The sequence below is a fragment of the Ruminococcus flavefaciens ATCC 19208 genome (assembly GCF_000518765.1).
Classification (GTDB): domain Bacteria; phylum Bacillota; class Clostridia; order Oscillospirales; family Ruminococcaceae; genus Ruminococcus; species Ruminococcus flavefaciens.
In genome coordinates, this window is sequence record NZ_KI912491.1 from 1 (window position 1) to 54,205 (window position 54,205).

Consider the following 54,205-nt stretch of genomic DNA (forward strand, 5'->3'; position numbering starts at 1 on the left):
TGAAATGCACCATTAGCTCAGTTGGTAGAGCAACTGACTCTTAATCAGTGGGTCCTGGGTTCGAGTCCCCGATGGTGCACCAAAATTTGGCCCGTTGGTCAAGCGGTTAAGACACCGGCCTCTCACGCCGGTAACACCAGTTCGATTCTGGTACGGGTCATATAATTTAGTCGGTGCTTATGGCAATGAGGTCACACCCGTTCCCATTCCGAACACGGAAGTTAAGCTCATTCGCGTTGACGATACTTGGCTGGTGACGGCCCGGGAAACTAAATCAGTGCCGACATTATATATTCCTCCTTAGCTCAGTCGGTAGAGCACTCGGCTGTTAACCGAGTTGTCGCCCGTTCGAGCCGGGCAGGGGGAGCCAAAGTCCGATTTAATCGGACTTTTTTATTTTACGGAATAATATCTTCATGCTGTGATATTGACAATAAATCGCAATAGTGATATAATCGGCTTGTAAAATAAAAAACGAACAGGTAATTATACAATGAAAAAAATAAAGACTATATTTCTATTCTGCGGTATATTACTGATACTTGCTGCTTTGGCATTATGCTGCTATAATATCGTGCAGAATAACAAAGCCTATAATGAGTCGCAGAAGGTAATGAAAGAGCTTATAAAGCTTATACCTGAACAGTCAACACAGACAAGTGCTGAAAAAAATTTCGAAAATCCTGCTGATGACCTTTTTTCGTCATATCAGCAGGAAATCGATAATGCAGCTGCTCCTGTTCCTGTAAGTGTGAATGGCAGAGATTATTGCGGATATATAACACTTCCGTCCCTTGAGCTTGAGCTGCCTGTTATTGACAGGTGCAGCTATGAGGCATTGGAGATATCGCCGTGCAGATTCAGCGGTACTGCATATGAAAGTGATCTTATTATTGCAGCTCATAATTACAACAGCCATTTTGGCAGAATTGCCGACCTTGACTACGGAGATGATGTCCTCTTTACCGATACCTGCGGAAAGGTTTACAGATACAAGGTCGATGATATAAGCTTACTTGACGGCAGCGATTCGGAGGGAATGTTTTTCGGAAAGAAAGATTCGTGGGATATTACTCTCTTTACCTGTACTTTGAGCGGACGCAGCAGAGTTGCTGTAAGAGGCTGTAGATACGATGAATAAAATATGCCCCGAAGTAATTTTTAATTGCTTCGGGGCTTTGTTTATTTCAGTTTATTATTTATCGTCCTTTTTGCTTTTTATGAGTACGCCTAAGGTTATCAGTATAAATCCGCCTGCAGCAAGCGGTATAACAGGCCACCAAAGCTGTCCTGTCTGTGTAAGAGGCGGCAGTACTGATGTCTGAGTTGTTTTTGCAGTTGTTTTCGTTGTTGCTGTAGATGTTGAATTTGTCTTTACGGTCTGATCTATTGATGCGGAGGTAGTCGTAGCAGTACCTGTTGTGGCAGTACCGGTGGTGACAGAGGTCGTGACAGGGGTATATTCCGGGGCGTAGCTGTTTTTAATAAGGTACTGATTACTGTTAAAGTCTATTATTACAGTATAGTTTGTGGGAATATACCGCTCCACCACATACCAGTCATTTACGGGAGCAAGATCGTTCCAGCGATATTCCCAGTTGTTTTCCTCGTTAAGAGTTACTGTATCGAATATTTTGTCATTACAGTAAAGGTCAACCGTAACATATGTGGGGTGAGCTATGCTGTCGGGAGTATCGTTTATCCAGACCTTTTTCACGGTGTATGAGTCTACGGTGTTGCTGAGAGTTATATATGCGAATTTCGGATAAGCATCATAGCTGAAGACGACATCGCTGTCATTAGTTTCAAGAAGCAGGGTAGACGGAACGTAGAATGTTTTATCGACTTGCAGTGTCTTACCCACGGCAAGATATACGCCCTTACTAAGACTGCTGAATACGAGCTCACCGTTTTTATCGGTCTCACCTTCACCAACAGGCGTTAGCTCGTCAACAACGGCGTAGCTTGCAATAGTTTTAGCGATCTGCTCCACATTCTCTTCGGTTATATTGCTTGTATCTATCGGATACCCTGCAAAAGCGCCTGTAAGCGCAATACCGCTGCCTGAACGCTCGCCTACCTTGTATATACGCCATTTCATGCCTGTAAGTATAACGTCATCTTTTCGGCATATAAGCTGTATTGAGCGGTCTGTACCGTCCTCGCAGCTTACTCTAAACGGTGTGCAGAATATAAAGCATATAATTACTGAAAACATCAATGTACCAAAGCGTTTGAGTTTTTTTCGTTTATCAGGCATGAGATCACCTCTTTATCCTTTATTTGTTTCTTTCTTTGTCCCGTCTGCCCGTGAATATCCAGAATATGACAAGGCATACAAGCACGGGGATAACAATGAACGGGAGAACCTTTATCTCGTCAACGGGAACAGCGTCTGTGGGTACTTTTACAACGTGAGGAGCTTCACTGTCTATCCTGTGTGCCCTGACCAACAGACGATGAGTATTGATACCGTAAGGGGTGCAGGTCATAAGAGTGACGAGATCCTTGTCGGGTACAGCTGCCAGCCTGTCGGTTTCGTAAGGGAGTACCGTGGCGATATCGTCTACTTCATAGTCCAGTACCTCATCGAGAACGGTTATACGGAACGTGTCATTTTCGGTAAGCTGGTCAATATCAGTGAAAAGCCTTGCAGACGGAAGTCCGCGATGGGCTGATATTACAGAGTGACAGCCCTTGCCGCCTATGGGCAGCGAAGTTCCTTCAAGATGTCCCACAGCTATATTTAGTACCTCGGGACTTGTGCCGTGGTATATGGGAAGATAGGCATTTATCTTAGGTATCTCGATATATCCGATTATACCTGTACCTGTAATGTCGAGGATATCTTCGTAGCCGTCAATGCTTTTGTAATCACTGAGGGGGGCATTGAGCCTTGCAAGCTCGCTGTTGTATTTTCGCGCCTTTTCAAACTGTTTCTCCTTGTCGGCTGTGTCCATATTGCTTACTGCCTGATCGTATATGGCGATAGCGCGGGACTGTTTGGCGGAATTCCACCAGTTGCTGAATGACGGGTATATCATTATGCCAAGTCCTGCGGCAAGAGCAGCGATAAGGAGGATATTTACGATAAGATTGCGTTTATTTTTCATTTTATTTTGCCGAATGAGCCGACAGGTGCGACTTGCATATAAACTTTCCCGATGATGTTTTCTTCAGCGGCACAGCCAACGGCAGTTGAACGGCTGTCCACGGAAGTGCTCCTTTCGTCACCCATTACAAAGTAACGTGAATCGGGAACAGTAAACGGGAACGTGATATCACATTCGCCTAAGGAGAGCTCGCTTACATAGGGCTCGTCAAGCTTCTTGCCGTTTATTTCGACTGTGCCGTCGTCAAGAATGTTTATGATATCGCCGGAAGTTCCGATGACGCGTTTTACAAGCACTTTTTTGTTATGGTAGAAGGCGATGATATCGCCTTTTTTTATGTCCGATGACTTATTGCAGAGTACGACCTGCCCCTTTGTCAGAGTTGGCTCCATGCCGCTTCCTGTGATCCTGAATACAGGAAAAATAAAATTGCAGATAAGAACAATAACAGCTGCGGCAGTTACAAGTGAGCATACTGTGCCAAGCAGTGACTTCGCAAATGCTTTCTTGTATTTTTTTGTAGTTTTGATCCGGTCATTGCCATTTTTTTCATCCATGATAGTGTACGCAGCCTCTCTATATATACATATTGTAATAAAAATATAGATTAATACGATAAATCAATATCACTAAAAATAATGCATTTATATAAAATTGATACTTTGCGGTCGGAAGTCACTTTTCACCGTGACCTTCGTATGTATATTATACTTCCTTAGAGTGTGACAAGTCAATCATTAAATTTGAAAAATATATAAATAAAGCCAAATTTCGGCGGAGCGTACAATATACAGGTATTTCTTTGGGCAAAATGCTTAAAAATTAAAGGACTGAGAACGAAAAATTAACAATGTGTGAAGACGAAACTATTTGGTGCAAAATGCGCCGAGATCATCTCGATGTACGAATAGTGGTATGACTTTTCTATGGTTAAAGCACACAAAGTATGGCGTGCATATTGGTGCTATTCTACAAAAAAGAATGTATTGTGTTTAAAAATCGAAAAAACAGGTTGACTGTGTTTATTGACAAATGGTATAATATAAATACATTATAGGGGTAATAATTTATTATATGGAGAATCGCCATGACTGATAAGGAATTCAAACACCTCAAAAGAAGTGATCTGATATATATTATATACGAATACCAGAAAAAACAGGAGGAGCTTATTAAGGAAAATGATGAGCTCCGCGAGAAGCTAAAAGAAAAGGAAATGAAAATAAGCAATGCAGGCTCTCTTGCTGAGGTCGCGGCAAAGCTCAACGGACTTTTTGAAGCGGCGCAGCAGACAGCCGATGATTATATGAGCCAGCTTGAAAATACTGCGGCTGCTCAGGCTGAAAAAAAGGCTGAAGCAATAATAAAGGAAGCAAGGGAAAAAGCGGAGAAAATTATTTCCGAAGCCAATAAATGCAGCGACGAAAACAAAAATAATGATTAAAGGAAATGTGTAGTATGTCAGCTAATAAAAGAGTTCCTGATTCTATGCCCTCGATGGAGCAGATCGAGGCGGAATTGAAAAATATAAACTACAAGAAAAAATTCGTATCAACACTGCTCAGTACCGTGTCCATACTTATTGTTGTTGCAGCAGTTGCTGTGCTTGTATCCACATTGTTCTTTCCTGTGGTGCAGGTAGCAGGCAACAGTATGGAGCCGTCTTTGAAGGAGGGTGAGCTCCTTGTACTTATTAAGTCTGATAAGGTAAAATATGGTGAACTGTGCTGCGTTTCATGGCAGAATAAATCGCTGATGAAGCGCGTTATCGGACTTTCAGGGGACATGATAGACATTGACGGAAGCGGGAACGTCTTTGTCAACGGTGAGCTTCTCGACGAACCTTATGTCGAGGAAAAAGCGCGTGGAAAATGTGAGATCGAATTCCCGTATCAGGTGCCCGAGGACAAGATATTCATACTCGGCGATCAGCGTGAGTCTTCTGTGGACAGCAGAAGCTCCGCTATCGGCTGTGTGGGAAAGGATCAGATCGTCGGAAGGGTGCTGTTTAAGGTCTGGTCAAAGTAATATCGCAGAAAGGAGAACGGTGAAATAGATGAAAAACTATTTCGACAGTTTTTATGAGATAATTCATAAAAACAGTGTTAAGCGACGGCGTATGATATCGCTGCTGCTTATTTTATCAATATTTGTTTCATCGGGTGTTCTCTGGGAGCTGCGCGATACGGTCATCACTATGGTGAACGAGCCGCTCTGCGGTATTGAGGAGCATGAGCATACCGATGAATGCTATGAGTACAGGCTCGTCTGCGGACTTGAAGAAAACGAGGAGCATACTCATACAGATGAGTGCTACGAAAAAGTTCTTGTTTGCGGTCACGATGAGCATTTCCACACAGCCCTCTGCTATACAGATGAGGAGCTTACGGAAAACAGTGTTCAGTCGGAAGATGACAAGGATATAATTTCTATTGAGCTTCCTGCTGATGACGAAAATGAAAATGTGGAGCTGCCTGTATTTAAGCTGGGCAATGATTCAGTCAGGGTAATGGACGGTGAAGGCTCTGCTGTACAAGACGACGAATATAATCCTGTACCGATAGAGACCATAGATAATATCGCAAAAGGTATCACGTTTACGCTTTTTGATTATCACGATCCCGAAAATGCCCTTGAAGCAAGGCAGAATAACTACGGTATATCATGGGATTCAGAGCATAATCAGTGGGTACACAACAATATAAAATATGTTGGTGTGAATTATGATTTTGAAAAAAATAAAAATAGAAATATCTACAATGATATCCTGTTCTTTGCTTATGGTACACCTGCTTTCACAGGTGAAGTCGGTACATTCAATGTCGAAGGCAATAATGCTTATAAGAACTATCAGCGTGACTGGGATACTGTAAATGACAAGTATAATCCAAGCAAGAATAACTATGCGGGCGATTATAACAAAGATGCCAGTGGTAATACATTATCGGGAAACAGACCTGTACAGGGTATCGTTGTAAATCAGCTTGTTGACGGATATCCAAAGATAAACAATGTAGTAGACGGAACCAATTACGGAAGCAGTCTGGCTTATTTGTTTAACGACACTCCGTCGGATTATAAAACTGTTTATAAAAACGTAAACCATTTGCTCAAGGACAAAGACGGTCATCTTGTTTATAACAGTGATAAGAACTACGCTTATTTTGATAAAGATACGAACAACTTTATTATTTATAACGGTACTTATCATATCATTAACGATAATCACCACAGAGCAGGTGATCATAATAACCGTACAGAAGAGACCTACGAGCAGGCAAACGGCTACGAAATGCAGATCGGTTTCTTCCCGTTCGACCAGTATAATACCGAGCGCCGCGATCCGAACTTTGACGGCGGTAATGACTTCAATCACCATTTCGGACTTAAAATGGAAGCGGATTTTATCAATGTTCCGAATCCGAGTGAAGCTGTAATATTCAAGTACAGCGGCGACGATGATATGTGGGTATTCGTTGACGGAAAGCTGCTGCTCGATATAGGCGGTATCCACGAACCTGCGGAAGGTCTTATCGACTTTACAAACGGTTATGTGTGGGTGCAGGACGATATATACGGTCAGAGTTATTCCGAGATAATGGGTACAACCGGAATGAACACAGGTCTGAAACAATCGGAAATGCCTGATAATTTCGATGAGGACAATGATCACAAGTGGATAGTAAAGTCTATAGGAGAGCTTATCGGTTCTGACTGGGATAACACAACGAATCACAAGCATTCTATCAAGATGTTCTATCTTGAGCGAGGAGGCTGTTATTCAAACCTTGCAATGGACATGAATCTTCCTACGGTAAGACCTTTGAGCGTAACCAAGAGCGTTGACTATAACGGTCATTACTCAGACGATTATGACAGCAAGGATTACAGCTTCACCATATATGAAAAGGTAAACAACGAGATCGTACCTGCAAATTTCGGTGATGGTACCAGTAATACATTCACATTAAAGGCAGGTCAGCGAAAGGATTTCTATGATCTTGCGGAAACAAGGGAATTCTATGTTGTCGAAACAGGAATAGATACAAATATCTTCTCGGGCGTAAACGTCAACGGTGTATCAAAGGGAGCATTCATCACACCTATAGGAAACACCAATATCGTAAGCGGAGATGCTGTGCCGCTCAGCAGTATAAATCAGTATGATTTTACGAATGTGGTCCGTGAGGAGCAGACAACGATAAATGTCAATAAATCATGGATAGAAACAGGCGGAAGTTCAGGAAACAATGATAGTAAGCATGATACACATTCGATATACTTCAAATTGTATCGGGCTGATTCCCTTGATTCGGGAGCCCCTAAACAGATCGAGATAAACGGAGTTTCTACGTTTACGCTGAATAAGGGGAATAACTGGACGATGTCGTTTTCAGATCTGCCGTCACGATATGGAGAGCATATATATACCTACAGCGTTAAGGAGCTGAATGTGCCTGACGGATATGAGGTATCTTATGTCTCGAATGGCAGCGGCGGTTTAACGATCAAAAACACAGCAAACAGCGACGCTGAGTTATGGGTCAGAAAACAGTGGATAGATGCACCGCTCGATCAGCAAAAGCCTGTTGAGCTTACTTTGAAGCGCAAGAGAGTTTCTTCATCAAGCACACCTGCATCGCTGACTATAAATCTTCTTGATCCCGGCGGCAATCCTCTTAATTCTGTTACTACAAGCGGAGTCTACGAAGGCGGAAGTGTCGAGTTCAGTCTTGATGTTCCCGGTACTGTAAATTACTGGTGGCGGGACAGCGCTTACGAGGTCGATGGTCAGCAGCGTTACTATAAGCTGTCATCGGAATCCCTCGGATTCAGAAAGCTTGGCGACAAGCGGTTCGAGGTCTCAAATCTGCAACAAGGAAGCAATACGATAGATATCAAGATCATTGCAGATAATACCGATGACAGCCTGTTGCTTTTGCATCATTCGTTTACGAGAAATACTAATGGCTGGGAAGCAAACGGAGAAACACCGCCAGAAGGCTATAATTACGATGATGTAAAAAATAACGGAGGAAAATTTTACGCTGAGATACTTACAAGCGGCGGCAGTGCATATGCAAAGGGCGACGGACTTCTTGTAAGGGGAAGGACCGCAGACTGGCACGGCGTAAAGCTGAAGCTTGATCCTTTGAAATTCAAGGCAAATCATACCTATACATTCAGTGTGTATGTCAAGTATGATAATGAAGCTTCTTTCCCTTCAAATGCGGGATTTGTAATGACATTCAATGATGGCCGTGAAAGCAGTACGAGCTACAAACGAGTCGCAGTGAAAAACGTACAGAAGGGTACGTGGACGCAATTGACCGGTACAGTTACACTGCCTGATGACATCAACCCGTATGGAATGTTTTTGCTTATCGAAACCAATGACAGTGACGGAAACGAAAATACTTTTAATGGACCTGAAAAATTCCGAATGGACGAGTTTACGGCTGTTGAAGGCTATAAAGATGTTTCTGTTACAGCGAATACAGGAGAGGTTACTATCAGTAATCATAACGATGTGATATATAACTTTGATTTCAGTGACGGTAAGCAGGGCTGGGTAGCCAATAAATCCTATGGCACTGTAACCCCTGAATTGAATGTCGGATATGATGATGGAAATAATGGAGCATATACACCATATCATTTTCTTGAAGTTACGCATCGAAAAGAAACTGTAAACGGTTCGGTCGTCGGATTGGAGGGAAATGGTGCCAAAAGGCTTGTTCCCGATCTTATTCCGGGCGTAACATACCGTTTTGAGGGACAAATGCAAGGAAATGGTGATAATGAAGCGCAAAGAGGATTGCTGTCAATAGATACGATAAATACCGATCCAAACGGCGGACAGTATTCAAATACAAAGAATATTACTCCTGATCCTTTGGTATTGATCGACAAAACAGACCCTGAGAATATTAATGGGTATAATTGGGCACCGTTTGACTGCAATTTCACTATTCCTTCATATGCGGATAGGTACAATATGTTCCTTTACTTTGAGACACCGTATAATAGTAAGGATTACGGTTCGTTCCGAATAAAGCCGTTTACAATAACACCTGTTCAGCCTGAACTTACAGCAGACAAAGCAGGCTATACTCTGACCAATCCTGGTGTGGATGGTGTCTATAAATCAAACAATGATCAGTATCAGATAGCAGTGGATATGGCTTCTATAACTTCTCCACGTTTCTACAGTGACAGCTATGAGTTGGATACGGGCTTTTCCATGACTATTCCAATCAGCAGTGCGGATAACTGGGAACAGCATTATACTAAGGCTGCTTTGGGAGAAGAAACCGGCTATCGTTATCTCTACTATGTTGTATCTGAAAATGTCATTGGAGCAACGGTTGATCAGGATTATGTAATGCTCCCGATCGAAAACAACAATGTTGCTTCAAATGATGAAAGTTCACCAATACTTGTAAAAAACAAAAATATCAAATTCAAACTGCCGGAGACCGGGGGCGGCGGCAAAGATCGGATATACTTTTTCGGCGGAGTGCTCACGGCAATTGGAATAATAAGTTTATCCGCCTTGTACAGGCGAAAAAGGAGGCGAGTATGAAATGGCTTCCTGAGTACATAAACGGCGGATAAAAACAAAGACAAATCAAATAAAACGGAGGTAAATTATATGAAAAATAGTAAAAGATTTTTAGCGATGATGACAGCAGGCTTTTTAGCTATCACACCTATGGCGGCAACTGCTATGACGGCTTATGCGGTAACACATACACTTACTGTTACCGATACGGATACCGTAGCTCATACTTATAAAGCTTATCCTATTATTTTAGGTACTAAAAATACTGACGGATCATTAACAGGTATTTCATGGGGCACAAATGTTAATTCAGCTGCTTTGATATCAGCACTTACGACCAACGCTACTGCTCTCGGCATTACTGTTCCTGCAACCCCTACAATAGATGATATTGCAGAGGTTCTTGCAGGAATAACTGATGCTGACAAGATAGAAAAGCTTGCAAAGATACTGAATACCGATGCTATTCGCGGTACTACAGGAACACCTCTTTCACATAGCGATGATAACTACTCTGCAACTGTGGATGACGGTTGGTATCTTGTAGTGGATGAAACTTCGCTTGCAGCAGGCACATCATCGACCAGTACACAGGTAAGAAGTGCTAATCTGTTACAGGTAGTCGGAAATATCACTATAAATGCAAAGCACTCTCTTCCTACACTTGAAAAGAAGATCATGGAAGATCGTGATGATGACAGCACTCTTGAAGAATATGACACAAGTACTGCTGCTATAGGCGATACTATTACATATCACATCAAGACCAAGGTACCTGATCTGAGAGGATATGAAAAGTACTTCCTTGTTGTTGATGATAATCTCTCAGCAGGACTGGATTTTAATGATGATGTTACTGTCAAGGTATATAATCAGACCTCTGGTACATTATTATCTACTCTTACAGAAGATGATGACGATGATTATACATTAGACAATTGTGATGCGGATTATTATGTTTCGACTACAGGAAAAACTGCAATAAAGATAGTATTTGAGAATGTTGTTAACAGACTCAGTACATTTACAGCAGGCGATGACATCGTTATAGAATATACTGCAACACTTAATAAAGATGCAAGTATTGATCCGTCTGTAGGAAATCCAAATTCAGCTAAGCTTACATATTCAAATGATCCTAATGTAACCAATTCCGGAAAGAGCACTTCGACTCCTGATGAGCCTAATCCGCCAAGCGGAGGAGAGCCGGGCGATGTTGTTGGTGAAACACCTGAGGACAAGGTAAATACATATACAACTGCTATCAAGATCAAGAAGGTAGATCAGGACAATCAGCCTCTTGCAGGTGCAGAGTTTACACTTCAGGGCACTGCCCTTAATAAGGTGAACTATATATCGGGAACTACATTTGAAATAGATGATACTACTCCGGGAACATATTGGAAATTAAACACAGGTTCTTATACAACAGTTGATCCCCAAACTCCCGGCTTAAGTGATGCTGCTAAAGCAAAGTATGCAAATGACGGACATAAGTATAAAAAAGTTGAAGGTACAGCTTCTTTAACAACAGCAACAGGCTCGCCAAAGAGCATTACAGCAACAGTTGATGATGAAGGATACCTTACATTTACAGGCCTTGATGCAGGATCTTATACATTGATAGAAAGTAATCCACCATCAGGCTATAATGCAGCAGCTGATATAAGCTTTAAAATCGATACATCAGCAATAACCGAGAATTCAGTGACATGGACAAATTCAAACTCAACAGCTTTTTCTGCTATGGATTCTGATAATATGTTCCCGACAACTATAGTAAACAGAAAGGGCTCGACACTTCCGACAACAGGTGGTATCGGTACAAAGCTGTTCTACATCATAGGCGGACTGCTGGTAACAGGTTCAGTAGTTCTTCTCGTAACAAAGAAGAGAATGAAGGCTAATGAGGAATAAGCTGATAAAATAATAATTACAGCAAATATCTGAAATGCTTGTGCAGCGGTGGAGCTTCCTCCGCTGCACTGCAATTTTAACTACAAGGAGCTTTTGATGAAGCGTATCATTATCAGGTCGCTGCCGTTTGCAGCATTGTTTATAGGATTATTCCTGCTTTTGTATCCGACTGTCAGCGAGTATATAAATGCGCTGCATCAGTCAAAGGCTATTCAGGCTTATAACGAAATAACTGCTTCCATGAGCAGTGAAGATAAAGACAAGATGCTTGAAGCCGCAAGGGAATACAACAGCAGAGTTGCCTCAGCAGAGAATCCCATAATAGAACCCGAAAAAATACAGGGGTATTATGATACCCTTGATATTACGGGAACAGGTATAATGGGGTATCTTACGATCGAAAAGATCAAGGTCGAGCTTCCTGTATACCACAGCGTAGATGATAACGTACTACAGGTGGCTGCGGGACATCTTCCGGGAACGAGTCTGCCTGTAGGCGGCAAGGGAACTCATGCCGTTATGTCGGGACATCGCGGTCTGCCCAGTGCAAGACTGTTTACCGATCTCGACAAAATGGAACTCGGCGACATTTTCTATATTACGGTCATGTCGGACGTTATCACTTATCAGGTGGATCAGATAAAGACGGTAAAGCCATATGATATAGAAGATCTGAAAATAGATCCCGAAAAGGACTATTGTACGCTTTTTACCTGTACTCCTTACGGTATCAATTCCCACAGACTCCTTGTAAGAGGTGTAAGGGTGGAAACAAAGGAAGAGTACAAGGTTTATGTAGCTAATGACGTATTCATTATTTCTCCTTTTATTGTAGCTCCGATAATAGCGACTCCGATATTACTGGTATTACTGATACTGCTTATGATAAAAGGCAGTAGAAAAAACAAGAAAAATAACAGAAAAGGCAGCTGAAACGTCGAAAAGCTGCCTTTTCTGTTATCCTACCAATTATTATTACTACAAGTATACAAAATGTTATAAAAATTTGAATTATCGCCATTTTCTCTTGACATTCTATACATTTTGTGATATTATATATACATAGAGATAATCCTAAAGGTTAGGAGGGGTATATATGAACGAGCATGAAAACTGCATTAAAACTGATTCAAAATTAAAGGGCTTTACGCTCATTGAGCTTATTGTTGTTATCTGTATTATCAGTGTTCTTGCTGCTATGCTCGTTCCGAGCATTATGGGATATGTAGAGCTTGCAAGAAACAGAGCAGATGTATCTGCTGCAAATGTTGTCTGCAAGGCTATTCAGGCAGAATGTGCTATGGACTCTGACAGAATAGAGTCTTTTACAAAAAATCCGTGGCTTGCAGGTGTTAATGCGGACGGCAGTAAATATGCAGCAGACGATCACGGTTATGTTTATGTCACCCATGATGAAGTCCGTGTCAGCAGCTATGCCATTGCAAAGATACTTGAGGAAAACGGGTATATAACGTCGGCAGGCGAAAATCAGGGCGATATAAAAGAATATAAATATAAAAAGGATAAGTGTAAGGGACTTCTCTGCAAGTCCACAAAGAAATGGTACCGCTATCAGATAAATATAAATTACCGAGATGGTGAGGTACATTTTACATATTCAGCAAATTCAAAGGATGGTGAAACATATAATGTTTCCGGTCAGAGCAGCGGCACCAATTTGCACGATCAGAAAGCATCTGAGATATTTGCAGGTATGATCGGCGGTGAAGCTGACGATATCGTTTCACTTCCAGGATTGTAATTGCCCCAACTTTATTTATATAAAGCCCCCTAATACAAACAAAAAACACGCTTTTGGCGTGTTTTTTGTTTGTGTCAGAATTTTCCTATACTTACCAGCTGAGCGGTAAACATCTTGCATTTTGGGCAGAAGGTTATTGAACCCCGCGTTTTTCTCAGAAGCGTGGAATGACAGCCGGGACATTCGTGTCTGAATTCGATTGTCAGAGTGAAATCCTTCTGGTTTAATGACATTTCCTTTGCTATCTGCACGGAAAACTGTCTGCATTCCATACATTGATACAGATCGGTATCACAGTTGACATACATTTTTTCACGTTCGTTTTTTATGAGCTGCCTGACGGTCTCTCCGTATTTTCCGTAAAGTGCGGCACTGCGCAGTTCTTCTTCTGCTTCTTCGGTCCTCTTTTTATAGTCTTTTGTCATAAGTCTGCCGCCAACGAAAAATTCTTCTTCGTATCCGCATTCGTCGCATTTATACTTGTAAGATGTTCCCATAGTCACCGCTCCTTTCGTATTATATTTTATATTAACACAAGTCGGTAAAAAAATCAAGTATATTATAGCGAGTCCTTTGGCTAAATAGGTATTTTATGCAATACTTGTGTCGATTTTTTATCAAATTCATAGATTTGTATAAGTGACCATTGATTTTTTCAGAGCTGTATGTTATAATGTGATTATAAATTTATATGGGGGTATATGTATGATCATAAGACATATTACTGAAAAAGATGATTATTCAGCCGTCAGAAATATATACGAAAAGAGCTGGAAGTTTGCATATAAGGGGATAATTCCGCAGGATTACCTTGACAATATACCTAAGGAAAAATGGGGCGGCAATATCCTGAAAAACGGAAGGACGGAAATAGGTGCTTTTGAGGGTGACAAGATAGTCGGAACTGCAAGCTTTTGTCCCTCACGCTGGGATAATTTCAGCAGCTGCGGCGAGATAGTAACTATTTATCTGCTGCCTGAGTATATCGGTAAGGGAATAGGCTCTGAGCTTCTCAAAGCCTGTATCGGTGAGCTGGAGCTTCTCGGATTTACGTCGATCCTTATATGGGTGCTTGAGGATAACTACAGAGCTCGCCGCTTTTATGAAAAGCACGGCTTTGTAAATACCGAAGATCACATGAGCTCTGAGATCGGCGGCAAGGTGCTGCAAGAGGTAATGTATATCAGAAGAAAATGATATGCCTCTGAGAAAGCCTGTAATGGCGTTTACGGCACGTTCAATTATACGGGGATAATTCTGCTGATATATTCCTCTGAGCCGCTCCTGATGATTTTGAAGGCTGTCAGGAGATGGCTGACGTTATGAAGTGTGAAAATGCTGCTTCAGCAGTAGTTTATATACTGTTGTAGGGACAATTGTGAATTAGATGTTAACAAAATTTGCATTTCACGCACAAAAACAACATTTCGCGCTTTATATATTGCTTTTGTCACGAAGATGTATTATTATTAATACGTTGCTTGTGATGAGCACAAAGGGCATAATGAGGATGAATGACGTAATGGCTTTCACAGAATTAGTCCCTGTTCGTGCAGGCAGTGTTCCCTCATTGTCTGTACGTTTATATTGCACACAAAAAAGAGCAGTTCGTTATGAACTGCTCTTTTGCTTTATCTGTTTACTGCCTGTGCTATGGACTCGACTTTTTCGAGGCTCTTTGTTGCGGGTATAGTTGACAGGATAGCTATGATGATGTTGAATACCAGTGAAAGTACCACTACTATGATGATAGGCACGATCACCTTGCTCAGCTGTTCGCTCCATACAGGTATAAAGAGCAGAGCGCCGAGGATAGTACCGACTATAGCAGCAGTAGCTGAGAACATGATAGTTTCCATAAGTACGCTCTTACGGAGCTGCTTTCGCGTCATGCCTACGCTTCTCAGCATCATAAGCTCGCGGCTTCTGTTGAGTACGCTGGTGTTTACTGAGTTTATCATTGAGAGTATACCAACCAGCCATATGGATATGAGGAAGGCAAGAACTACCTTGATTATTGCCTTGATGAATGAATTGAGACCTGTTCCTGCGAAATAATCGTCCATTGATCCTGAGATAGTGTGATTTGCACGGAAATCTTCTATTTCTTTCTTTGCTTCCTGATAGTGCTGAGGTGTGCCTTTGAGGCTGATAGAGTAATATGTGTTGAAGTTTGAGGTGTTTTCGATAGGAATGACTATAGCACCGCCGTATCCCTTTTTCAGTTTGCTCGTTGCAGTACCGATAAACTTCATTTCTGTATCTGTACCTACGAATTCGATAGTCGTTTCATTCTGTACAGCAGTAAATTCACGTTCCTTTTTATCGGTATAGTTTTTGAAAACGGATTTAGATGCAACAAGCTCGTCGTAGCTCATTCCTGTAAGCTCTTCAAGCTTTGCGGCTTCATATTCATCACGGTTTATCGACTGTACCGATGCTTTTCTGAAATTTTCGCCTGAGTCGGGATAAGTGCCGGATATAAGCAAAGAGTCTGCATCATCTGAATGTTTGAAGCCCATTAAGCTGTCGAGCTCAATATTGACTTTTTCAAAGACGTTTTTGTCGCCGAAAGCTTTGTTTACTTCGGCAAAAGCATTTTTCGGATCGTCGCTGTAATATTCGTCTATCCAGAAATCGTATACTTCATCGTTATTGATATCTTTCATTTCCTTATAGGTATTGATAGCAATGAGAGATGAGAATGTGAACATGAGTACACCGAGTCCCATTGTGATAGTGGAAACAATGAAACGGCTCTTTGCTGCACCTATATTTTTTCGCGTATAGCGGCGCAGGAATTTCTTGGAGTTGAGGTCGAGCTTCGACTTCGATTTTTTCGGCTTTTTCTTTCCGCGCTTGGGCTTGCCGAAATTAAGTGCCTCGGCAGGTGAGAGTTTTCTCGATGCCCACATTGCCGATGTGTAGGCTGAGATAAGTACAGCTATGAGGCAGAGGAATATTGCAAGTCCGATAAATGCAGGCTTTGCCGAGAATTCAAACATCGGAAATCCGATATTCTTAAAGGAATTTATTGACGAGCGGCATATGAGCAATGCGGTTATTATGCCTAAAGGTATGGCTGTGAAGATGTAGAATATGGCTTCTGCCATAACTACTGTTGCCACTTGCAGCTTTGAAGCTCCCATGACGCGGAGTGCGGCAAAGTGTGTGCTTCGCTCCTGTACTGCCATTTCAAAGGCGTTGTCGATGACAAATCTTGCTATGAACCACGCTATAAGAAGTATTAGCAGACCGGGGACTACAAAGCTTGGGATAATACTGCTTATGGCATCTGAGCTTTTCCATTCAAGGGCAAGGAGCATGGTGTTTGTAGGAACGCCGTATTCCGTTTTGTCATAGAAATCCTTGTTATAGTCAAAGCCCAAATCTGTGAAAAGCTTTTTTACAGCGTCGTCAAAGTCAATGTTGTCGGTGATACGAATATCCATTTGTTTCATATCATCGCCCTCATATATTATATCGGGATTTTTTTCAGATATTTCCGCAAAGCTGAGCTTTTCGCCGCTTGTATTTATTATATCGATGTATTTCTCCGTCGAGTACGATGTGTGCAGGAAGCCTGCTATCTTTATGGTGTACTCCACAGGCTCGCCGTAGGTTATATCGACTATAGGAGTATCATCGAGATAGATGCCCTTGTTGTATGCAAGTAAGTCGCTTATTTTTCTTTTGCAGGCTCTGCTTTGCAGTTCTTCTGAAAGCTCTTCGTATTCTTCATCGTAATAAGTGTATTCTGTACCGTATTTTTCTTTCAGTTCGGAACGAACTTCTTTCATTACCTGTGAGCTTTCATCGAATTTTCCGTTAGCAGGACGTATAGTAAAGGTAACAGTGTCGCCCTCCTTGTAGCCCATATCCTCGAATATTGATGATACATAGATACCCTTGTTTTGGTTTGAATTGGGGATCCCTTCGGTTTCATAGCGGCTTATGAGTTCGGAATTTCCGTCACAGGTGGTTATAGCTGCATTCCTGATCCTATGGCTTGTTTTGCCGTCGGATATTTCAAAGAAATTTGCTCCTAAGCTCTCTGAATCAAAAGAAATGAATTCGGAATTATAATAGCAGTGATCGTCCACAGAGGGGTGACCTTTTACTGTCTCCATAGCTTTTTCGGGATCTTGTGTATGTTCTATCCAGTTTTCAACGTCAAGCTCCCACGAGCCGCCCTCGTCTATTACATAGTTGAGCAGGGTAGTGAAGATGCTGCTTCCGTATGCGCAGACTGTTGCAAGTATGAATGCCGAAAGGGTTATGCACATGAATGTAAGTATCGTGCGGAGCTTTTGTCGGCGGATATATTTCAGTGACAGTGCAATAAGATGTTTCATATCATCGCCTCCTTATTCCGAGAGGACTCCGTCTGTGATGCGGCAGATACGGTCTGCCTGAGCAGCTATGCTGCCGTCATGGGTTATGAGTATGAGAGTCTGATTGTACTTCTTGATAGAGCTTTTGAGGATAGAGATTATCTCGCGGCTGTTTTTGCTGTCGAGATTTCCTGTAGGCTCGTCCGCAAGTATTATTCTCGGCTTATGGATAAGCGCACGCGCAAAGGCTACACGCTGCTGCTGACCGCCTGAAAGCTCGTGAGGGTAGTTGTTGCGCTTGACGTCAAGCCCTGTGAGCTTGAGGAGCTCCTCGAGGAATTCCTTGTCGGTAGGAGTGTTGTCAAGGTTCAGCGGCAGAACTATATTCTCTTCAACATTGAGCACGGGTATGAGATTGTAGTTCTGAAAAATAAAGCCTATACTCTTTCTGCGGTAGGCGGACAGTCCGTTATCGTCCATTGTGGTGATGTCCCTGCCGTTGAAGATTATCTTGCCGCTTGTGGGACGGTCGAGTGAGCCTAAGCAGTTGAGGAGAGTAGTCTTGCCGCTTCCGCTCTCGCCTGTAACGGCTAAGAATTCACCCTGCTTTACTTCAAGGTCTACATCGTTGAGGGCAAGAAAGGCGTTTTCGCCTGCACCGTATTCTTTTTTGAGTTTTTCGGTTTTCAGAATGATGTTGTCGTCCATAATGATACCTCCGTTCCTTATTGTAACTTTAGTTTAACACGGTTATCTTACTGTAATGTTACAAAAATAAAAAAAGCTGAAAATTTTTTCAGCTTTCAGCAGCGTGACGCTGCACCCTTTCTCCGCGATACAGTTAATTAGAATGGCTGATAATGTCCGCGAGAGACAATAAACGAAAGGCGAGCATCATCGCGTGAGTGCGTGACTCTGTTTAATTCGTAGTTAGGAATTCGGAATTTTTGTATGGGACGCCGTCCCCTACAATTCTAAGCACTAACCACTAACAACTCACTCTTTGATAAAGACGAATTCAAAGCGTGTGCCTTTGCCGACTTCCGAATACACCATTATATCTCCGCCGTTGGCGCGGACTATCTTCTGCGCGATAGACATACCGAGTCCCGAGCTGTACATAGTCTTATCGTTGGAGCGGCAGGAGAAGCGTTCAAACAGCTTCGGTATCTCTTCCTGGGGTATGCCCTTGCCGTTGTCGGTAACAGCTAAGGTCAGCATTATGGGATTTTCTTTAAGCTCCAGTGATATCTCCGTACATTCGGAGTGGTCTGCGGAGTTCTTGATAATATTCTCCACAGCCTCGCACAGCCAGCCCTTGTCGCAGCTGAGCTTTATATCCTCGGAGAGGTTCTCGGTAACATTTATGCTTTTGCTTCTGAGAAGCGGTGACATACGCTTTAAAGCTATCCTGCATATTTCCGCAGGAGAATTTGTCTCAATATTGTACTCCACAGCATCTGCATTGAGCTTTGCAAGCTTTATGGCTTCGATGACGAGCTTTTCCATGCTGCTGAGATTGAGCTGTATCTCGTCCGAGAGCTTGTCGCGGTGCTCCTGAGATAAGTCGTCAAGCTCGCTGAGCATATCCGTGTTGAGTCTTACTACGGCGAGAGAAGTCTTTATCTGGTGAGAGAGGTCAGTGAGGAAGTCGCGGAGAAATCGCTGCTCGTTATTGAGCTTGAAATGGAGATTGTTCATTCGGTCTGCCAGTGTATCTGCGGCTTCGGATATTCTTCGCACACAGCCGAGGTCTTCACCGTAAAGCCCTATTTTTCCGTCAGTTTTGTCGGCAGCGTTAAGGCAGTCAGCACGGAGCTTTTCGAGGTCGCGGTATATGCTCATAAGTTCATGTATAGCTATGACGAACCATATCAGCGACAATGAAGCCATGACAGCGAATATGGCAGTGAATACGGTCGTACGCACGGATTTGTAGCTGTGCATTATCGTAGGGGAAAGCTCGCGGTCGATACTGTAGTCGCTGAGCTTTTCCACGGCTCTTGCTATTGCAGCATCATCGGGAGCACCTGTGAATTTTCCGTCGCCTATGGCTGAAAGCTCGGCTGTTATCTGCTCCTTTACTATCTTGTCGGCACAGAGCTTTGAGATGCCAAAAGCCGCTGCTGCGGATATACATATCATAAGCATAAGTATGAGCAGAAGCTTTCGCGGAGCACGGTTGTTTATAAATCGGTCTGTTCTGTCCATTTATAGCCCATTCCTCTCTTGGTGACTATCCTGCCGCTGCCTGTGGTCTTGCTGAGCTTTTCGCGCAGACGGCTGATATTTACCGAAAGGGTGTTGTCATTTACGAAGATGCCCTTGGAGTCCCAGAGATATTCCAGTATCTGTTCACGGGTAAGGTACTGCTCACGGTTGAGCATGAGGTAGCTGAGAAGCTTCTGCTCCACTGCTGTAAGCTCCATTTCGGGCACATCGGGTACTCGCCTGAGATTTGCGCGTATACGTGAGAAAAGCTCACGGAGACGGAAGGGCTTTGTTATATAGTCATCGCCGCCGCTGTCAAGTCCGCGGACTATATCTGCTTCGTCATCGCATGAGGTAAGGAATATGACGGGAGTCTGTATTTTCTTTCTAAGCCGTTTGCAGAGGTCAACACCGCTGCCGTCAGGGAGCATGACATCGAGTATTATCAGGTCAGCTTCGGGTGCACGGAGCTCGGCTGCTGCTGTTGTACTGACTGCAATAACGGTGTATCCCTCGGATTTGAGAGCAAGGGAGATATTGCTGTTGAGGGTTTCATCGTCCTCAACGAGAAGTATGGTGTTCATGTTTTCACCTCAGTCATAAAAGTTGCTTTAATTCTAACATATAATCCGTCAAAAATCAAGATTAGTGTAGGCTTTGCGCTGTAGGGGCTGCCTGTGGCAGTCCGCCGGTGAGTAGTGAGTAGAAAGTAGTGAATAGTAGGGGCACATTCCGTGCGCCCGTTAATCCCGAGGATATTCCTTGTATCGAGAAGCAGCTATCCTTTTGATGATATACGGACGAGTAAGAGTGCGCAGGCTCTGCGCCGTCACGCACTCACGCGATGATATGCGCCTTTCGTTTATTGTTTCTCGCGGATATTATCAGCCATTCTCATTAACTGTATCGCGGAGCAAGGGTGCAGCGTCACGCTGCAAAAAAAGCTGCACCGCGGAGAGTATCCGCAATGCAGCTTTGAATTATCAGTCTCTGTAGATAGAACCGTCTTCGATGCTCTGGAGAACACCTGCACATAATCCCTTCCACTGTTCAACCTCTGCCTCGTCATAGGAGATGACCTTCTTAGCCCATGTACTGCAATGAGCGCATGCATTAGGAGCTGTCTCGCCGTTTTCGAGGATATCGTTTACACAAAGTGAATTTGCGCAGTTGTTGTTATTGATGAAATGCTCAAGGAAGCCGTCAAGCTTCTTATTGTCAACGTAGAGCTTTGGAAGATGCATAGTTCTTCCGTAAGCCATCATAGCCTCGGGCTTGAGCTTATCCATCCATCTCATCTTAGGTACTCCTGGAGGAGGACCGCCCATAGGCATACCCATTGGAGCACCTGCGCCCATAGGTGGCATACCTGCGGGAGGAGCAGTGATACCGTTCTTCTTTGCCCATTCCTCAGGCTCACCGGGTCTTGGAGGTCTGCCTTCCATTACCCACGGAGGAGGTCCACCGGCAGGCATACCCATTGGAGGACCGCCTGCGCCCATAGGTGGCATACCTGCGGGAGGAGCAGTGATACCGTTCTTCTTTGCCCATTCCTCAGGCTCGCCCGGTCTTGGAGGTCTGCCTTCCATTACCCATGGAGGAGGACCGCCTGCCGGCATACCCATTGGAGGACCGCCAGCGCCCATAGGAGGCGTACCCATTGGAGGAGCACCTGCACCTGCTGGAGCAGCACTTGCACCTGCCGTAGGAGCGCCAATACCCATTTTTAGTCCTTCTTTAGCCTGATCGGGACGGGTAGCAATAGTCTTAGCCTGCGGCCAGTTTACAATATCGAGAAGATTTCCGTCGTAGGACTCTTCCATGTAGCCCTTTACCACTCTGTGGAGGAAATCTGTTGTTCTTGTTCTGTCGATAAGCTTGATAGAGAAGTGCTTGTTGCCTGTCTCTTCTGCAAGCTCTCTGTAGTAGTGAACGTCCTCAGGACGAATGAACTCAGCTGTAAGTATAGCAGCAGGGTGAGTTACCTTCTTGTATGCACAGTTTACAAGTGAATAGTCCATTGAGAACAGCTCAGGGTCTGAGTGACCTACGAAGCAGCCGTGTGCTAGACGGAAAGGACATTCTCTGAGACAGAGATTGTTAGCTATTACACGGAGGTGAAGGTCTGTATCCTTGTACTGTGTAAGGAGCTTTCTGAGAAGATCGAACTTTCTGTTGAAGCCGTGATCGAGTGTGATCTCATCAACGCCCCAGTTGCGCCAGTATTCGATATGCTGAATAGTTGTAGGATATGCATAGAGACCGAGTGTTACGAAAACGTCCTTGAATTCTCTCTTTACATACTTGATAAGTATAGGCGAATTAAGAGTAAATGCTCTTATGCCGAGATCGTACATCTGGTGGATAAAATCACGTATCTGCTTGCCTACAACAGGATCGAGCTCGTTCTGATCCATTGACAGCGGATTGATAAGGTAGTTGAATGTGATGTCGCGCTTCTGACATTCCTTTACATAATCAGCAAGCTGATCCATTGAAAAGTCGGGTATGATAGAAGCTGTACGTCCACCCGGAAGTCCGTCAAATTTGAGCTTTCCGAAAAAGCTCGTTATAGCGTGTTTTTTGTCGTATTCATCGACAAAGTCAAAAAGCTTGTAATCGAAATTACAGCCCAGGTCAAATGATATTGAATCCTGATTCATGTTGCACATCTCCCTAAAAATAAGTCAGGACATAACACACGTTGTACGTTAATAGTGTCGTATGCGCTTTTTAAGCGGATATAGGTCGGTCTATATATTTTTTATGTATGCAGAATAGCGGAAAAACAGGTCTTGCCGCAATAGTCCCATATTAAAATTATATCATCTATTTACATCTGTGTCAATAAAACATATGTATTTTATTGAGAGATAAATCAAGTGCAAATTTGTAAAAAATACCCAATTATCGCAAGATGTGATAGTTTGACTATCATATATGCGATAAATATGACATACTAAAAAAGAAACATATTTTCTTTTTTTGTGATCCCTTGACAAGGCTGTCAGTGAAGTGATATAATATAAAAGAACAGATGTTCGATAAGGAGACGGCTATGGAAAGAGTATATATTGCTATTGATCTGAAATCCTTTTATGCTTCGGTAGAATGTGCTGAACGCGGACTTGACCCCCTTGACACAAATCTTGTTGTTGCTGATAAGAGCCGCACCGATAAGACTATATGTCTTGCGGTATCTCCTTCGCTGAAAGCTTACGGTATCCCCGGCAGACCGAGACTTTTCGAGGTGGTTTCAAAGGTCAGAGATGTAAATGATATGCGAAGAATGAAAGCTCCGCGGAGAAGATTCAGCGGAAAGTCGGAGAGCGCAAGCAGGCTTGAGGCAGACCCGTCGCTTGAGCTTGACTATATAACGGCAACGCCGCGAATGGCTCTGTATATTGCTTACAGCACGAAAATATATCAGATATACCTCAAGTATGTAGCTCCTGAGGATATACACGTTTACTCCATCGACGAGGTATTTATCGACGTTACCGCATACCTCGACACTTACGGCATGACTGCCCATGAGCTTGCCATGACTATGATAAGAGATGTACTGAAAACTACGAAGATAACCGCTACGGCAGGTATAGGTACGAATATGTACCTTTGCAAGATAGCTATGGATATAGTTGCAAAGAAAATGCCTGCGGACAAGGACGGAGTCCGTATAGCTGAGCTTGACGAAATGTCCTATCGCCGACTTATGTGGGAGCATCAGCCCCTTACGGATTTCTGGCGCGTTGGCAGAGGCTATGCGGAAAGACTGAAACACTGCGGACTTTTTACTATGGGGGATATCGCAAGATTTTCCGCTTCTGAGTTCGGCGAAAGAGCACTTTATAAAATGTTCGGAGTTAACGCTGAACTTCTCATTGACCATGCATGGGGTTGGGAGCCCTGCACTATTGCCGATGTGAAAAGCTATCGTCCCGAAACAAACAGCATAAGCTCGGGACAGGTATTGCAGGAGGCTACCGAGTGCAGTACAGCTCGGCTCATTACATGGGAAATGGCGGATATGCTGGCTCTTGACCTACTGGGAAAGAGGCTTGTCACCGATCAGCTGACGCTTACTATCGGCTATGACGTTAAGAATTTGCAGAACGAGGATACGAGGCGGAGCTATGAGGGCAAGGTGGTGCTCGATCATTACGGCAGAGCTGTGCCTGCTCACGCTCATGGTACGGTAAATCTTGGTGCGCCTGTATCGTCGTCGAAGCTGATAACCGAAGCTATGATGGAGCTTTTCGACCGTATAGCAGACTGTCGCCTGCTTGTGAGAAGAATAACCGTCAATGCCAACAGGGTAGTGCCTGAAAGCTCGGTCAGGGAAGAGGTCATACAGCTGGACTTTTTCTCTGACCCCGTAGAAAACGAAAAAATCCGCCTACAGGAGCAGGCAGAACTCAGGCGCGAGAAGAATTTGCAGCTGGCTATGCTGAGAATGAAGGAGAGATACGGCAAGAATGCGGTGCTGCGCGGAAGCAACTTATGCGATGGAGCAACTGCGATGTCGCGCAACAGACAGATAGGCGGACACAGGGCTTAGGCAGCGTGACGCTGCACCCTTACTCCGCGATATAATTAATGGGAATGGCTGATAATATCCGCGAGAGACAATAAACGAAAGGCGTATAAAATCGCGTGGCAGCATGACGCTGCACCCTTACTCCGCGATATAATTAATGGGAATGGGCTGATAATATCCGCGAGAGACAATAAACGAAAGGTGTATATCATCGCGTGGCAGCGTGACGCTGCACCCTTTCTCGTCCGTGAGTCATCGAAAAGGCAGCCCCTACAGTGCGTTTATGACGTGTGCATCGGGATCAACGGGCGAACACTGTTCGGCCCTACAATTATGAATTATGAATTGATAAAACTCTCAACTCTAAACTAAATTAAAAGGGGAGGTATAACAATGTCCGGACAGTACGATGATATAATAAATATGCCGCACCATGTTTCAAAGACAAGGGCGCAGATGCCGCGGCGCAACCGTGCAGCGCAGTTCGCGCCTTTTGCGGCTCTTACAGGCTATGAGGACGCTATTGACGAATCCGCAAGGCGTACCGATGCCAAAGCCGAGCTTTGTGAGGACGAGGCTGAAGAACTGAACAAAAAAATAAAGCTCCTCAGAGCGCGTATCGCTTCGGAGCCTCATTGCGAGATAACCTATTTTGTACCCGATAAGCACAAATCGGGAGGAAAGTATATCACCTTTGCGGGAAATGTGCGTTTCATAGAAGAGGTAACGCGGCAGATAGTGTTCTGCGGCGGTATGCGCATACCTCTTGACGATATCATAAAAATATCTCTGTAAAGAGCAACAGCCCTATTCCCGCCCAATCGGAAATAAGACTGTTCTGATCTGCCCTCTTACAAAAGGATTCGGATAGCAAAGGAATTACTTACAATATATCACAAAGACCGCCTATAGTCTTTGTAAAAATGCTCGTTTGTACGATCTCTGCGTGATACTGCATATATCTCTGATATTCGCGCTATCCTGTCGAATATACAGAGAAAAGCAAACCCGAATGCAGGACAGGGGAGTATAGTGCAGAGCCTCCCCGCCTGCGGGTCTGTTGACTGTATTTTGCACCGCCGCAGCGGTGCATCTGCCTGTCTGAAGACAGTATATTAATTTATAATTATAGTGTCTGTAACGTTATATTTCTCCTGCCACAGTATATATCGCCGAGGACAAAGGCGGACGGGAGAGGGACCGTCAGCCTTTGTACACGGAATGTGCCGTTTGCCCCGTGATATAGAAGCTCCCTGTAGCTCATACAAGAGGGGCGGAAGCTTCTTTGGATATCTTGAAAAGAAATTCAAGTGCACATAACTGCTTGGCAGAGAGTGCATATTTGACTTTCGTTGCAGAATCTGCGTGCTTCTGCAACGAAAGTGCGAAATCGAATGATGAAATGTCCTCAAAGGTGCCGTGGAAATAACAGCCGTTCTGATCGGGAACTGTATTTGTGGGAGGGGTAACAGGTTCACCCGGCTGATTATTTCCGCCGCCGCCCTCAGGATTACCTGCAATGTCGGATAGGCTGTGCAGAAAGGATATGCCCGTATATCCAGTATTATCTTGACCTGTCCGTTTTGCGCGGTTTGCACTGTCCGTAGCTCCGCAGCTTTTTACGGCTGACGGGACAGATGTGAGAGACCGCTGCTGCTTTTGACAGCAGCGATAGTCACGATTGGTTTTTCTCCAAATTTTAATATCCATATAGCCTATTTGCTATATCTTAATTATAAATAAAATGTGAATTGATAACAACCTATAAAAGAAATATTTGGTGGACAAAATGAGGGAAAAACACAAAAATTGCCCACACTGACCAAATATTGCGGTCAGTGTGGGGTATTTTAAACATTTGATCTTAGTGTGCTGTACAGCTGTTCTATGGATTGCTCTCCGATTTTGAAGGCATATTGCAGTTCTAAAGCTTCAATATCTATATTTACCTGTAATATACCGTTGTCTGTAAGGTAGATCACGCCCGACAAATGCGCATCATCATATGAAACATAAATGTTATAATACAGTGCAGCGATCAGATTGTTATCGGTTTCGGTATTTAAGAACAGACCTTCTTCTAAACGGGTATCCCTGACAGAATCAAGGAATCCATACAAGCTGTCCTTATCGTTATACCGAGTATATCGCTTTGCTTTATAATCGTAGAATCCTGAAACGGATAGGTTGTTCCAGAAGCCCTGCGTATCAATGATCTCACCGATAGTCTCAGGGTAATATTCATAAGATGCTGCCAAGCGCGATTCATTATTGCTGAACAGTGCTAAACACAGGAAGTCGGGATCAAAATCCATATACTTGTACAGATTGCAAGCGTATCTGTCAGAGCTGCTTCCTATATAATCATGTGCAAGTGCAATATCAGGTATTGTATTTGGCAGAATATCGTATATCGTATGGTTTGCGAATATTTCAGTCGGTATGGTAGTTACCGTTGAGGTCGACAATATCGGCTCAGGGCTTTTAGTTGCAGTTGTTGAATAAGCAGGCACTGTTGAAGTATAAACATTATGTGAGTGCGACATAGACGTATACCCGATCGTTGTCGAATAAGCAGGCCGTGTTGAAGTTGCCATAGTGGTGGAAGTAGCTACAGGGGAATATGTATATACAATTGTAGTTGATGTGTACACACGTGTTGTGTATACAGCAGTGGTTGAAGTGTACACACGGGTCGTGTATACAGCTGTGGTTGATGTGTACACACGGGTAGTCTTTGCGATGGTGGTAGTAGCTACAGGCGGCAGAGTAGTTCTCGATGTAGTGCGGGGAGGAGTCGTAGTCCTCGATGTAGTACGTGTGGAAGTCCTTGTAGCTGTAGTGCGTGATGAGCTTCGTGTAGCAGTTGTAAGTGCCGGATTGCGTGTAGTAGTTGCTGCTCCTGAATGGTAGGAAGTAGTTCTGCTGTGTTGTGCAGAATTATTGCTCGGAGAAGTAATTTCAATGCTTGAAGCAGTTGTCCTGCTCGGATCTGCTCCTGTTTTATTGTCGGAACGTGTGGCAGTCACATTGCTGCCGCCGCTTTGCTTTTCAGCGGTGGTAGTTTTTACGGCGTTTGCTTCGCTTTGCGCAGATACATTTGTGACAGGAGCTGCGGTCGTAATGATATTATCTGTTGATGCTTCAACTGTAGCTGTTACTGCGGCATTATTGTCGGAAGCAGCTTCAGTCGTTGTTACGATAGGTTGAGGCAGGCTGTAATCCTCCTTGTTTGGAGAAGGTTTGATATTTCTCAGCATACCGCTGTTCCATATGCCTATGCCTACAGCTATCATTATGCAGCAGCTGAGGGCTATAGCGGCATTTCTGAATATCACAGCCTTTTTACGCTTCTTTTCTTCCAGATATTTATCTCTGCGCTGAAAAACATTATTGGCTATCTCTTTATAGTCTTTCATACTCAAAGCCCTCCTTTTCAAGCTTTGATCTCAGCGCAAGCTTTGCTCTGTAGAGGAGATTTTCGATCTGACGGTTGCTCTTGTGCATTACCTTTGCAGCCTCAGAATTGCTCAGCTCTTCAAAATATGTCAGGTATAAGACCTGCCTGTAATCGGAGCTGAGAGTCTCCATAGCTCTGTGGAGCGAGATCTTTTGTTCTTCCTTCAGATAATCCCTTTCGATATTCCGCTCATCGGAAATATCATAGTATTCATCTGCGGGAGTGTCGGAAATACGTGCCCTTTTACGCAATGCATCTATAGCCACATTGCGGGCGATGGTGTAAAGCCATGTTTTGAAAGTGCATCTCCCTGAAAATTTAGGTTTTTTGACGGAAAGCTTGAAGAAGGTATCTTCCATATACTCTTCGGCAAGACTGAGAGAGCCTGTTATACCGTTGAGATAGAGGATAAGACCATCTTTATAATCGCGGATCATGTCCACTAATCCGTTGTCGTCACCGTCAAGGTAACGGCGGTAGCTGATTGCACCGTTATCCATGGGCTCCCCCTTTCCATAGGAATGACCTCTCACTACTTAGACGTTTGGAGAGGACTATTCTCTCATATAAATTATCAATTAACAGTATATACAAATTAAAATGCTGTTGATATGTGACATAGCTATGATATCACATATTCGGCATACAGTCAAGAGGAATGAGCAGAAACGAGCGGCAGACATTGGCTGAAAATGTTTCTGAAATGCTGTGATGTAACTTTTTGTGTTTTTTCCATTTCTTGCGGACTTTTTATATTTTGTTCAGTTTTTGCTTTCTTGGTTAAGCTAATTTGTGCATAATGATATATTGAATATAATAGAAAACAGCGTAATATCGCGGTGCCGGAACATATTACAGACAGCATAATAAGAACATTTTATTAAGATTACTTTAAGATTATTTTAAGAATGGAAATATATGATACAGGTATGATAAACATGTGAAAACGGCGTTAAGCCGCAAATTACGAAATATGAAAAATCACAAGATGGAGGGAATATTATGTCTAAGAAATCAGCAAAAAGAACCTGTGCGGGTATAATGAGTCTCGCAATGCTGCTTGGCACAGCAGGAGTTTTTCCTGTAGCAACGGCTTCAGCAGCTTCAGGCGTAACTATCAATGAGGTTTGTCCTAAGAATACAACATATGCTGCTCCTGACGGACAGATGTATGACTGGGTAGAGCTTTACAACAACTCAGGCAGTCCTGTGGATATCAGCGGCTGGGGACTTACAGATAAAGCAGATAACCCATACAGATTCACTATCCCGTCAGGTACGGTGATCCAGCCTAATACAGGCAAGGTATTCTTTTGCGACGGTACAGCAGGTGAGACAAACGCTTCTATTGCTCCTTTCGGACTTTCAACAAGCGGTGAGACTCTCACACTTACAGATGCTTCGGGCAATATCGCTTCACAGATAACATTCGAGGATATGGCAAAGGACACATCCTATGGTCAGTATCCTGACGGCAGCGGCGAGTTCTACGTTATGAGCACAACTCCGGGCAAGAACAATGCTGCTCCCGAGGGCTCAAATGCAGTAAGGACTCCTTCCTTCTCTGCTGAGAGCGGTTTCTATGACAACAGCTTCGCACTTACTCTTGATGTTCCGCAGGGAACTACAGTTTACTATACAACAGACGGCAGTGACCCTACAACTGAGTCTGAAAAGTACACAGGCGCTATCACTGTAAAGGATATGACAAGCGAGCCTAATAAGTACAGCGCAAGAACAGACGTTACAGCTTATACCGATATCCTTGCTCCTGATGAGGGCGTACTCAAGGCAGCTGTAGTTCGTGCTATCGCTGTAGACTCACAGGGCAGATCAAGCAGCATCGTTACAAAGACATACTTTATAGGTTCAGCTAATGTTGAACGCTACAGAAATATGAAGGTCATCTCTCTCGTTACCGACCCTTCAAACCTTTTCGATTATGAAAAAGGTATTTACGTAACAGGTAAGGTATACGACGAAGGCGGCACAGGCATGGGCAACTGGGGCAACTGGGGCAACATGGGTAACATGGGCAACTGGGGCAACCAGCAGGGCAATCAGGGCATGAACTGGGGCAACCAGCAGGGTCAGAACGGTGACGGTCAGAATGCCGGTCAGCAGGGCGCTTTCAATATGAACGACTTCATGGGAGGCAACCAGAATAATGGTGATGCTCAGCAGGGCGGCTTCAACATGGGCAACTTCAATTTTGGAGGCAACCAGAACGGTGACGCTCAGCAGGGCGGCTTCAACATGGGCAATTTCAACCTCGGCGGAGCAGGCGGTCCTGTAGTAACTTCTGACGAGGAAGAAGCTGATACAGATGATACAGTATTCAACAGCATCAGCCTTGACAGCATAGATGCTCCCGAGATACTTGCAGACGGTGACGAACAGCAGCAGGGTGCCGTTGCAGGCGGATTCGGCGGCTTAGGCGGTCAGGCCGGTGGAGACAACGGCGGCGCAGCAGGCGGCTTCGGTGGATTCGGAGGCTTCGGCGGTGACGGCGGCGCAGGTGGCGCAGGCGGATTCGGCGGCTTTGATATGGGCGATATGGCATTCATGTCACAGGCTAACTACAACCAGAAAGGCGCAGAATGGGAGCGTCCCGCAAATATCGAGATCTTTGAGAACGGCAAGAGCGTAGTTTCACAGGATGTAGGCATCAGAACAAAGGGTGCTGCTTCACGTGCATGGCCTCAGAAGAGCTTCAACATCTTTGCTCGTCAGGATTACGGCAAGAGCAGCGTAGAGTATGATCTCTTCGACGGTGAGGCTACAAAGGCTAAGAACAACAAGGTGATCGATACATTTGACGGTTTCACCATCAGAAACGGCGGTAACGACAACATGGCAGGCTTCTTCCGTGATTCTATCGCACAGTCACTTGTTACCGACAGAGATATGGCTACACAGGCTACAAGCGAGTGTATCCTCTTTATTGACGGTGAGTTCTGGGGCATTTATCAGCTCATGGAGAAGTATAACTCAGATTACTTCAAGTCACACTATGGAATAAAAAAGAATGATGTTTGCTTTATCAAGAACAATTCTCTTGAGGACGGCAACGATCAGGACCTCAGCGAATGGAACAATCTCCTCGGCAACCTTTCAAGAGTTGATATGACTCTCGATGAAAACTATCAGAGAGCTTGCGCAGAGCTTGATATACAGAGCTTTATCGACTATTTCGCAGCTCAGATCTACTGGGCTAACCACGACTGGCCAAATAATAATACAGGTGTATGGCGTTCAAATGCTGTAGATCCTGAAAATCCATATGCAGACGGCAAGTGGAGAATGGTACTGTTTGATACAGAGTACAGCTCTAACCTTGCTGACAAGGTAAGCGAGACAGGTCCTACCTACAACAGCTTCAATCAGGCTGCCGGCGGCGGCATGGGCGGCTTCGGTGGATTCATGGGCGGAGGCGGAAGTCTCAGCGGTGCATTCTCAAACCTTATGAAGAACCCAACATTCAGACAGCAGTTTGAGCTTACATTCATGGACCTTGCAAACTACAACTTCGATACAAAGAAGACTACAGAAGCTATCAACTATTACAGAGGCTTCAAGCAGCAGATCCTTGATACATACAAGAGATTCCCATCTTCAAAGCACACTCACAATGAGCAGACATTCGAGCAGGATTATCAGCTCCTTGAGACATTCTACAACACAAGATACGGCAACGTTACAAGTCAGATGAAGACATATATGAACCTCACAGGAAGCCTTGCTACAGTTAATGTAAGCAACGACAGCAGCAAGGGCTCATTACAGCTCAATACTATCAAGTTTGATGACTCTATGAGCACATGGAGCGGTAAGTACTTCACAGACTTCCCTGTAACAGCAACAGCTTCTCCTAAGGACGGCTATGCTTTCGATCACTGGGAGGTAACAGGTGCTACAGTTTCAGATACAACTTCTGACACTATCACAGTTCCTGTAAGCGAAGGCGTTACTATCAAGCCTGTATACAAGGTTGGCAGCTCTGAGCCAAAGGTAACAACAACCACAACAAAGACTACTACAACTACAACAAAGATAACCACAACTACTACAACATCTGCACAGCCTACACAGTTCGTAAATGTAACTCTCAGCGGCGATGCAAACTGTGACGGTCAGGTAGACCTCTCTGACGCTGTTATGATAATGCAGGCTCTTGCAAATCCTAACAAGTACGGTGTAAATGGTAATGACAAGAACCATATTACAGAACAGGGTGCTGCAAATGCAGACGTTGATAAGAAGAGCGCAGGTCTTACTGCAAACGATGCTCTGAAGATACAGGAGTATCTCCTTGGAAAAGGTTCTCTCTAATTAATTACTTTACTATACGCGAAAGGGCTGCACGATAATGTGCAGCCCTTTCGTTTGTATCTGTAGACATAAATAAAGGGCGGATACTATCCGCCCCCTACTTTTATATGCCTTTTACTTCTGTATAATAGTATACTGCAAGCTGAGTCCTGTCGCGGAGCTCAAGCTTGTCAAGGAGATTGCTTATGTAGTTGCGGATAGTGCCCTCGCCGAGGAAGAGCTTGCCTGATATTTCCTTATTGCTCAGTCCCTCTGCAACAAGCTCCATTATCTCGCGCTCCTTGTCGCTGATACCGTGAGCAGCAAAGTCATAACGCTCCTTGGGCTTCATAAGCTCGGGGAGCTTGTTCATTATGGTATTGCCGTAAACGCTCTGTCCGCCCATGACAGTTTCAAGTGCTGGGACTATGCCGTCAAAATCCTGTTTGAGAATATATCCCTTTGCGCCCATATTCAGTGCTTTGATGATATACTCATCGTCCGAGAAGGTGGTGAGATAGAGTATCTTAGCGTCGGAGAACTCTTTCAGTATTACCTCGCCTGCTTCGATACCTGTCATGCCCTCCATGCGTATATCCATAAGTATAACATCAGGTCTGACGTTCCTGTAGAGCTCTATTGCTTCCTTTCCGCTTGAACCCATAGCAGCAACAGTGACCTTGCCCGAGTTTTCAAGTATAGTCTTTAACGACAGAGCTACGAGCTTGTCGTCATCTATTACGATAATGTCCATAACTGCTCCTTTATGCCGTGATCTTTTCATTATTATATCATAGCGACACAGTTTTTTCAAGTACACAATGTGACAAATGTCATATGCAAAAACTGACTCCAGACACTACAAAAAGCTTTTCAGCTGAGGTATAATGATTACAGTAAAACACAACAGGGAGGATTTACCATGGAAAATACAGTTATAAAAATAAATAATCTGGTTAAACGCTACGGCGATCTTATCGCACTGGATCACCTTGATCTTGAAATAAAACAGGGGGAGGTATTCGGACTCCTCGGACCTAACGGCTCGGGCAAGACCACTACAATAAACTGCCTGCTTTCACTTCTTTCCTTTGACAAGGGTGATATAGAGATATTCGGGAAGAAGATGACTCCCGTAAGCTATGATATCAAAAAGGAAATAGGCGTTATCATGCAGAACGTTACTGTTTTTGAGGAGCTTACGGTGTATGAGAATATTGATTATTTCTGCGGACTTTATATCAAGGACAAGGCAAAGCGCAGGGAATATGTTGAGGAGGCAATAAAGTTCGTAGAGCTAGGGGATTTCAGAAAGTTCTATCCGAAAAAGCTTTCTGGCGGACTTCTCCGCAGACTGAATATCGCCTGCGGTATCGCGCATAAGCCCAAGCTCATAATCCTTGACGAGCCTACAGTTGCAGTTGATCCTCAGAGCAGAAACCGTATCCTTGAAGGAATACAGGAGCTCAACAGAAACGGTGCTACAGTCATCTACACCTCGCACTATATGGAAGAGGTGGAGCAGATATGCACACGCATAGCTATCATGGACAAAGGCAGAAAGGTTGCTGAGGGTACTAAAGACGAGCTGAAGCGTATGATAAAGAATACCGAGACTATCACTATCGAGATACTTGATATACCTGATAATATCGCAAAAGAGATAGCTTCACTGCCTCATGTATACGATACAGATATCAGCAGCGGCAAGCTCACAGTTTACTGCTCGGGCGGTAAGCATAATCTTACAAGAGTACTTGAAGTGCTTCAGAAGAATGAACTCAGCTTCGGCAGAGTATACACAGAGCTTCCGACACTCAATGACGTATTCCTTGAAATTACGGGCAAAGCTCTCAGAGACAAGGAGGATTGAATATGTTCGGACACATTCTGAAATATGAGCTGAAAAACGGTCTGCGCACAAAAGACCTTATCATATGGCTCATACTCTTTCCCATAATTCTCGGTACCTGCTTCAAGATAGCTTTCGGAAGCATTTACGAAAAGACCGAGAAATTCAGTTCAATCCCCGTTGCCATAGTTGAAGAAAGCGAAAATGCCGCTTTCAGACAGGTCATTGAGGGCATTGAAAAGGCAGATGAGCCATTCCTCAAAGCAACCTTTGCGGATAAGGAAAAGGCTGAAAAGATGCTTGATGACGGCGATATAGAGGGCATAATCTTTACTTCCGATGATATCAGCCTTACAGTAAAGGAAAAAGGCATACGCGAGACAATGCTGAAATCCTTTATCGAGCAGTATAAAGTCCGTGAAAAAATAGCTATGGACGCTATAAATACTGCTCCCGAAAAGGCTCAGGAGGTAATCGCTTCACTCACATCAGAGACAGCTTCTTCATGCAGGGAGATACCTCTTACACAGGGCAATCCCGATATGTATATACAGTATTTCTACAACCTCATCGCTATGGTCGCAATGTTCGGCTGTATAACAGGTATGCATATCACTATACAGAATCAGGCAAACCTTTCACCTCTCGGCGCAAGAAACAACTGCTCACCTGCACCGAAATCAATAAATATACTTGCTTGTCTTACAGGAAGCTTTATCCTTGAGACCATATGTATGGTAATATGTGTTACTTATCTTGCATTCATTCTCAAAATAGATTTCGGCGACAGACTGTGGCTGGTTTACCCCTCGGCAATACTCGGCGGTATCACAGGTGTTTCCTTTGGATTCTTTGTTGGTTCGCTTGCTCGTGTAAGCGAAAAGGCAAAGGGTGCGATACTTGTTTCCATATCAATGCTGCTGTGTTTTTGCAGCGGTCTGATGATGGGCAATATGAAGGCTGTTATTGCAGAAAATATACCGTGGTTCAATAATATCAACCCCGCAGCAGTAATTTCCGACTGCTTCTACTGCCTCAATATCTATGAGGATTATGACCGTTTCATATCAAAGCTCATAACTATGGCAGCAATATCCGTTATGTTTATAGTTCTTGGCTTTGTGACTTCAAGGAGGAAGAAATATGCAAGTATTTAAGGCTATGTTCAAGGTAATGAGGAGCAGGCTTCCCTCAGCATTAATATATATCGTCTGCTTTTTTGCCATATCGGCGATAATTGCAAATGCTTCCACTAAGGAAAACAAGTTTGAAGCAAGCAGGCTCGGTATAAGCATATTCGATGAGGACGATACTCCTGAAAGCCATGCGCTGACAGACTTTTTAAAGAAAAGCAATGATATAGTTGAAATAGAAAATGACAGGGATATTATCATAGATTCACTTTACTACAAAAGAATTGATTATGCACTCATAATCAACAAGGGCTACGCTGAAAGGATCAAAGCAGGGGACACATCAGAGCTTTTCGGCAGCTATCACATGGACGATAGTTTTTCCGTGGTATATATGGGACAGGTGCTTGACGAGTACGTTAACTCCGTAAAGGCTTATATCAGTATGGGCAAGACCTTTGATGAGGCTGTTACAAGCACCGAAGAGGTAATGTCTCAGAATGCAGAGGTAAATATGTTCAGAGCAGACAATGGCGGCAATTCGCACTTCAGCGTTGATTTTGCAGGATATTTCCAGTATATGCCGTATATACTCATATCTATCATAATCAGTGTTGTGAGTCTTGTGCTTGTCACTATGAACAAGAAGGATATACGCTACCGCACAAGCTGTTCATGTCTGAAGGAGTCCTCATATACATTCCAGCTTTTCCTCGGAAGCTTCCTGTTTGTATTTGTTATATGGATCCTGTTTATGATAGCAGGCATGATACTCAACAAGGAGGTTTACACAGGAAGAGCGTGGTATGCAGTTCTAAACAGCTTCATATTCTCGATAGTTGTCGGCACAATGGCTGTGCTTGTTGCAAGCTTTGAGCCAAAGGACAATGTACTCAACCTTATAACTCAGGTGCTGGGACTGGGCATGAGCTTCTTCTGCGGTATATTTATCCCTGTGGAGGTCCTTAGCGACAAGGTGCTTTCTGCTGCAAGATTCCTGCCTGCTTACTGGTATGTAAGAGCAAATAACATGATAGCTGACATCACTCAGTTTGACTTAAATGAGGTAATACAGTGCTATCTGATACAGTTAGGTTTTGCAGCAGCTATGGTGATAATCACCCTGCTTGTCCGCAAGGTAAGGTACAGCGGCGCAGCTATTGGTACTGCCGTAAAAAAAGCAGCAGCTGAGCATTAAAATACCGATTTGATAGCAGCATAAATGGCGCACATGATTGTGCGCCATTTATTTGTATGACCAATCATACTTAAATAGTGACAAATGTCACTATTGCAATGACATTTGTTATCTATCATTTTATGGGACAGTGTGATAAAATGAAAATACAATGATATTTCGGAACATAAACGTTCAGTGCGTGAAACGTTTTAAAATATACTATATTATTTTTAAGGAGGGTCTTATATGAAAAAAATTATGAAAAAAACATTATGCTTATTATCAAGTACAGTTCTATTATGCGGATTAACAGCTTTACCCGCAGGCGCTAAAAGCTTGGATCCTGAAAATTCAGTACAGTTAGAACCCGATTTAAAACCGCTGACAGGTCATACTTTTAATCCTTATAAAAATACAGAGTTCGTTCTGAAGCAGAATAAGTTCAATATAAAGCTTGGCGAAAAGGCTGTTCTTGAAGTCGGAAAGGAATACAAGCTGATAGATGAAGCTTATTCCGGACTGCGGCTTGACAAAATCATTTTATCAATGGACAAGATAGACCTGCTGAGGCTCAGATTTCAGTGGTATGACGAGAACGGTCCTATCGAGGGGGCTACATCATATACATATAATGCCTATACTCCGGGCAAATATTTCTGCGTTGCAACCATGATAGGACATTTATGGATAACTGATACGGCAGCTGTCAATGTAAGGATACTTCCTCCGATCCTTGATCCTGTTTTTAGACCCGAGCCGACGATCCCGAGCAAACCGGGGCCATTACCTATTTAATGAAGAAAAGATATAAAAGTGTTCAATGAGGATAAAATAAGGGCGGAAATTATCCGCCCTTGTGATTTTATATATGCAGTTTTTCTTTGATTATGCCGCAGATCTCTTCCTTATGCTGCTGGAAAAAGAAGTGACCGCCCGAAAAGGGATAGGTCTTGCAGCTACCGTCGGTAAATCTGCTCCAGCTGTTCATGTCAACGCTCTGCATGAGAACGTCCTCAGTGCCGTATAGCACAGTGACATCACAGGGGAACTTAACTTCCTCGGGAGAAGCGCTGTAGCGCTCAGCCATACGCACGTCTGTACAGAGTATGCGGTTAAGAGTACGCATGAGCTCCTCATCGGGAACGGGAGCGTTTGAGGAAAGAGAGTTAGCTGAAAAGTAATCAACTATCTCCTCGTCTGTGGCTTCAAGAATATTCTCAAAGCAGTGTACGTCCTCGTCGGGAGGATTTTTTCCCGAAAGGAAGATGTGACAGGGCTGGGGGAGCCCCTTTGCCTTTATCTGACGGATAAATTCCGTCACAAGGACTGTACCCATGCTGTGACCGAAAAGCGCATATTCACCTGTAATATATTCGGAATGCTTTTCTATGAGATCTGCCACACAGTCGGGTACATTGTCTATGAGAGGCTCAGCGGAGCGTGTGAAGCGCCCTGAGAGCTCCATAGGCACTACGGTAAGATCCTTTGGCAGAAAGCGCTTGAATGAGCTGTAGCTCTTTGCAGAGCCGCCTGCGTGCGGAAAGAAGAATAATACCATATTATTCCTCGACAGGTGTGCCCTTTTCGTTGAGGAGGTCGAAAATCTCGCCTACCTTGCTGATAGAAGCAACCAGTGAAAGAGGCACACTGAGTTTGAAGGTATCTGTTATTTCAGAACCGAGTCCGAAAAGTCCGAGTGAATCGAGATAGAGGTCGTCGTAAACGTCAGTATCTCTTGTTATCTCAGAAGCGTCAACGCCTACATAATCTGAAATTGCCTGTGTGAAATCTTCAAATTTAAGATTATTCATTATTTATACTCCTTTTTTCTCAGATATTTGAACTGTATCTTGCCGATATCCTTTGGTATCTCCTCAACGGGAACTACCTTATCGGGCACCTTGTAGGCGGAGAGCTTTCCGTCAAAGTACTTTGCGATATCGCCTCTGGTTATTCTTGCGTCGCCCTTTGGCTGGATATATGCAACTATCTGCTGTCCGATAACAGGATGCGGCTCATCTGTAACAGCTGCGGCTGCTATCTTTGGGTGAGTGAGGAGACAAGCCTCAACTTCCTCAGCGTGAACCAGATTTCCTCCGCGCTTGATGATACGCTTGCTTCTTCCTGCGAAACGAACGATACCGCCGGGGAGCTTGTTTACAAGGTCGCCTGTGCAGAACCAGCGTCTGCCCTGCTCGTCCGTGAGTATCTTCTCGGCTGAGAGCTCGGGATTGCCGAAATATTCAGTGATAACGCCGTCTGTGTATACACAGAGCTCACCTGTTTCGCCTTCGGGTACATCATTCTTGTTCTCGTCGATAACGCGAACATCAGTGAAGCTGAGCTTCTTGAAATCGCTTGGGTCTGTGCCGTTGTCGATAGCTGAATCCCATACTACCATTGTACAGGTCTCAGAAGAACCGATAACGTTGATAACACGGATATGGAGCTTCTCAACGAATATATCAGCTATCTCCTTGGGGAGAACTTCGCCTGCGAAATAGCAGATACGGACGCTTGAAAGGTCGTACTTGTCAAAGTCAGGTGTGGAAAGAAGCACCTTTGCCAGTGTGGAAGTGAGCTGGATAACGTTTATCTTGTACTTCTGAACTGTCTCGAGGAATGTGATCGGGTTGAACTGTGGCTGATACATAACTGTACCGCCCTTGAGAACCATCTGCTGTCCCATGCCGAAGCCGCCCTGATGATAGAGAGTCATGCCCAGCATCATTACGTCGTCAGAACTGAATTCGAGGTAGTCGCCCATGTCCTTCTGTGTGGAAAGGAATCCGCCCGATGGTACTGAGAGCAGCTTTGGGATACCTGTGCTGCCTGATGTGCAGGCAAGTGACAGCGTGTGGAGGTACTCAGGTTCGTATATATCGCACTCACTGCTGCCGTACTCTGCCATGAACTTTTCAGCAGATGTGTAGCAGGAATCAGCAGGTATAACGCTGTTGTCCGCAAAGCATATTACTTTGCCGAGTGTTATCTGTGAAGGCACAAGAGCGCTTACTGCTTCGATTATATTGTTGTTTCTGTATTTTTCGGTAATGAACATTACCTTTGATGTGGTAGCGGGAATAAGCTTTGAAAGCTCCAGTGAGCCGCTCTGAGGATCCATGGGGACAGGCTGTGCACCTATTCTTACTGCCGACCAGTAAACGATGAACCATTCGATGCTGTTAGGCATACAGATGCCCACCTTGTCGTCCTCGCCCAAGCCGAATTTCTTCATTGCTGAGCCGAGTACGGCTGTCTTTTCCATAAACTGAGCGTATGTGAGCTCGTTTTCATCAATTCTCAGGAGCACCTTATCTGGTGTTTCCTTAGCATATTTTTCGTAGTAATCGAAAAACTTTTCCGACATTGCTTATTTCCCCCCATTAATTCTTTCAGCGATAAAGTCCGCTGCTATCTGCTTTACCCAGTGATACTGCTCACCAACAGGCATTGCGTGCATGATAGTTTCTTCTGAAACATAAGCAGGCTTATCCTCTATGTGTATGCTCTCCTTATAGCCCTGAGCCTTGTCAAGGAGCTTCTGTGAAGCCTCGGGAGTCATCCAGTTGTCGTCGCTGCTGTATACCATAAGGAAGTCAGCCTTGTGAGTACCCTCTTCAAGCGTTTTCATGCCTTCAAGATAGTCGTCAGCGTACTGATATGAGCTCCACTTGCCGCGCTTCATCCATACAGGGATACTGCCCTGATCTGCGAAGTTCATAAGGAGAGGGAAAAGGCTTACGCAAGCCTTTACCTGCTTGTTCTTTACTGTTGCACGGAAGGCGTAGCCGCCGCCCATGCAGAGTCCGAAGTTTGCAATTTTCTTTTCATTGAGCTTCTTGTGATTTTTCACGAATTTGTAGATGCCGTCGAAAGCAGCTTCTATCTGCTTGCCGCCGCATTTGATATTGTTGTGGATTATTGCTGCGCCTGCACCGGGCATATCAGGTGTGATGACTGCGATCCCCCTCTCGTTGAGAGGGTCTGACAGCATTTCAAGCTCTTCCTTGCAGCTTCCTATACCAGAGTAGGTTATAGCTACAGGATAGTCTGTTTTTCTGCCCGAATCGGGGTAATGTATGTAAGCGGGGATCTTGCCGTATTTTGTATCTATTTCAACGTATTCAACTTTATTCTTGCAGAGTTTGATGTAACGCTTATAGCTTTCCTCAAGACCTTTGTATATCTCGGTCTTGTGTTCGAGGTCTTCGATATTGATCATAAAGCAGGCATAATGGCACTGTGTTACCATTTTTGCGTATGCTTTTGCCGAGAGCTTATTTCCCTTAGCTTCTGCTTCGTCGCGGAGCTTTGCATAGCGATCTATCTTAGCGTGCCATTCGTCGAGCCAAATTGCCTGTATCTGTTTGCCGCTCTTGACCTTTATATTATCTATCTTCTTGAGTATATACTCAAGATCAAATGGATCAGCTCCGTAGAGGAGTGAACGTGTAGCTACGGGGTTAAGCAAATCTCTTATTGCCCATTTCATATTTTTATCTTATCCTTTCATATAGGGTCAGCCTGTGTAACGCCATGCGCCTTCACGGGTCATTTCCGTGAACTGCATATATATGCGGTAGGGGTCAGCATGGGTATGCTTCTGTATAAGACTGAGCATTCTGTCTGCCAGCTCTTTCAGAAATTCAGCTTTGCAGTCTGCACATTCCTGTGGAAGTATGTAACGAAACTCTGCAAAGAATACTGTATCCTCGCTCTTGTTCATATACATTGAACAATCGTCGAGCATCACCATTATTGCAGGCAAAGGCTTTCTGAGTATTACAGAAAGCTCTGATGCAGCTTCGTCAAGAAAATCTGTGCGTGCAGCATCTGAGCTGAATCTGAAGTTTGTCTTCATCTGTGCTATAGGCATTTCCTTTTATCCTTTCGATCTTTCCAAACTTTAAATTTTAATATCCGTTATTATCTTTTACAAATCCTATCAATATCTTTTACTGTTTTACAGAGTCAGTTGTATTTTCTGAATACAAGTGTTGCATTGTGACCTCCGAAGCCGAAGGAGTTTGAGATAGCAACGTCTACCTTGTGTTCCTGTGGCTTGTTGGGAACGTAATTGAGGTCAAGTTCAGGGTCGGGTTCATCATAATGTAGTGTTGGTGGTACTATACCTGTTTCCATTGCTTTTATGCAGGCGATTGCTTCCAGTGCGCCGCCTGCGCCGAGAGTATGACCGATAGAAGCCTTTACGGATGATACAGGGATATCGTAAGCCCTTTCTCCGAATACTTCCTTTATTGCCTTTGTTTCGTAGAGGTCGTTGAGACCTGTTGATGTGCCGTGTGCGTTTATGTAGTCAACAGCGTCAGGTGAGATGCCTGCATTGTCAAGAGCAAGTCTCATGGATTCTGCCATGCCTACGCCGTCTGTTTTGGGAGCTGTAAGGTTGAAAGCTTCACCGCACATAGCTGCGCCTGCAAGTTCGCAGTATATCTTGGCTCCGCGAGCCTTTGCCGATTCCTCGGATTCGAGGATAACAGTTCCGCCGCCCTCGCCCATGATGAAGCCGTCACGGTTCTTTGTAAACGGACGGGCTGCTGTAGCAGGGTCAGGGTTTACGGACATTGCAAGGAGCTGATTGAATCCGCTTATAACGAGATGTGTAACTGTATTTGAGATGCCGCCTGCGACTACCATATCGCAGAGTCCCGATTCGATGAACTGCTTTCCGAGAGCCATAGCGTATGCTGATGAAGCGCAGGCTGTGCTTACATTGAAGGCAGGACCTGTGAAGCCGTATTTGATGGAAACAAGAGCAGGGAGCTCGTTAGGCATCTTCTTGAGAGTTATGTTGAGGGGCTTGTCAAGCTCGTAGTCCTCGAAGGAATTATCGATAACACCGTAGATAACGCCGACTTTTCTGCCGTTGTAGGTGGTGATATCGACTCCGCAGTCTGCGATAGCCTCGCCTGCGGAAGCAAGTCCCATTCTTGTGGTAGTAGTGGTTGCATTGAGCTGACGCTTTTTCCAGTATTTTCCTGCCTCAGCCTCAAATGCTTCGTCAACCTCGGCAGCAACTGTAGTATCGTGCTTGTCGAGGGGGATACGTGTGATAGTTCTCATACCGCACTTGCCTGAAATGAGTCCATTCCAGTAGTCCTCGGCGGTATAGCCTATTGATGTAACGGCACCAATGCCGGTAATAACAACTTTTTTCATAAATGATACCTCATATCTTATATCATGGTGGTTTATGCCAGTGTTTTATTCCATACATCATCGCTCTGATGTATGTATGAGCCGAAGCTCGTCTTTGTGCTCAGCTCGTCAAGAGCTGCAAACAGCTCTGCGATACCGTACTTTTCAAGGTATGCAGCAGGAGGCTCGGCAATGCCGAGGGTATCCTGTACAGCTTCAAGAAGCACGTTTTTGTCGCCGCTGTATTCACTTGCCGCATTTACAGTCTCGTTAAGGATAAGAGCAGCCATATATAAAGGAGCTTTTTCACATGAGTTTCCGCTGTCGGTCTCATGCTCCTTCATAAAGTCAAGGAAACACATTGTTTCCTTCGGGCAGCCTTCCTTCAGCCAGCCGTTCATTTTTTCACAGCCGTATCCGAGAAGCCCCTTGTTCCTTTCAATGCGGAAGTTATCAGGACTGCCTGCCATAAGTCCGAGTCCTACGCTGTCAAGCACCTCGAACGGAGGAGCAACGGGGAACATTTCCGAAAGCCCCCTGTTGAGCTCGGCTGCCGACACATTCAGGCTCTCTCTGAGATATATTGCATGAGAGACCATGCAGGCGAGTATCTGGTTGAGATAAATATGATAATCTCCCGAAAAGACGATAGGCTTTTTTCCTGCTGTCTCTACCAGTGCGGTAGCCTTTTGTATACAGCTGTCGGCGGTATCGGGAAGTATGTTTAGTTCAACGAAGCCCGTAAGCTTTACGGGGTAGAAGAAGTGGAGTCCGAAGCATCTTTCCTTATGAGGAACGTCCTCGAATACGGATGATATGTTCAGAGAAGATGTGTTTGAAAGCAGGAGACAGTCCTCTGAAACTGCCGCTGCTGCCTTTGCGAATATGTCCTTTTTGGCAGCCATATTTTCAAATACTGCTTCTATTACTATATCGCAGCCGCTGAGAGCAGCTGTATCATCGGTGAACAGGAAAGAGTCCTTTTTGAACTCATACTGTTCTTCGGTTATCTTTTTGCGTTTAAGGCTCTTGCCAAGTGTTTTCAGAACTGCTGCGGTGTTTTCCTCTGCACCGAAAAGGTCGATGACAACGAACTGTGCGTCGGGCAGCTTATCAAAGAAAAGCGAGAAAATATCCTTTCCCATTTTTCCGTAGCCGATAATACCTATTTTCATATTTATGCCTCCCTGCTCTGTAAGTAAGAGGTGATATAGGGCTTGTAATTATCAGGATCAAAGTCTTTGCAGTTTTCGGAGATATATCCGATAAGAGCAATTGCCTCGGCAGTGCCCTGTTTCTTTTCTGCAAAGATATCAGCCCAGCCAAGCTCAAATGCTTCCTCGGCAGGGATAAGCTCACCTGACATTACAAGGGTATAGGCGTTCTGAATACCGCATATTTCGATAGTTCTTGCAACTCCGCCCAGTGCAGGAAGTATGCCGAATGTGCTTTCAGGCTGACCTACTCTTGCGTTCTTCTCGATTATTCTGTAATGACTGTTGACAGCGATCTCACTGCCTGAACCAATACAGAAACCCGTTACCACACTGATGACTGGAAACGGGAGTTTACGAAGAAATGTGAAGAAATGTTTTTGCTTGATGTGACCCTCGGGAAGAACTCCTGTAGAGTCGTCGTAGATTTCGTTTGCGGAGCGTTCCGAAAGAGCATCTACATCAGCACCTACGCTGAAGTGTCTGCCTGCCCCTTTGATTATTAGTCCTTTATATTTGCCGTTTTCAGCTTTTTCTTCGATATCGGCCATAACAGCCTCATACTCTCTGAAAAAGTCTGCTGTCATAAGATTGTTGCCCGGCATATTCATTGAAAGAATGAGGATACCGTCCTGTTCCTCAAGTATCATGCCGCTGTTTTCATTCATTGGAGTTACCTCCGTTCTTGTCTGCCATAAGGCGGTAGAAGGCTCTCGACTCGATCTCGAGCACCTTTTCCGCAGGAGCTGTGCGCGATGCTGTGAAGCAGGCGTTTATCTCCCTTATCTGTTTTTCTGTCTTGTCCTTGAAAAGCTTTTCCGTATACTCATCGACTTCACCGCTTCTGAGTCTCAGATCAAAAAACGGAGCAAGCTTTTCATCTGTACCGTCATCAAATGCAGTTGCTGAAATAAACTCAGCCTTTGCGAAAAACTCCTTTACTGCGGAGATCTCCTCGCTGCTGTTTCCGGCAACAGTATTGTTTTCAGGATATATGATGACGAGACAGGCTCTGCTGAGTTTATCCTTTTCTGCGATAAGCTCATGCAGAGACGATATACCATTGATCTTTGCGGTGTATCCGTTTTCATTTATCGTCATTATTTCTTCCTTCTATGCAAGCTCTCAAGCCTTCGGGGACATCGCAGATAATGCGTTCCTTGTTGACGTATACGAGCTTGCCTGTGACCTTGCATGATACGAGACCTGTTGTCTCGTTTATTATCTTGTGCTTGTAGCTGACTATTCCGCCTGTGCAGGTGACCTCTGTATCTATCCTTACCTCGTCCAGCAGATGGAGCTCGTGCATATATCTCTGACTGCTTTCCATGATAACAGGGAAGAGACCTTCTTCCTCGAGTATGCCGAGTATGCCGCTGACCTTGTAGAAGTTCCACAGAGCCGTTTCTGCGTACTGTAAATAGACAGCATTGTTGACGTGGCCGAATGAGTCAAGCTCATAGCCTCTTACCGTGAGATGGTACGAAGTTTTCTTCATTTTTTTGAAGCCTCCGCAAGAGCTGCCTCAAATTTTCCCTTTGACGGGTCGGTAACACCGTCTGAAGCAAGATTTATAGTATCTATTATAGCGTGTATCTGTGTGAGGGACTTGCCGTTGAGAAGCTCCTTGACAAAAGCCTTTGTTTCGTCGAATGAGTTCCTGTTCTCACTGAGCTTTGTAACGAGACCCATGTCCAGTGCTTCCTTTGCGCCTATCATTTCTCCGCAGAGTATCATCTGAAGTGCCTTTTCCTTGCCCAGCAGTCTGTACAGCCTCTCCATGCCTCCCATTCCGGGAACTACGCCGTGCATTATTTCGGGAAGTCCGAGAAATGCTGACGGTGAAGCTATCCTGAACTGACAGCTGAGAGCTATTTCAAGTCCGCCGCCGAAGCAGCCGCCGTTGATAGCAGCCGCAGTGATAATAGGCAGTTTTTCGATAGTGCGGAGAAGCTCTCTTGCATTTTCAAGTTTTTCCGATAATTCATTGCTGTCTGACTCGCCGAAAAGTGACACATCAGCACCGTGTGAGAAGTGTCTGCCCTTTCCTGTAATAATAAGAGCCCCTACCTGCGGATTTTCGTCCAGCCAGCCGAGGAGCTTCTTACGGTCTGCGAATTCGGGTTCTGTCAGAAGATTTTTCGGCCCGTTGTCAATTGTAAGTACAGCAATATTATCTTCGGCATAAAGCTCTGATAAATTTGTCCTTAGCATTCAGACCTCTCACTGATTAACGATATCGTTTCCGTACTGATAGATTTTGCAGAACATTTCAACAACATCGCTCATTGTGTTCATAGGAGCCTTGAGCATATACTTGCCGATGCTCTGAAGTTTGATATCAAGGTCATATTTGTCGGCAGTCATCTCGATAAGCTCGACAAACATAAGTGAATCGCTTCCGAGGTCGTCCTGTGGATTTGTCTCCATAGTGATCTCATCTTTTTCTACTTCACATTCCTCTGCATAGTAGTCAAAGATCATGTCCTTGATTTCCTGTCTGATTTTCTCTGTGATCTCTCTCATTTTTAAACCTCCAATTAATTTCTTCCCCTTTTGCAAGGGATATGAAAAATTCACACATCTTCAAGAGTGTAAATTTTGCATTTCCTGCTTACCCGTGAGAACTTGCTTACGGCACCGTTCGCACTTACGTCAAAAAATTCAGTCACGCCCAGTTCTTCAAGCTTATTCAGTGCAAGATCCCAGCGTATGGGAGTATACACATTGAGCTGATTTTCTGTCATGACCTGTTTTCCTGTAGTCATAACCTCTCTGTTGAATATGGAAAGGATAGGATATACAGGGTCTTTATATTCTGTAGAAGCACAGAAATCAACGTACTCCTGAGAATATTTTTTCATTATCGGATGGTGGTAGGCAACGCCGGTACCGAAGCTGAAAGCCTTTATTGCACCCTCGTTCTGGCACAGAAGGAGGGCTTTTTCGACTGCGTCCGAGCGGCCGCTTATCATTACGTGGAATTTTGAATTTCCGCTTCCGATTATGATCTCGTCGGGTGAGAACTTGTCAGCGAACATCTCTTCGATGTCACTGTAGGAGAAGCCTATAACGACACCCATATCGAGTTTTTCGTCATGCTCCTCAAGACAGCGCATTGTTGCGCGGTTCATCATGATTATGTCGTGTGCGAATTCATGGGGCACAGCTCCGAAGCAGCTGCTTATGCTGACTATTCCCGAGCTGTATCCTGCGCCTATGTCTGGTATTATGTCCTTGCTTATATAGTGTTCATAAACGACTCTGTCACATATGAGAGATATCAACCATTCTGCGACTCTTCCGTCGTAAGCTTTGTTTTTTTCAAGATCTTTGTTTAATCCGAGCCTTCCGAATGCAGTTTCAAGATAGAATTCGTACTTATCCATGAGTTCAGGCGGCAGGTTTACCAGAAGCTTTTCGGGTTTTGAACCGATGCCGTTGAACAGGAATGCTCTGTTGTACATTATCTTTTCTCCTTATATATTATAAATACATCTTATCACCTATTTGGTGTGCTGTCAATAGATAAAATCTGAATTTTGCAATTTTTGAGCAAAACGTTAAAAAAATCACATTCTCATAACACAATTTTATAAATTAGTGCGATTATACGATTTGTTATATATTTTTAAACAAAAGCACTGACTTTCGGGAATGCCCCTTTATAGGGGATTTTCACCGCTATATAAAGCCTGACACGGTATAAGTGATAGATTGTGTATCATTTTGGCACGACCAAAATTGGTTTGACCTTTTAAACAAAATTGGCACAATGTTATCGAAAGAAATATATAAATTTCATATGGCTTAATATACGTTATGGTAATTTGATGCACTAAGAGCAGGCGCAATTTTTGAAAAGAATATGGTATGTTTATTTCATTTTACGGTTGCTGTAAACACAGGTTATTTACTGTAAAAAAATAAAAGCCTTTTCCGTTTTTGGAAAAGGCTTTATTGTGTGGTCAGCTTTCTTTTTTCTTGGGGGCTTTGATAAGCTTTGCCATGAAAAGAGCGGTTCCGACACCGCCTGTAATGATAGTACAAACTATCATTTCAACAAGGGCGTTTACACCTACGAAGCTTATTATGAAAGGAATGACGCTCTTGCCCTTCATAAGTCCCTGTACGTACTCTGTGTTTCCGAAAAGGAAAACCAGTGAAAACATGAAAAATGCTGTATTCATAAGAGCTGTAAAGAAACCTGTAACGAAGCATGAGATGCGTACATCTGTGAGTTTGGAAAGTATCTGGAAAATAAGACCTGCAAAGAAGCCGTCAAGCAGACGCGGTACAAAACGCTGTATGAAAGCAAGAACAGGGTTGATGTCTACAAGTATAGCACCCATTCCGCTCAGTATTCCTATACCGAAGCACTGTAAAAAGCTGAATATACCGAAAACGCCTCCGATGATAGCTCCGCCTATAGGTCCCATTGTTATAGCAGCGATTGCGATAGGGATAATGTTGAGTGTGATTACCAGCGGACCTACAGGAATAGAACCGATCGGTGTGAACGAGAACACGACTATGATCGCAGTCAGCAAACCGAGCAATACTATTCTTTTGGTGTCAAATTTGAAACCATTCATTTTAAATTTTCCTCCTTGTTACTACTCCCTGAAAGGGATATAATACAATGCATATAATACATATATGATATCACAAATTGTAAAGTTTGTAAATGTCTCAATTTACAGAAAAAGCTTAACAACTTGTTCTCGAATAGTACATATTTTACAAATATAACATTTATATATGGTTGTTTGACGATTAAACTAATTTAAAATAATACAGATGGTATATTTGATGAGTGGAAATTTTTTGTGTTTTTTGCTATAAAGTCAACTGCGTTCACAATGACAGTTGACCCGTTATAGTGGAATTTTGTGGAACTTGCTATCGTAATGGCGAAAGTCACGTTAACCGAGAGCAATGTGCACAAATATTCTAAAAATATTTATGAAATTTAGTAAGTGTTAAAATATTGCAATTTGTATACCACTATGTTATAATAATAAGTGCAAAAATCTGTAATCCTATCATAATGCGGACAAGCAGTAGGATACCTTTACGGGGAATTGTAAAAAATAAAAGAAAGGATTGGTTATGACCATGAAAAAATCTTTGGGGAAAAGATTTATAAGTGGCGTTACATCGGGAATACTTGCAGTCACCTATGCCCTGCCGGCAAGTCTTCTGCCGGCTGCTGCCGAAGATGGAACGTCAAACCCGAAGTATGGTAAGGACTATGCCGTTGAGGACATACTCAGCGAATATGCATACTTTATCAAGGATGATGCCAATATCGGCAATCACACGGTCGGTTCGATAGCTGTAGGCGGCACCGGAGTTATAGATCACTTCGGCGAAGGTGCTGTATCGCCATCGTTTATAGGCAACATCGAAAAGACAGGAAACTATCAAAGCGAAGCTCCGTTCCTTTATGGCGAAGACATAAGAGAACGCTACAAGGGACAGCCTGTTTACTATCACGAACACAGTGAAGGGCTTTCTTATCTTGATTTTGAGGGCTCTAAGTTCCAGAAGATAGATAACGACTTCATCGACTTCAATGAGGCATTCGCAAAGATAAGCGAATGGTCGGAGTCTAAGAAGAATGCTTCTGATGCATACAGGCTCACGGCTGACGATGTTGAGGATAGAGAGCTTTGGTACGGCAATAATATCAAAGTCATCTCAATTGATTTCGACACTATGCCCTCAAATATCGTTATTCCGAAGGATATTTTTGAATCAGCAGATCTTATAAGTCTTAACGGCGATATAGCAAAGATCGCTACAGGCGGATATACCATTACCCTTGAAGGTATTGACAAGGCAAACCTTACGTTTGACGGAAATACCGAGGGCGGCTTCAAGCAGGTCGAGTTTGCGGGCGTTGATTCAGGAAAAAATACTACAGCATTCCATGCACTCGGCGACAGTGCGATTACTCAGAACGGACAGATAAACCTTGATGCGGGAATGAATTTCGTATGGAATTTCCCTGATTCATCAGAGGTAAACTTCAAGTTCGGCGGCGGTCATATTGTTGCTCCGAATGCATCATACAGCAACGACGGCGGTAACAATGAGGGAAGCATAATCGCTAAGAGCATTGCTTTCACAAAGGCTGAAGCCCACTTCTATCCTTACTTCCCGTTATCAGGTGAAAGACCGGAGAAAAAGAAAACATCTGATGTTTCCTTCTCAAAGGTAAAGGATACTACCGAGATCACAGAAACAACTGCTGACGGGTACAGCGTAAAGAACGCAGGCGAAAAGATCAGCGGTGCACATATGGTCCTCACGCTTGATACTCCTGACAAGGAGGGTGAGACACTCAGCGGTGTAACATCAAATCTTGACAGCAGAAGCGTTGAAGATGGCAAGCCCGCTATCAGCGATAAAGTCATCAAGTGGACCACAACAGACACTGATCTGACATTAAAGGGACTTCCAGACGGTAAGTATATCCTTAGCGAGGAAAATGCTCCTGACGGATGTCAGCCAATAAAGTCAACAGTTATTACTGTAAGCGAAGGCAAGGTCACTTCCGATAATACATCGGGAGTTATCATAAAGGATAAGTCAGGCTCTGCTCCTGCTTCTTTAGCCGTTGTCGATGAAGTATATACAGTTTTCATACGCAAGGCAAGAACAGTTTCAGAAGGCGTTGATACACCTGTTTCAGGTGCTGTCCTCAGACTTTCTGGCGTTGATGAATACGATCAGCCGATAGATATGTCCAATGTAAGTGCAAAGGATATACAGTACTTTACAGATAATGGACACGGCATTCAGCTCGGCGGAGTTGATTCACAGCTTGCTGCATACAAGCTTGCTTCAAACAGCATAGAGAATATTGCAGCAGACAAGAAGGCTTCATACGAATTCAGAACAATAGGTTCGACAGTAGCTTTCACAGGTCTCCCGGCAGGTACCTACACAATTGAAGAGCTCTCTGCTCCCGCAGGCTTCCTTTCAGCAGCTTCAAAGACTTTCGTTGTTTCAAAGGATTCGGACGGAAGACTTGCAATGACAAGCGGCAGGGACGCAGACGCTTCTCAGGACATCGTAACTCTTTACGACAATGTTCAGCTCATAAAAATAAGCAAGGCTGACATCGGCGGCAAAATAGTTGAAGGTGCTGAGTTCGAGCTCTCAAGAACAGATAACAATTTCCTCGGCAATGTTTCTGTTGCAGCTGAGAATGACGAAGCTTACGACAGGATCATTGAGCTCCAGGCTGATGATTCAGACGGAGATGATTACAATGATAAGGGCGTCGAGATACAGCTCAACGGCACACAGTCATTCACAGTCCGCGGAAATACAATGAATCACATCAGCATTAACGGCAAGGCTGTTAATGCAGTAAATAAACAGAACACTTACTTATATGAAAGCAGTGCGTCGGGCAACCTCATCATAAGCGGTATGTACGAAGGTGATTATACTGTAGAGCTTGACGACGGAACAGGATTTATCCTCCGCTGCGACAAGGGCGAAAAGGAGATCTCAGAGATCACTGTATTCTGTGCTCCTAAGAGTTCTGACAATAAGGACGATCTCAAGGACAGCACAGCTATCCTTTCATCTGACAAAAAGACCATCTCCTTCAAGGGCGGCACTGTTGATATTGCCAGCCTTGAGGACGGCGAGTACGTTCTCAAGGAAACAGCAGCACCCAATGGTTTTGCCAAGGTCGAGTCAGAATTCACATTCGAGATCAAAAACGGAGAAGTTACTTTAAAGAGTGCCGACACTACAGGCTTTACTGTAAAGGACGGCAATAACATCATTATCACAGACAGCGTTTCTGAGATAAGCATATACAAGTATTACGATTCAGTCGGAAATACAACTCCTGAGGATACAAGCGAAGGCGCTGACATGAAGCTTACATTCGTAAAGGCTTCCGATAAGGCAGCTCAGGAGATAATAGATGCAAGAAACCTTAAGGTCGGCGAGTCTGCAAAGTGGAACTCAAAGCGCGAGAACCCAAGAAAGTTCATCGGACTTATGGACGGTGAGTATCTCCTCGAAGAGGTAAAGGCTCCTGACGGATATCAGGCTGCTGAGCCAAAGACAATAATCATCAGGGACGGTGTTATTGCAGGCGACGGCACAACAGAGTTCCTTCTCAATACAAAGAAGGGCACAATCACTCTTGACAAGAAGGCTCTCGGCGGTGAGTATATCGCTGACGGCACAGCAGAATTCACTATCAAGCCGAACGGCAACGGTGCAACACTCAAGGGCGTAAGCATCAACGGCAGCGAAGATCTCGGAGATGTTGCTGAATACAAGTTCAGCGGTCTTACATCAACATTCAGAGGGCTTGTTGACGGCGATTATATCCTCGTTGAGGATACAGCTCCCGCAGGCTACTCTGTAGTATCAGAGTTCAGGTTCACTGTTAAGGGCGGCAAGGTCGAAAACGTAGAGAGTGCTACAAACGGCAGATCCTACAAGGACGATAAGGGCAACATCGTAGTTGAAGATGCTCCTATCATAAAGCTCAGCAAGGAATCACTCGGTGCAAAGCCGATCCCTGAAAGCGCAGGCAAGGCAGAGTTCACACTTATTGCAAACGATGAGGGGGCAAGCCTCAAGGGCGTTAAGATCAACGGCACTGAGGTAACAGAGGATACAAACGAGACAAAGTTCAAGGGCAACGCAGTTGACTTCGAGTATCTCGGTGCAGGCAGCTATACTCTCGTAGAGGATACAGCTCCTACAGGCTACTCTGTAGTTACAAAGTTCAATTTTACAGTTGATGAAAAGGGCAGGGTATCAAACGTTGAGACAACTACAAACGGAAAGTCATACATCGGCGAAAACGGTGAGATAGTTGTTGAAGATGCTCCTATCATCAAGATAGACAAGAAGGAAGTAGGCGGCGAGCCTATCCCCGAGGAATCCGGTAAGGCTAAGTTCAAGCTTACAGCTGAGGGTGAGCAGACTCTCGAGGGTGTAAAGGTCGACGGCGGTGAGGCTATCGGCAAGGGCGTTAAGGAAGTTGAGTTCGACGGCAACACTGCTGAGCTCGAATATCTCCCTGACGGCAAGTACAGCCTTGAAGAGACAGCAGCACCTGACGGCTACACAACTATTACAACATTCACATTTGAAATCGAAGACGGTGTTGTAAAGAACACATCTGTAGTAACAGACGGTGACAAGAAGGTATCAGATGACGGAAAGACAATTGAAGTATTTGATACTAAGTCAACTATCAAGATAGACAAGCAGGCACTTGGCGGAACTCCTATCCCCGAGAGTGCAGGCAAGGCTAAGTTCACACTTATCGCAAACGATGAGGGCGCAACTCTTCAGGGCGTTAAGGTAAACGGCAAGACTGTTGAAGATGATACAGCTTCTGTAGAATTCGACGGCAATGCAGCAGAATTTGAATTCCTCAAGGACGGTCAGTATACTCTCAGAGAGGATACAGCTCCTACAGGATATTCAGTAATAACTGATTTCACATTCACAGTTGAGAACGGTGTCGTTACAAAGAGCGATGCAGTTACAACAGGCAGAATTACAGTTTCTCCTGACGGCAAGAAGATCGTAGTCGAGGACGCTCCTATCATCAAGATAGACAAGAAGGAAGTAGGCGGTGAGCCAATTCCCGAGAGCGCAGGCAAGGCTAAGTTCAAGCTTACAGCTGAGGGAGATCAGACTCTCGAAGGCGTAAAGGTCGACGGCGGCGAAGCTATCGGCAAGGGCGTTAAGGAAGTTGAGTTCGACGGAAACGCAGCCGAGCTTGAATATCTCCCGAACGGTACATACAGCCTCGAAGAGACAGCTGCTCCTGACGGATATACAACTATCACAACATTTACATTCGACATCGTTGACGGTACAGTTACAAACGTAAAGGTAAAAACTGACGGCGATGCAAAGGTTTCCGAGGACGGAACAGTTCTCGAGGTATTCGATACAAAGTCGGTTATCTCGATCGACAAGAAGGCACTCGGCGGCGAAGAGATTCCTGCTGAGGCAGGCGGTGCAACATTTGTACTTACAGCAGAGGACGAGGGCACAACACTCGAGGGCGTAACTATCAATGACGGTAAGGCTCTCGGCGAAGTTAAGTCAACAGAGTTCACAGGCAACGGTACAAAGTTCACAGGACTCAAGGACGGTAAGTACAGTCTTGAAGAAACTGCTGCTCCTACAGGATTCAAAACAGTAACAAAGTTCACATTCGATATCGAAAACGGTGTCGTAAAGAACGTTGATGTTGAGACAGACGGCGATGCAGTAGTATCAAAGGACGGCAAGGTACTCGAAGTATTCGATACAAAGTCAGTCATCTCTATCGACAAGAAGGCACTCGGCGGCGAAGAGATTCCTGCTGAGGCAGGCGGTGCAACATTTGTACTCACAGCAGAGGACAAGGACACAACACTCGAAGGCGTAACTATCAACGA

The 54,205-nt window shown here is 44.2% G+C and carries 43 protein-coding genes, 3 tRNA genes and 1 rRNA gene; 20 read left to right on the plus strand and 27 right to left on the minus strand.

The window, feature by feature from the left end:
* The first annotated feature begins 6 nt into the window (after window positions 1-6).
* The 5 genes from L870_RS0112925 to L870_RS0112945 all read left to right on the plus strand — a co-directional run bounded on the left by L870_RS0112925 (window position 7) and on the right by L870_RS0112945 (window position 1,141).
* Window positions 7-82: transfer RNA gene (locus L870_RS0112925), tRNA-Lys, on the plus strand.
* A 6-nt stretch (window positions 83-88) separates the two neighbouring features.
* Window positions 89-160: transfer RNA gene (locus L870_RS0112930), tRNA-Glu, on the plus strand.
* A 9-nt stretch (window positions 161-169) separates the two neighbouring features.
* Window positions 170-286, plus strand: a 5S ribosomal RNA gene (gene rrf / locus L870_RS0112935).
* Between the two features lie 8 nt (window positions 287-294).
* Window positions 295-370 (plus strand) — tRNA-Asn (locus L870_RS0112940).
* Window positions 371-493: 123 nt separating this feature from the next.
* On the plus strand, window positions 494-1,141 hold the full coding sequence (locus L870_RS0112945) for a sortase (protein WP_028518497.1): 648 nt from the start codon (window positions 494-496) through the stop codon (window positions 1,139-1,141).
* A 54-nt stretch (window positions 1,142-1,195) separates the two neighbouring features.
* On the opposite strand, the gene L870_RS0112950 is transcribed toward L870_RS0112945, so the two are convergent.
* Genes L870_RS0112950 through lepB (L870_RS0112960) form a run of 3 tightly spaced genes read right to left on the minus strand, consistent with a single transcriptional unit; the run spans window position 1,196 to window position 3,670 of the window.
* Window positions 1,196-2,260 (minus strand): Cna B-type domain-containing protein, encoded by a 1,065-nt coding sequence (locus tag L870_RS0112950; RefSeq protein ID WP_028518498.1) that lies wholly within the window; start codon window positions 2,258-2,260, stop codon window positions 1,196-1,198.
* Between the two features lie 19 nt (window positions 2,261-2,279).
* Window positions 2,280-3,113 (minus strand): class C sortase, encoded by an 834-nt coding sequence (locus L870_RS0112955; RefSeq protein ID WP_028518499.1) that lies wholly within the window; start codon window positions 3,111-3,113, stop codon window positions 2,280-2,282.
* Complete coding sequence (lepB, locus tag L870_RS0112960; protein WP_037272351.1) at window positions 3,110-3,670, minus strand: signal peptidase I; 561 nt, start codon at window positions 3,668-3,670, stop codon at window positions 3,110-3,112. Before lepB (L870_RS0112960) ends, L870_RS0112955 begins: the two co-directional genes overlap by 4 nt.
* Window positions 3,671-4,200: 530 nt before the next feature.
* On the opposite strand from lepB (L870_RS0112960), the gene L870_RS17710 reads away from it, so the two are divergent.
* From L870_RS17710 to L870_RS0112990, 6 genes are all read left to right on the plus strand, one after another.
* Window positions 4,201-4,557, plus strand: a complete 357-nt coding sequence (locus L870_RS17710) for an MreC domain-containing protein (RefSeq protein ID WP_037272354.1) — start codon at window positions 4,201-4,203, stop codon at window positions 4,555-4,557.
* Window positions 4,558-4,571: 14 nt separating this feature from the next.
* On the plus strand, window positions 4,572-5,141 hold the full coding sequence (gene lepB / locus L870_RS0112970) for a signal peptidase I (RefSeq protein WP_028518501.1): 570 nt from the start codon (window positions 4,572-4,574) through the stop codon (window positions 5,139-5,141).
* A 28-nt stretch (window positions 5,142-5,169) separates the two neighbouring features.
* Entirely contained in the window at window positions 5,170-9,699 is a 4,530-nt protein-coding gene (locus tag L870_RS0112975) for a fibro-slime domain-containing protein (RefSeq protein WP_028518502.1), read from the plus strand.
* A gap of 69 nt (window positions 9,700-9,768) precedes the next feature.
* Window positions 9,769-11,595, plus strand: coding sequence for an isopeptide-forming domain-containing fimbrial protein (locus tag L870_RS0112980; protein WP_028518503.1), 1,827 nt, complete (start codon window positions 9,769-9,771; stop codon window positions 11,593-11,595).
* A gap of 96 nt (window positions 11,596-11,691) precedes the next feature.
* Window positions 11,692-12,528, plus strand: coding sequence for a class C sortase (locus L870_RS0112985; RefSeq protein ID WP_028518504.1), 837 nt, complete (start codon window positions 11,692-11,694; stop codon window positions 12,526-12,528).
* A gap of 163 nt (window positions 12,529-12,691) precedes the next feature.
* The gene (locus tag L870_RS0112990) at window positions 12,692-13,357 is read left to right on the plus strand and encodes a type II secretion system protein (protein WP_028518505.1); all 666 of its coding nucleotides are present in this window, start codon (window positions 12,692-12,694) and stop codon (window positions 13,355-13,357) included.
* A 74-nt stretch (window positions 13,358-13,431) separates the two neighbouring features.
* On the opposite strand, the gene L870_RS0112995 is transcribed toward L870_RS0112990, so the two are convergent.
* Window positions 13,432-13,854, minus strand: a complete 423-nt coding sequence (locus tag L870_RS0112995; protein ID WP_028518506.1) for a hypothetical protein — start codon at window positions 13,852-13,854, stop codon at window positions 13,432-13,434.
* Between the two features lie 208 nt (window positions 13,855-14,062).
* Between L870_RS0112995 and L870_RS0113000 the strand changes: the two genes are divergently transcribed.
* Window positions 14,063-14,554 (plus strand): GNAT family N-acetyltransferase, encoded by a 492-nt coding sequence (locus L870_RS0113000; RefSeq protein WP_028518507.1) that lies wholly within the window; start codon window positions 14,063-14,065, stop codon window positions 14,552-14,554.
* A 434-nt stretch (window positions 14,555-14,988) separates the two neighbouring features.
* On the opposite strand, the gene L870_RS0113005 is transcribed toward L870_RS0113000, so the two are convergent.
* The 5 genes from L870_RS0113005 to L870_RS0113025 form a co-directional block, all read right to left on the minus strand.
* Window positions 14,989-17,712 carry an ABC transporter permease gene (locus tag L870_RS0113005; RefSeq protein WP_028518508.1) on the minus strand — a complete coding sequence of 908 codons (2,724 nt, stop codon included), beginning with the start codon at window positions 17,710-17,712 and terminating at the stop codon, window positions 14,989-14,991.
* Between the two features lie 12 nt (window positions 17,713-17,724).
* Entirely contained in the window at window positions 17,725-18,399 is a 675-nt protein-coding gene (locus L870_RS0113010) for an ABC transporter ATP-binding protein (RefSeq protein ID WP_028518509.1), read from the minus strand.
* Between the two features lie 288 nt (window positions 18,400-18,687).
* Window positions 18,688-19,902, minus strand: coding sequence for a sensor histidine kinase (locus tag L870_RS0113015; RefSeq protein ID WP_028518510.1), 1,215 nt, complete (start codon window positions 19,900-19,902; stop codon window positions 18,688-18,690).
* The gene (locus tag L870_RS0113020; protein WP_028518511.1) at window positions 19,878-20,486 is read right to left on the minus strand and encodes a response regulator transcription factor; all 609 of its coding nucleotides are present in this window, start codon (window positions 20,484-20,486) and stop codon (window positions 19,878-19,880) included. The genes L870_RS0113015 and L870_RS0113020 overlap by 25 nt, the downstream gene beginning before the upstream one ends.
* A gap of 399 nt (window positions 20,487-20,885) precedes the next feature.
* Window positions 20,886-22,565: a hypothetical protein gene (locus L870_RS0113025; protein ID WP_028518512.1), complete on the minus strand. Its 1,680-nt coding sequence runs from the start codon at window positions 22,563-22,565 to the stop codon at window positions 20,886-20,888.
* 395 nt (window positions 22,566-22,960) lie between these two features.
* On the opposite strand from L870_RS0113025, the gene L870_RS0113030 reads away from it, so the two are divergent.
* Both L870_RS0113030 and L870_RS0113035 read left to right on the plus strand, forming a co-directional pair.
* Window positions 22,961-24,463, plus strand: coding sequence for a Y-family DNA polymerase (locus L870_RS0113030; protein ID WP_028518513.1), 1,503 nt, complete (start codon window positions 22,961-22,963; stop codon window positions 24,461-24,463).
* A gap of 372 nt (window positions 24,464-24,835) precedes the next feature.
* A complete protein-coding gene (locus L870_RS0113035) occupies window positions 24,836-25,237 on the plus strand; it encodes a YolD-like family protein (RefSeq protein ID WP_028518514.1) in 402 nt (133 codons plus the stop codon).
* Between the two features lie 465 nt (window positions 25,238-25,702).
* Here L870_RS0113035 and L870_RS0113040 read toward each other — a convergent pair whose 3' ends face one another.
* The 3 genes from L870_RS0113040 to L870_RS0113050 all read right to left on the minus strand — a co-directional run bounded on the left by L870_RS0113040 (window position 25,703) and on the right by L870_RS0113050 (window position 28,402).
* A complete protein-coding gene (locus L870_RS0113040) occupies window positions 25,703-26,152 on the minus strand; it encodes a hypothetical protein (RefSeq protein ID WP_028518515.1) in 450 nt (149 codons plus the stop codon).
* Between the two features lie 140 nt (window positions 26,153-26,292).
* The gene (locus L870_RS0113045; RefSeq protein WP_028518516.1) at window positions 26,293-27,861 is read right to left on the minus strand and encodes a hypothetical protein; all 1,569 of its coding nucleotides are present in this window, start codon (window positions 27,859-27,861) and stop codon (window positions 26,293-26,295) included.
* Complete coding sequence (locus L870_RS0113050; RefSeq protein WP_028518517.1) at window positions 27,848-28,402, minus strand: RNA polymerase sigma factor; 555 nt, start codon at window positions 28,400-28,402, stop codon at window positions 27,848-27,850. The genes L870_RS0113045 and L870_RS0113050 overlap by 14 nt, the downstream gene beginning before the upstream one ends.
* Before the next feature lie 502 nt (window positions 28,403-28,904).
* Between L870_RS0113050 and L870_RS18700 the strand changes: the two genes are divergently transcribed.
* Window positions 28,905-32,234: a CotH kinase family protein gene (locus L870_RS18700; RefSeq protein WP_051411571.1), complete on the plus strand. Its 3,330-nt coding sequence runs from the start codon at window positions 28,905-28,907 to the stop codon at window positions 32,232-32,234.
* A 103-nt stretch (window positions 32,235-32,337) separates the two neighbouring features.
* Here the strand turns inward: L870_RS18700 and L870_RS0113060 are convergent, their stop codons facing one another.
* A complete protein-coding gene (locus L870_RS0113060) occupies window positions 32,338-32,967 on the minus strand; it encodes a response regulator (protein WP_028518518.1) in 630 nt (209 codons plus the stop codon).
* A 168-nt stretch (window positions 32,968-33,135) separates the two neighbouring features.
* On the opposite strand from L870_RS0113060, the gene L870_RS0113065 reads away from it, so the two are divergent.
* The 4 genes from L870_RS0113065 to L870_RS0113080 all read left to right on the plus strand — a co-directional run bounded on the left by L870_RS0113065 (window position 33,136) and on the right by L870_RS0113080 (window position 37,173).
* Window positions 33,136-34,086: an ABC transporter ATP-binding protein gene (locus L870_RS0113065; RefSeq protein ID WP_028518519.1), complete on the plus strand. Its 951-nt coding sequence runs from the start codon at window positions 33,136-33,138 to the stop codon at window positions 34,084-34,086.
* A 2-nt stretch (window positions 34,087-34,088) separates the two neighbouring features.
* Window positions 34,089-35,222 (plus strand): ABC transporter permease, encoded by a 1,134-nt coding sequence (locus L870_RS0113070; RefSeq protein ID WP_028518520.1) that lies wholly within the window; start codon window positions 34,089-34,091, stop codon window positions 35,220-35,222.
* Complete coding sequence (locus L870_RS17725; RefSeq protein ID WP_051411572.1) at window positions 35,209-36,396, plus strand: ABC transporter permease; 1,188 nt, start codon at window positions 35,209-35,211, stop codon at window positions 36,394-36,396. Before L870_RS0113070 ends, L870_RS17725 begins: the two co-directional genes overlap by 14 nt.
* A gap of 228 nt (window positions 36,397-36,624) precedes the next feature.
* Window positions 36,625-37,173, plus strand: coding sequence for a hypothetical protein (locus L870_RS0113080; protein ID WP_028518521.1), 549 nt, complete (start codon window positions 36,625-36,627; stop codon window positions 37,171-37,173).
* 67 nt (window positions 37,174-37,240) lie between these two features.
* On the opposite strand, the gene L870_RS0113085 is transcribed toward L870_RS0113080, so the two are convergent.
* The 14 genes from L870_RS0113085 to L870_RS0113150 form a co-directional block, all read right to left on the minus strand.
* Complete coding sequence (locus L870_RS0113085) at window positions 37,241-37,936, minus strand: thioesterase II family protein (protein WP_028518522.1); 696 nt, start codon at window positions 37,934-37,936, stop codon at window positions 37,241-37,243.
* A 1-nt stretch (window position 37,937) separates the two neighbouring features.
* Window positions 37,938-38,189: an acyl carrier protein gene (locus L870_RS0113090; RefSeq protein ID WP_028518523.1), complete on the minus strand. Its 252-nt coding sequence runs from the start codon at window positions 38,187-38,189 to the stop codon at window positions 37,938-37,940.
* The gene (locus L870_RS0113095) at window positions 38,189-39,748 is read right to left on the minus strand and encodes a class I adenylate-forming enzyme family protein (protein WP_028518524.1); all 1,560 of its coding nucleotides are present in this window, start codon (window positions 39,746-39,748) and stop codon (window positions 38,189-38,191) included. Before L870_RS0113095 ends, L870_RS0113090 begins: the two co-directional genes overlap by 1 nt.
* A 3-nt stretch (window positions 39,749-39,751) precedes the next feature.
* Window positions 39,752-40,873 carry an alpha/beta hydrolase gene (locus L870_RS0113100; protein ID WP_037272357.1) on the minus strand — a complete coding sequence of 374 codons (1,122 nt, stop codon included), beginning with the start codon at window positions 40,871-40,873 and terminating at the stop codon, window positions 39,752-39,754.
* A gap of 27 nt (window positions 40,874-40,900) precedes the next feature.
* Complete coding sequence (locus tag L870_RS0113105) at window positions 40,901-41,257, minus strand: tautomerase family protein (protein WP_028518526.1); 357 nt, start codon at window positions 41,255-41,257, stop codon at window positions 40,901-40,903.
* A gap of 95 nt (window positions 41,258-41,352) precedes the next feature.
* On the minus strand, window positions 41,353-42,561 hold the full coding sequence (locus L870_RS0113110) for a beta-ketoacyl-[acyl-carrier-protein] synthase family protein (protein ID WP_028518527.1): 1,209 nt from the start codon (window positions 42,559-42,561) through the stop codon (window positions 41,353-41,355).
* A 32-nt stretch (window positions 42,562-42,593) separates the two neighbouring features.
* Entirely contained in the window at window positions 42,594-43,715 is a 1,122-nt protein-coding gene (locus tag L870_RS0113115) for a 3-hydroxyacyl-CoA dehydrogenase family protein (RefSeq protein ID WP_028518528.1), read from the minus strand.
* Window positions 43,716-43,717: 2 nt separating this feature from the next.
* Window positions 43,718-44,422: an enoyl-CoA hydratase/isomerase family protein gene (locus L870_RS0113120; RefSeq protein WP_028518529.1), complete on the minus strand. Its 705-nt coding sequence runs from the start codon at window positions 44,420-44,422 to the stop codon at window positions 43,718-43,720.
* On the minus strand, window positions 44,415-44,855 hold the full coding sequence (locus L870_RS0113125) for a hypothetical protein (RefSeq protein ID WP_028518530.1): 441 nt from the start codon (window positions 44,853-44,855) through the stop codon (window positions 44,415-44,417). Before L870_RS0113125 ends, L870_RS0113120 begins: the two co-directional genes overlap by 8 nt.
* Window positions 44,842-45,252: an acyl-CoA thioesterase gene (locus L870_RS0113130; RefSeq protein ID WP_028518531.1), complete on the minus strand. Its 411-nt coding sequence runs from the start codon at window positions 45,250-45,252 to the stop codon at window positions 44,842-44,844. Before L870_RS0113130 ends, L870_RS0113125 begins: the two co-directional genes overlap by 14 nt.
* On the minus strand, window positions 45,249-45,968 hold the full coding sequence (locus L870_RS0113135; protein ID WP_028518532.1) for an enoyl-CoA hydratase/isomerase family protein: 720 nt from the start codon (window positions 45,966-45,968) through the stop codon (window positions 45,249-45,251). The genes L870_RS0113130 and L870_RS0113135 overlap by 4 nt, the downstream gene beginning before the upstream one ends.
* Before the next feature lie 9 nt (window positions 45,969-45,977).
* Complete coding sequence (locus L870_RS0113140; RefSeq protein ID WP_028518533.1) at window positions 45,978-46,280, minus strand: acyl carrier protein; 303 nt, start codon at window positions 46,278-46,280, stop codon at window positions 45,978-45,980.
* 50 nt (window positions 46,281-46,330) lie between these two features.
* Window positions 46,331-47,221 (minus strand): ACP S-malonyltransferase, encoded by an 891-nt coding sequence (locus L870_RS0113145; protein ID WP_028518534.1) that lies wholly within the window; start codon window positions 47,219-47,221, stop codon window positions 46,331-46,333.
* A 501-nt stretch (window positions 47,222-47,722) separates the two neighbouring features.
* The gene (locus tag L870_RS0113150) at window positions 47,723-48,349 is read right to left on the minus strand and encodes an ECF transporter S component (protein WP_037272360.1); all 627 of its coding nucleotides are present in this window, start codon (window positions 48,347-48,349) and stop codon (window positions 47,723-47,725) included.
* Window positions 48,350-48,872: 523 nt separating this feature from the next.
* Between L870_RS0113150 and L870_RS17730 the strand changes: the two genes are divergently transcribed.
* On the plus strand, window positions 48,873-54,205 hold a 5,333-nt coding region (locus tag L870_RS17730; RefSeq protein ID WP_037272362.1), incomplete at its 3' end, for a SpaA isopeptide-forming pilin-related protein.

What these genes read in the sequence shown, in the direction of transcription:
- L870_RS0113025 (WP_028518512.1), bottom strand. Translation starts at nt 22,565, where the DNA reads ATGAATCAGGATTCAATATCATTTGACCTGGGCTGTAATTTCGATTAC.
- lepB (WP_037272351.1), bottom strand. Translation starts at nt 3,670, where the DNA reads ATGGATGAAAAAAATGGCAATGACCGGATCAAAACTACAAAAAAATAC.
- L870_RS0113020 (WP_028518511.1), bottom strand. Translation starts at nt 20,486, where the DNA reads ATGAACACCATACTTCTCGTTGAGGACGATGAAACCCTCAACAGCAAT.
- L870_RS0112990 (WP_028518505.1), top strand. Translation starts at nt 12,692, where the DNA reads ATGAACGAGCATGAAAACTGCATTAAAACTGATTCAAAATTAAAGGGC.
- L870_RS0113090 (WP_028518523.1), bottom strand. Translation starts at nt 38,189, where the DNA reads ATGAATAATCTTAAATTTGAAGATTTCACACAGGCAATTTCAGATTAT.
- L870_RS0112950 (WP_028518498.1), bottom strand. Translation starts at nt 2,260, where the DNA reads ATGCCTGATAAACGAAAAAAACTCAAACGCTTTGGTACATTGATGTTT.
- L870_RS0113120 (WP_028518529.1), bottom strand. Translation starts at nt 44,422, where the DNA reads ATGAATGAAAACAGCGGCATGATACTTGAGGAACAGGACGGTATCCTC.
- L870_RS17725 (WP_051411572.1), top strand. Translation starts at nt 35,209, where the DNA reads ATGCAAGTATTTAAGGCTATGTTCAAGGTAATGAGGAGCAGGCTTCCC.
- L870_RS0113095 (WP_028518524.1), bottom strand. Translation starts at nt 39,748, where the DNA reads ATGTCGGAAAAGTTTTTCGATTACTACGAAAAATATGCTAAGGAAACA.
- L870_RS0113115 (WP_028518528.1), bottom strand. Translation starts at nt 43,715, where the DNA reads ATGAAAATAGGTATTATCGGCTACGGAAAAATGGGAAAGGATATTTTC.
- L870_RS0113065 (WP_028518519.1), top strand. Translation starts at nt 33,136, where the DNA reads ATGGAAAATACAGTTATAAAAATAAATAATCTGGTTAAACGCTACGGC.
- L870_RS0113035 (WP_028518514.1), top strand. Translation starts at nt 24,836, where the DNA reads ATGTCCGGACAGTACGATGATATAATAAATATGCCGCACCATGTTTCA.
- L870_RS0112985 (WP_028518504.1), top strand. Translation starts at nt 11,692, where the DNA reads ATGAAGCGTATCATTATCAGGTCGCTGCCGTTTGCAGCATTGTTTATA.
- L870_RS0112975 (WP_028518502.1), top strand. Translation starts at nt 5,170, where the DNA reads ATGAAAAACTATTTCGACAGTTTTTATGAGATAATTCATAAAAACAGT.
- L870_RS0113030 (WP_028518513.1), top strand. Translation starts at nt 22,961, where the DNA reads ATGGAAAGAGTATATATTGCTATTGATCTGAAATCCTTTTATGCTTCG.
- L870_RS0113145 (WP_028518534.1), bottom strand. Translation starts at nt 47,221, where the DNA reads ATGTACAACAGAGCATTCCTGTTCAACGGCATCGGTTCAAAACCCGAA.
- L870_RS0113010 (WP_028518509.1), bottom strand. Translation starts at nt 18,399, where the DNA reads ATGGACGACAACATCATTCTGAAAACCGAAAAACTCAAAAAAGAATAC.
- L870_RS0113150 (WP_037272360.1), bottom strand. Translation starts at nt 48,349, where the DNA reads ATGAATGGTTTCAAATTTGACACCAAAAGAATAGTATTGCTCGGTTTG.
- L870_RS0113050 (WP_028518517.1), bottom strand. Translation starts at nt 28,402, where the DNA reads ATGGATAACGGTGCAATCAGCTACCGCCGTTACCTTGACGGTGACGAC.
- L870_RS0112955 (WP_028518499.1), bottom strand. Translation starts at nt 3,113, where the DNA reads ATGAAAAATAAACGCAATCTTATCGTAAATATCCTCCTTATCGCTGCT.
- L870_RS0113040 (WP_028518515.1), bottom strand. Translation starts at nt 26,152, where the DNA reads ATGGATATTAAAATTTGGAGAAAAACCAATCGTGACTATCGCTGCTGT.
- L870_RS0113100 (WP_037272357.1), bottom strand. Translation starts at nt 40,873, where the DNA reads ATGAAATGGGCAATAAGAGATTTGCTTAACCCCGTAGCTACACGTTCA.
- L870_RS0113015 (WP_028518510.1), bottom strand. Translation starts at nt 19,902, where the DNA reads ATGGACAGAACAGACCGATTTATAAACAACCGTGCTCCGCGAAAGCTT.
- L870_RS0113125 (WP_028518530.1), bottom strand. Translation starts at nt 44,855, where the DNA reads ATGACGATAAATGAAAACGGATACACCGCAAAGATCAATGGTATATCG.
- L870_RS0113105 (WP_028518526.1), bottom strand. Translation starts at nt 41,257, where the DNA reads ATGCCTATAGCACAGATGAAGACAAACTTCAGATTCAGCTCAGATGCT.
- L870_RS0113110 (WP_028518527.1), bottom strand. Translation starts at nt 42,561, where the DNA reads ATGAAAAAAGTTGTTATTACCGGCATTGGTGCCGTTACATCAATAGGC.
- L870_RS0113060 (WP_028518518.1), bottom strand. Translation starts at nt 32,967, where the DNA reads ATGGACATTATCGTAATAGATGACGACAAGCTCGTAGCTCTGTCGTTA.
- L870_RS0113000 (WP_028518507.1), top strand. Translation starts at nt 14,063, where the DNA reads ATGATCATAAGACATATTACTGAAAAAGATGATTATTCAGCCGTCAGA.
- L870_RS0113005 (WP_028518508.1), bottom strand. Translation starts at nt 17,712, where the DNA reads ATGAAACATCTTATTGCACTGTCACTGAAATATATCCGCCGACAAAAG.
- L870_RS0113080 (WP_028518521.1), top strand. Translation starts at nt 36,625, where the DNA reads ATGAAAAAAATTATGAAAAAAACATTATGCTTATTATCAAGTACAGTT.
- L870_RS0113130 (WP_028518531.1), bottom strand. Translation starts at nt 45,252, where the DNA reads ATGAAGAAAACTTCGTACCATCTCACGGTAAGAGGCTATGAGCTTGAC.
- L870_RS18700 (WP_051411571.1), top strand. Translation starts at nt 28,905, where the DNA reads ATGTCTAAGAAATCAGCAAAAAGAACCTGTGCGGGTATAATGAGTCTC.
- L870_RS17710 (WP_037272354.1), top strand. Translation starts at nt 4,201, where the DNA reads ATGACTGATAAGGAATTCAAACACCTCAAAAGAAGTGATCTGATATAT.
- lepB (WP_028518501.1), top strand. Translation starts at nt 4,572, where the DNA reads ATGTCAGCTAATAAAAGAGTTCCTGATTCTATGCCCTCGATGGAGCAG.
- L870_RS0113070 (WP_028518520.1), top strand. Translation starts at nt 34,089, where the DNA reads ATGTTCGGACACATTCTGAAATATGAGCTGAAAAACGGTCTGCGCACA.
- L870_RS0112980 (WP_028518503.1), top strand. Translation starts at nt 9,769, where the DNA reads ATGAAAAATAGTAAAAGATTTTTAGCGATGATGACAGCAGGCTTTTTA.
- L870_RS0113045 (WP_028518516.1), bottom strand. Translation starts at nt 27,861, where the DNA reads ATGAAAGACTATAAAGAGATAGCCAATAATGTTTTTCAGCGCAGAGAT.
- L870_RS0113140 (WP_028518533.1), bottom strand. Translation starts at nt 46,280, where the DNA reads ATGAGAGAGATCACAGAGAAAATCAGACAGGAAATCAAGGACATGATC.
- L870_RS0113085 (WP_028518522.1), bottom strand. Translation starts at nt 37,936, where the DNA reads ATGGTATTATTCTTCTTTCCGCACGCAGGCGGCTCTGCAAAGAGCTAC.
- L870_RS0112945 (WP_028518497.1), top strand. Translation starts at nt 494, where the DNA reads ATGAAAAAAATAAAGACTATATTTCTATTCTGCGGTATATTACTGATA.
- L870_RS0112995 (WP_028518506.1), bottom strand. Translation starts at nt 13,854, where the DNA reads ATGGGAACATCTTACAAGTATAAATGCGACGAATGCGGATACGAAGAA.
- L870_RS0113135 (WP_028518532.1), bottom strand. Translation starts at nt 45,968, where the DNA reads ATGCTAAGGACAAATTTATCAGAGCTTTATGCCGAAGATAATATTGCT.